At 69.3% G+C, this 53,402-nt stretch carries 50 protein-coding genes, 5 tRNA genes and 2 pseudogenes (1 of these 57 only partly in view); 22 read left to right on the top strand and 35 right to left on the bottom strand.

What is annotated here, in order from left to right; all coding sequences use genetic code 11:
- Nucleotides 1–213: 213 nt before the first annotated feature.
- From rnc to ACWD6R_RS12280, 8 genes are all read right to left on the bottom strand, one after another.
- The gene (gene rnc / locus ACWD6R_RS12315; RefSeq protein ID WP_451818617.1) at nucleotides 214–1,038 is read right to left on the bottom strand and encodes a ribonuclease III; all 825 of its coding nucleotides are present in this window, start codon (nucleotides 1,036–1,038) and stop codon (nucleotides 214–216) included.
- Between the two features lie 19 nt (nucleotides 1,039–1,057).
- Nucleotides 1,058–1,231: a 50S ribosomal protein L32 gene (gene rpmF, locus ACWD6R_RS12310; protein WP_003965982.1), complete on the bottom strand. Its 174-nt coding sequence runs from the start codon at nucleotides 1,229–1,231 to the stop codon at nucleotides 1,058–1,060.
- 2 nt (nucleotides 1,232–1,233) lie between these two features.
- Nucleotides 1,234–1,905, bottom strand: a complete 672-nt coding sequence (locus ACWD6R_RS12305; protein WP_451818616.1) for a YceD family protein — start codon at nucleotides 1,903–1,905, stop codon at nucleotides 1,234–1,236.
- Nucleotides 1,906–2,091: 186 nt separating this feature from the next.
- Nucleotides 2,092–3,162 carry a cell division initiation protein gene (locus ACWD6R_RS12300; RefSeq protein WP_451818615.1) on the bottom strand — a complete coding sequence of 357 codons (1,071 nt, stop codon included), beginning with the start codon at nucleotides 3,160–3,162 and terminating at the stop codon, nucleotides 2,092–2,094.
- A gap of 98 nt (nucleotides 3,163–3,260) precedes the next feature.
- Nucleotides 3,261–3,740 carry a pantetheine-phosphate adenylyltransferase gene (coaD, locus tag ACWD6R_RS12295; protein ID WP_451818624.1) on the bottom strand — a complete coding sequence of 160 codons (480 nt, stop codon included), beginning with the start codon at nucleotides 3,738–3,740 and terminating at the stop codon, nucleotides 3,261–3,263.
- A gap of 26 nt (nucleotides 3,741–3,766) precedes the next feature.
- A complete protein-coding gene (gene rsmD / locus ACWD6R_RS12290; protein WP_393302985.1) occupies nucleotides 3,767–4,351 on the bottom strand; it encodes a 16S rRNA (guanine(966)-N(2))-methyltransferase RsmD in 585 nt (194 codons plus the stop codon).
- 319 nt (nucleotides 4,352–4,670) lie between these two features.
- Nucleotides 4,671–6,890, bottom strand: a complete 2,220-nt coding sequence (gene recG / locus ACWD6R_RS12285; protein ID WP_451818614.1) for an ATP-dependent DNA helicase RecG — start codon at nucleotides 6,888–6,890, stop codon at nucleotides 4,671–4,673.
- A 389-nt stretch (nucleotides 6,891–7,279) separates the two neighbouring features.
- Complete coding sequence (locus ACWD6R_RS12280; RefSeq protein ID WP_451818613.1) at nucleotides 7,280–8,917, bottom strand: DAK2 domain-containing protein; 1,638 nt, start codon at nucleotides 8,915–8,917, stop codon at nucleotides 7,280–7,282.
- Nucleotides 8,918–9,174: 257 nt separating this feature from the next.
- On the opposite strand from ACWD6R_RS12280, the gene rpmB reads away from it, so the two are divergent.
- Complete coding sequence (gene rpmB / locus ACWD6R_RS12275) at nucleotides 9,175–9,360, top strand: 50S ribosomal protein L28 (protein WP_030928661.1); 186 nt, start codon at nucleotides 9,175–9,177, stop codon at nucleotides 9,358–9,360.
- A gap of 101 nt (nucleotides 9,361–9,461) precedes the next feature.
- Here rpmB and thiD read toward each other — a convergent pair whose 3' ends face one another.
- Both thiD and ACWD6R_RS12265 read right to left on the bottom strand, forming a co-directional pair.
- Nucleotides 9,462–10,271: a bifunctional hydroxymethylpyrimidine kinase/phosphomethylpyrimidine kinase gene (gene thiD / locus ACWD6R_RS12270; protein ID WP_451818612.1), complete on the bottom strand. Its 810-nt coding sequence runs from the start codon at nucleotides 10,269–10,271 to the stop codon at nucleotides 9,462–9,464.
- A gap of 16 nt (nucleotides 10,272–10,287) precedes the next feature.
- Nucleotides 10,288–11,259, bottom strand: coding sequence for a thiamine-phosphate kinase (locus tag ACWD6R_RS12265; protein WP_266981089.1), 972 nt, complete (start codon nucleotides 11,257–11,259; stop codon nucleotides 10,288–10,290).
- A 320-nt stretch (nucleotides 11,260–11,579) separates the two neighbouring features.
- Between ACWD6R_RS12265 and ACWD6R_RS12260 the strand changes: the two genes are divergently transcribed.
- Both ACWD6R_RS12260 and ACWD6R_RS12255 read left to right on the top strand, forming a co-directional pair.
- Nucleotides 11,580–11,813 carry an Lrp/AsnC family transcriptional regulator gene (locus tag ACWD6R_RS12260; protein WP_451818611.1) on the top strand — a complete coding sequence of 78 codons (234 nt, stop codon included), beginning with the start codon at nucleotides 11,580–11,582 and terminating at the stop codon, nucleotides 11,811–11,813.
- A gap of 20 nt (nucleotides 11,814–11,833) precedes the next feature.
- Nucleotides 11,834–12,322, top strand: a complete 489-nt coding sequence (locus ACWD6R_RS12255; protein WP_451818610.1) for a DUF3515 domain-containing protein — start codon at nucleotides 11,834–11,836, stop codon at nucleotides 12,320–12,322.
- Nucleotides 12,323–12,328: 6 nt separating this feature from the next.
- Here ACWD6R_RS12255 and ACWD6R_RS12250 read toward each other — a convergent pair whose 3' ends face one another.
- Genes ACWD6R_RS12250 through ACWD6R_RS12240 form a run of 3 tightly spaced genes read right to left on the bottom strand, consistent with a single transcriptional unit; the run spans nucleotide 12,329 to nucleotide 15,306 of the window.
- Complete coding sequence (locus tag ACWD6R_RS12250; protein ID WP_451818609.1) at nucleotides 12,329–13,486, bottom strand: D-alanine--D-alanine ligase family protein; 1,158 nt, start codon at nucleotides 13,484–13,486, stop codon at nucleotides 12,329–12,331.
- Between the two features lie 60 nt (nucleotides 13,487–13,546).
- Nucleotides 13,547–14,557, bottom strand: coding sequence for an NAD(P)H-dependent glycerol-3-phosphate dehydrogenase (locus ACWD6R_RS12245; protein WP_393303000.1), 1,011 nt, complete (start codon nucleotides 14,555–14,557; stop codon nucleotides 13,547–13,549).
- Nucleotides 14,554–15,306 carry a lysophospholipid acyltransferase family protein gene (locus tag ACWD6R_RS12240; RefSeq protein ID WP_451818608.1) on the bottom strand — a complete coding sequence of 251 codons (753 nt, stop codon included), beginning with the start codon at nucleotides 15,304–15,306 and terminating at the stop codon, nucleotides 14,554–14,556. The genes ACWD6R_RS12245 and ACWD6R_RS12240 overlap by 4 nt, the downstream gene beginning before the upstream one ends.
- A gap of 163 nt (nucleotides 15,307–15,469) precedes the next feature.
- On the opposite strand from ACWD6R_RS12240, the gene cofC reads away from it, so the two are divergent.
- Nucleotides 15,470–16,153: a 2-phospho-L-lactate guanylyltransferase gene (cofC, locus tag ACWD6R_RS12235; protein ID WP_451818607.1), complete on the top strand. Its 684-nt coding sequence runs from the start codon at nucleotides 15,470–15,472 to the stop codon at nucleotides 16,151–16,153.
- A gap of 10 nt (nucleotides 16,154–16,163) precedes the next feature.
- Nucleotides 16,164–16,367, top strand: a complete 204-nt coding sequence (locus ACWD6R_RS12230; protein ID WP_326792733.1) for a hypothetical protein — start codon at nucleotides 16,164–16,166, stop codon at nucleotides 16,365–16,367.
- Between the two features lie 111 nt (nucleotides 16,368–16,478).
- On the opposite strand, the gene ACWD6R_RS12225 is transcribed toward ACWD6R_RS12230, so the two are convergent.
- The 4 genes from ACWD6R_RS12225 to leuC form a co-directional block, all read right to left on the bottom strand.
- Complete coding sequence (locus ACWD6R_RS12225) at nucleotides 16,479–17,141, bottom strand: HU family DNA-binding protein (protein ID WP_451818606.1); 663 nt, start codon at nucleotides 17,139–17,141, stop codon at nucleotides 16,479–16,481.
- Nucleotides 17,142–17,285: 144 nt separating this feature from the next.
- Entirely contained in the window at nucleotides 17,286–17,513 is a 228-nt protein-coding gene (locus ACWD6R_RS12220; protein WP_037689934.1) for an SCO5555 family protein, read from the bottom strand.
- A gap of 104 nt (nucleotides 17,514–17,617) precedes the next feature.
- The gene (gene leuD / locus ACWD6R_RS12215) at nucleotides 17,618–18,211 is read right to left on the bottom strand and encodes a 3-isopropylmalate dehydratase small subunit (protein ID WP_451818605.1); all 594 of its coding nucleotides are present in this window, start codon (nucleotides 18,209–18,211) and stop codon (nucleotides 17,618–17,620) included.
- Between the two features lie 5 nt (nucleotides 18,212–18,216).
- Nucleotides 18,217–19,641 carry a 3-isopropylmalate dehydratase large subunit gene (leuC, locus tag ACWD6R_RS12210; RefSeq protein WP_451818604.1) on the bottom strand — a complete coding sequence of 475 codons (1,425 nt, stop codon included), beginning with the start codon at nucleotides 19,639–19,641 and terminating at the stop codon, nucleotides 18,217–18,219.
- Between the two features lie 174 nt (nucleotides 19,642–19,815).
- Here leuC and ndgR point away from each other — a divergent pair, with 174 nt between their 5' ends.
- Nucleotides 19,816–20,532, top strand: coding sequence for an IclR family transcriptional regulator NdgR (gene ndgR / locus ACWD6R_RS12205; RefSeq protein ID WP_014048551.1), 717 nt, complete (start codon nucleotides 19,816–19,818; stop codon nucleotides 20,530–20,532).
- Between the two features lie 125 nt (nucleotides 20,533–20,657).
- Here the strand turns inward: ndgR and ACWD6R_RS12200 are convergent, their stop codons facing one another.
- Nucleotides 20,658–21,164: a DUF4188 domain-containing protein gene (locus tag ACWD6R_RS12200; protein ID WP_451818603.1), complete on the bottom strand. Its 507-nt coding sequence runs from the start codon at nucleotides 21,162–21,164 to the stop codon at nucleotides 20,658–20,660.
- Nucleotides 21,165–21,256: 92 nt separating this feature from the next.
- Between ACWD6R_RS12200 and ACWD6R_RS12195 the strand changes: the two genes are divergently transcribed.
- Nucleotides 21,257–21,898, top strand: a complete 642-nt coding sequence (locus ACWD6R_RS12195) for a MerR family transcriptional regulator (RefSeq protein ID WP_451818602.1) — start codon at nucleotides 21,257–21,259, stop codon at nucleotides 21,896–21,898.
- 87 nt (nucleotides 21,899–21,985) lie between these two features.
- On the opposite strand, the gene ACWD6R_RS12190 is transcribed toward ACWD6R_RS12195, so the two are convergent.
- The 6 genes from ACWD6R_RS12190 to ACWD6R_RS12165 all read right to left on the bottom strand — a co-directional run bounded on the left by ACWD6R_RS12190 (nucleotide 21,986) and on the right by ACWD6R_RS12165 (nucleotide 23,275).
- Nucleotides 21,986–22,058 (bottom strand) — tRNA-Glu (locus ACWD6R_RS12190).
- A gap of 24 nt (nucleotides 22,059–22,082) precedes the next feature.
- Nucleotides 22,083–22,154 (bottom strand) — tRNA-Gln (locus ACWD6R_RS12185).
- A gap of 12 nt (nucleotides 22,155–22,166) precedes the next feature.
- Nucleotides 22,167–22,239 (bottom strand) — tRNA-Glu (locus ACWD6R_RS12180).
- A 60-nt stretch (nucleotides 22,240–22,299) separates the two neighbouring features.
- Nucleotides 22,300–22,372 (bottom strand) — tRNA-Glu (locus tag ACWD6R_RS12175).
- Nucleotides 22,373–22,396: 24 nt separating this feature from the next.
- A tRNA-Gln gene (locus ACWD6R_RS12170) sits at nucleotides 22,397–22,468 on the bottom strand.
- 87 nt (nucleotides 22,469–22,555) lie between these two features.
- Nucleotides 22,556–23,275: an HAD family hydrolase gene (locus ACWD6R_RS12165; RefSeq protein ID WP_451818601.1), complete on the bottom strand. Its 720-nt coding sequence runs from the start codon at nucleotides 23,273–23,275 to the stop codon at nucleotides 22,556–22,558.
- Between the two features lie 85 nt (nucleotides 23,276–23,360).
- Between ACWD6R_RS12165 and ACWD6R_RS12160 the strand changes: the two are divergent.
- Both ACWD6R_RS12160 and ACWD6R_RS12155 read left to right on the top strand, forming a co-directional pair.
- A pseudogene (locus ACWD6R_RS12160) lies at nucleotides 23,361–23,725 on the top strand (tetratricopeptide repeat protein); the annotation flags it as partial.
- Between the two features lie 104 nt (nucleotides 23,726–23,829).
- Nucleotides 23,830–24,021, top strand: a pseudogene (locus ACWD6R_RS12155) (tetratricopeptide repeat protein); the annotation flags it as partial.
- A 65-nt stretch (nucleotides 24,022–24,086) separates the two neighbouring features.
- On the opposite strand, the gene gltX reads toward ACWD6R_RS12155, so the two are convergent.
- The 3 genes from gltX to ACWD6R_RS12140 form a co-directional block, all read right to left on the bottom strand.
- Entirely contained in the window at nucleotides 24,087–25,598 is a 1,512-nt protein-coding gene (gltX, locus tag ACWD6R_RS12150; protein WP_451818600.1) for a glutamate--tRNA ligase, read from the bottom strand.
- Nucleotides 25,591–26,376: a fumarylacetoacetate hydrolase family protein gene (locus ACWD6R_RS12145; RefSeq protein ID WP_451818599.1), complete on the bottom strand. Its 786-nt coding sequence runs from the start codon at nucleotides 26,374–26,376 to the stop codon at nucleotides 25,591–25,593. Before ACWD6R_RS12145 ends, gltX begins: the two co-directional genes overlap by 8 nt.
- 82 nt (nucleotides 26,377–26,458) lie before the next feature.
- A complete protein-coding gene (locus ACWD6R_RS12140) occupies nucleotides 26,459–26,653 on the bottom strand; it encodes a hypothetical protein (protein WP_451818598.1) in 195 nt (64 codons plus the stop codon).
- Nucleotides 26,654–27,232: 579 nt separating this feature from the next.
- Between ACWD6R_RS12140 and ACWD6R_RS12135 the strand changes: the two genes are divergently transcribed.
- The 8 genes from ACWD6R_RS12135 to ACWD6R_RS12100 all read left to right on the top strand — a co-directional run bounded on the left by ACWD6R_RS12135 (nucleotide 27,233) and on the right by ACWD6R_RS12100 (nucleotide 37,794).
- Nucleotides 27,233–30,979, top strand: a complete 3,747-nt coding sequence (locus ACWD6R_RS12135; protein WP_451818597.1) for a nitrate- and nitrite sensing domain-containing protein — start codon at nucleotides 27,233–27,235, stop codon at nucleotides 30,977–30,979.
- A gap of 9 nt (nucleotides 30,980–30,988) precedes the next feature.
- Nucleotides 30,989–31,402: a roadblock/LC7 domain-containing protein gene (locus tag ACWD6R_RS12130; RefSeq protein ID WP_024495006.1), complete on the top strand. Its 414-nt coding sequence runs from the start codon at nucleotides 30,989–30,991 to the stop codon at nucleotides 31,400–31,402.
- A 133-nt stretch (nucleotides 31,403–31,535) separates the two neighbouring features.
- The gene (locus ACWD6R_RS12125) at nucleotides 31,536–31,943 is read left to right on the top strand and encodes a DUF742 domain-containing protein (RefSeq protein ID WP_266981123.1); all 408 of its coding nucleotides are present in this window, start codon (nucleotides 31,536–31,538) and stop codon (nucleotides 31,941–31,943) included.
- The gene (locus tag ACWD6R_RS12120; RefSeq protein ID WP_451818596.1) at nucleotides 31,924–32,505 is read left to right on the top strand and encodes a GTP-binding protein; all 582 of its coding nucleotides are present in this window, start codon (nucleotides 31,924–31,926) and stop codon (nucleotides 32,503–32,505) included. The genes ACWD6R_RS12125 and ACWD6R_RS12120 overlap by 20 nt, the downstream gene beginning before the upstream one ends.
- Nucleotides 32,506–32,864: 359 nt before the next feature.
- On the top strand, nucleotides 32,865–36,071 hold the full coding sequence (locus tag ACWD6R_RS12115) for a nitrate- and nitrite sensing domain-containing protein (RefSeq protein WP_451818595.1): 3,207 nt from the start codon (nucleotides 32,865–32,867) through the stop codon (nucleotides 36,069–36,071).
- A 10-nt stretch (nucleotides 36,072–36,081) separates the two neighbouring features.
- Nucleotides 36,082–36,495, top strand: a complete 414-nt coding sequence (locus ACWD6R_RS12110) for a roadblock/LC7 domain-containing protein (RefSeq protein ID WP_030980891.1) — start codon at nucleotides 36,082–36,084, stop codon at nucleotides 36,493–36,495.
- A gap of 89 nt (nucleotides 36,496–36,584) precedes the next feature.
- Entirely contained in the window at nucleotides 36,585–37,232 is a 648-nt protein-coding gene (locus ACWD6R_RS12105; RefSeq protein ID WP_451818594.1) for a DUF742 domain-containing protein, read from the top strand.
- Nucleotides 37,213–37,794, top strand: a complete 582-nt coding sequence (locus ACWD6R_RS12100) for a GTP-binding protein (protein ID WP_014048542.1) — start codon at nucleotides 37,213–37,215, stop codon at nucleotides 37,792–37,794. Before ACWD6R_RS12105 ends, ACWD6R_RS12100 begins: the two co-directional genes overlap by 20 nt.
- Before the next feature lie 162 nt (nucleotides 37,795–37,956).
- On the opposite strand, the gene ACWD6R_RS12095 is transcribed toward ACWD6R_RS12100, so the two are convergent.
- From ACWD6R_RS12095 to ACWD6R_RS12070, 6 genes are all read right to left on the bottom strand, one after another.
- Nucleotides 37,957–38,160: an acyl-CoA carboxylase subunit epsilon gene (locus ACWD6R_RS12095; protein WP_451818593.1), complete on the bottom strand. Its 204-nt coding sequence runs from the start codon at nucleotides 38,158–38,160 to the stop codon at nucleotides 37,957–37,959.
- 63 nt (nucleotides 38,161–38,223) lie between these two features.
- The gene (locus tag ACWD6R_RS12090) at nucleotides 38,224–39,807 is read right to left on the bottom strand and encodes an acyl-CoA carboxylase subunit beta (protein WP_451818592.1); all 1,584 of its coding nucleotides are present in this window, start codon (nucleotides 39,805–39,807) and stop codon (nucleotides 38,224–38,226) included.
- 315 nt (nucleotides 39,808–40,122) lie between these two features.
- Entirely contained in the window at nucleotides 40,123–42,456 is a 2,334-nt protein-coding gene (locus ACWD6R_RS12085) for a polysaccharide lyase 8 family protein (RefSeq protein WP_451818623.1), read from the bottom strand.
- Nucleotides 42,457–42,606: 150 nt separating this feature from the next.
- The gene (locus tag ACWD6R_RS12080) at nucleotides 42,607–46,479 is read right to left on the bottom strand and encodes an endo-alpha-N-acetylgalactosaminidase family protein (RefSeq protein WP_451818591.1); all 3,873 of its coding nucleotides are present in this window, start codon (nucleotides 46,477–46,479) and stop codon (nucleotides 42,607–42,609) included.
- A gap of 169 nt (nucleotides 46,480–46,648) precedes the next feature.
- Nucleotides 46,649–48,130, bottom strand: a complete 1,482-nt coding sequence (locus ACWD6R_RS12075) for an AAA family ATPase (RefSeq protein ID WP_451818590.1) — start codon at nucleotides 48,128–48,130, stop codon at nucleotides 46,649–46,651.
- Between the two features lie 26 nt (nucleotides 48,131–48,156).
- Nucleotides 48,157–48,639 (bottom strand): ATP-binding protein, encoded by a 483-nt coding sequence (locus tag ACWD6R_RS12070; protein WP_451818589.1) that lies wholly within the window; start codon nucleotides 48,637–48,639, stop codon nucleotides 48,157–48,159.
- 111 nt (nucleotides 48,640–48,750) lie between these two features.
- Between ACWD6R_RS12070 and ACWD6R_RS12065 the strand changes: the two genes are divergently transcribed.
- Together ACWD6R_RS12065 and ACWD6R_RS12060 are read left to right on the top strand one after the other, a co-directional pair.
- Nucleotides 48,751–49,572, top strand: a complete 822-nt coding sequence (locus ACWD6R_RS12065; protein ID WP_451818588.1) for a helix-turn-helix domain-containing protein — start codon at nucleotides 48,751–48,753, stop codon at nucleotides 49,570–49,572.
- On the top strand, nucleotides 49,569–49,832 hold the full coding sequence (locus ACWD6R_RS12060) for a DUF397 domain-containing protein (protein WP_451818587.1): 264 nt from the start codon (nucleotides 49,569–49,571) through the stop codon (nucleotides 49,830–49,832). Before ACWD6R_RS12065 ends, ACWD6R_RS12060 begins: the two co-directional genes overlap by 4 nt.
- Before the next feature lie 39 nt (nucleotides 49,833–49,871).
- Here ACWD6R_RS12060 and ACWD6R_RS12055 read toward each other — a convergent pair whose 3' ends face one another.
- Nucleotides 49,872–50,402 carry a hypothetical protein gene (locus ACWD6R_RS12055; protein WP_451818586.1) on the bottom strand — a complete coding sequence of 177 codons (531 nt, stop codon included), beginning with the start codon at nucleotides 50,400–50,402 and terminating at the stop codon, nucleotides 49,872–49,874.
- Between the two features lie 212 nt (nucleotides 50,403–50,614).
- Here ACWD6R_RS12055 and ACWD6R_RS12050 point away from each other — a divergent pair, with 212 nt between their 5' ends.
- Nucleotides 50,615–51,295: a hypothetical protein gene (locus tag ACWD6R_RS12050; RefSeq protein ID WP_451818585.1), complete on the top strand. Its 681-nt coding sequence runs from the start codon at nucleotides 50,615–50,617 to the stop codon at nucleotides 51,293–51,295.
- A gap of 106 nt (nucleotides 51,296–51,401) precedes the next feature.
- On the opposite strand, the gene ACWD6R_RS12045 is transcribed toward ACWD6R_RS12050, so the two are convergent.
- Complete coding sequence (locus ACWD6R_RS12045; protein WP_451818584.1) at nucleotides 51,402–51,926, bottom strand: hypothetical protein; 525 nt, start codon at nucleotides 51,924–51,926, stop codon at nucleotides 51,402–51,404.
- A 225-nt stretch (nucleotides 51,927–52,151) separates the two neighbouring features.
- Between ACWD6R_RS12045 and ACWD6R_RS12040 the strand changes: the two genes are divergently transcribed.
- Both ACWD6R_RS12040 and ACWD6R_RS12035 read left to right on the top strand, forming a co-directional pair.
- Entirely contained in the window at nucleotides 52,152–52,769 is a 618-nt protein-coding gene (locus ACWD6R_RS12040; protein ID WP_451818583.1) for a YceI family protein, read from the top strand.
- A gap of 631 nt (nucleotides 52,770–53,400) precedes the next feature.
- Nucleotides 53,401–53,402: a 2-nt sliver of a hypothetical protein gene (locus tag ACWD6R_RS12035; protein ID WP_451818582.1), read on the top strand. Its footprint extends 172 nt past the window's final position; just 2 of its 174 coding nucleotides fall inside the window; its start codon straddles the right edge of the window (only 2 of its three bases are visible, at nucleotides 53,401–53,402); its stop codon lies off the right edge, out of view.

Here is a 53,402-nt window from a genome sequence, read left to right as displayed (position 1 = left end):
GGAGGATTGAGACATGGCGGAGCCATGGTGATTGACGACAACGCGGCAGATGTGCGTGCCCAGCCCCGCGACGCCGCCCCCCATTTGCCGGTCGGTCTTAGGGGGTGTACGGCCCTGATCCGCCGAACGCCCCCAGGGCGTGACTGTGCGGTCACGCCCTGGGTCCGGACAGGGAGAACCCCCCGGTGCACGAGGCACCGAGGGGTTCCCAGGTCAGGCCGGAGTGACGTCCGTGGACGGCAACGGGCCGGCAGGGGCGTCGGCGGCCCCTCCGTCGGCTGCGGCCTTCGCCGCGGCCTCCCGCTGCTCCGCAGCGGCGCTGATCTCGCGCCAGGCGGACTCCGCCGCCTGCTGCTCCGCTTCCTTCTTGCTACGGCCGGTGCCGGTGCCGTACGAGACACCACCGACGCGAGCAGCAGCAGTAAAGGTCTTCTCGTGGTCCGGGCCGGTCTCCGTGACGAGGTACTCGGGGACCCCGAGGCTCTCGCTCGCGGTGAGCTCCTGGAGGCTGGTCTTCCAGTCCAGGCCGGCGCCGAGATTGGAGGACCTGTCGATCAGCGGGTCGAAGAGCCGGTGGACCAGCTCCGAGGCCGCGCTGAGGCCCTGATCGAGATAGACCGCGCCGATCACCGCTTCAAGCGTGTCGGCGAGGATGGATGCCTTGTCCCTGCCACCCGTACCCTCTTCGCCCCGGCCGAGCCGGATGAAGGAGCCGAGGTCGAGGCCGCGGCCCACCTCCGCAAGTGCACGCGAGTTGACCACCGCGGCCCGCAACTTGGCCAGCTGGCCTTCGGGCAGGTCGGGGTGGGTGCGGTACAGCGTGTCCGTGACCACCAGGCCGAGTACCGAATCCCCGAGGAATTCGAGCCGCTCGTTGGTGGGCAGGCCGCCGTTCTCGTATGCGTACGAACGGTGGGTCAGCGCACGCACCAGAAGGGCGGACTCAAGGTGATACCCGAGCCGCCCTTCCAGAAGCGTGTGGGACGAGGCTGTGTTGACGTTGTCTGCCTGCTTCTTGGCGTGGGACAACTCAGACATCGGGCCTCTCACCAGCCGCTCAGACTTCGAGGACCTGGCGCTTGTTGTACGTGCCGCAGCTGGGGCACGCGATGTGCTGCAGCTTCGGCTCCTGGCAACGCTCGCACGAAACCAGGGTGGGGACCGCAGCCTTCCACTGCGACCGGCGGTGGCGCGTGTTGCTGCGCGACATCTTCCGCTTCGGAACAGCCACGGCTACTTCTCCTGCTTCTCGTCGACGCCCGCTTCGGCGCCGCCCATGTTGTCCTTCTCGCCGTCCTGAACGGTCTCGGCGAGTCCTTGCAATGCCGCCCAACGGATGTCGACGGCATCGTGGTGGTGACCGGGGTTCTCGTCCAGCCTGATCCCGCATTCGGAACACAGGCCGGCACAGGTCTCCCGGCACACCGGCTGCATCGGCAGTGCGAGCACCACCGCATCACGCAGCACTGGTTCGAGGTCGAACAAGCCGTCCTCGATGAAGAACCTGTCCTCGTCGTCCTCGGCGTCGTCGGCCGGGTCCGCCGCCTTGCTGCGGCCCCGGTCATCGGCGTCAGGGTACGAGAACATCTCCTGGAAGTCCGCCGCAACCTCTTGGCGCAGCGGCTCCAGACACCTTACGCACTCCCCCTCGGCCGACGCACGAGCGGTGCCTGTGACAAGCACCCCTTCCATGACCGATTCGAGGCGGAGCTCCAGCTCCACGGGTGCGCCTTCCGGCATACCGATGACCCCGTCGATACCGAGGTCGTGGGGCGCGTCCACCGAGCGGGTCAACCGCAGGAGGGCACCGGGACGCCGACCCAGCTCGTGCGTATCGAACACGAGAGGGTTTCGGTGGTCGAGGTGACCGTTCAGGGCTTTTCCTGCTTTCGAAATCGTATGCATGGCGCAAAGCGCACCGTGGGGAGGGGCCGACCGGATCGGAGTCGAAGCGGGCAGCCGGGATCGCAGATCTACGCGCGACCGAAGAACCAGGATACTGGACGCGTTACCCTGCTCCCAACCGGGTCCGATTCCGGTCCCGAACCGGCCGGAACCGGTCGCGTTCGGTCTGTGTCCGGGTCGCCCCGGTCAGCGCTCCTGCTCGTACCGGCGGAGCTGATCGATGTCGATCATGCTGGTGTCGAAGAGGCTGGTCTCGTCGAGGGCGCTCTCGCCCTGCGGCGGAAGGGGCTGGTGCGTCGGCATCGGCTGCTGCCAGTCGTCGTACCCCTGCGGCTGCAGCTGTGCCTGGCCCTCGTCGTAGCCCTGCTGCTGATAGGCGGCGTACGGGTCCGGCTGCTGCTGGTACCCGTACATGTCCTGCTGCGGCTGCTCCTGGTACGCGTACGTCTCCGCGTAGCCCGGCTGTGCCTGTGCCGGGAAGTGCGGCTGGACCTGCTGGGGCACCGGCTGCGGCTCCGGGGTGGCGAGCTCGGCGAGACCGGCCCAGTGGTCCTCGTCGCTGGTGTGGCCCTGGCTGCCCGCGGCGTCCTGGGCGGCCATGTGCGCGCCGAGCTCGTCGGTGGCGACCCGGCCGTGCAGCTTCTGCCGGCCGCGGCCGACCGCTTCCAGAGTCTTGGCGAGCACGGCCTCGAACGCGCCGAGCTTGGTGTCCACATACTCGTCGGCGCGGCGCCGGAGCGTCTCCGGGTCGGCGCTGCGCTCGGGGGCCTCGGCGAAGTCGGGGTCCTCGTACCCCTGCTCGTCGAAGCCCTGTCCACGGCCGAGGAGCTTCTCGCGGCCCCGGTCGACGGAGCCGATGGTCTTGGTGAGGACGACCTCGAAGTTGGCAAGCTTGCTGTCGACATACTCGTCGGCCTCGGCGCGTACTTCGTCGGCCTCCCGGCGGGCCTCGCCGAGGATGCGGTCGGCCTCGGTCCGGGACTGCCGGGCGATCTCGGTGTCGGAGATCAGCGAGCCGCGCTGTGCGTGGGCGGTCTCGATGATCCGCTCGGCCTCCTGTCGGGCCTGCTCGACCATCTGCTCCCGGCCGCCGATGAGCTCCTGGGCGTGGGCGAGTGAGCCGGGGAGGGCTTCACGTACCTCTTCGAGCATGGCGAGCAGATCGGCGCGGTTGACCACGCACGACGCCGACATGGGCATGGACCGGGCGTTCCCGACCGCTTCGACGATCTCGTCGAGCTTCTTCTGCACGTCCACCGTGTGCTCGCCACTCTCTACTGCTGATTGGAGACGGACGGGACGACTGTACGGCCAGTCGGCGCCTGTCCGACACCGGGTGACGGACTGTCAGTTCATCACTGCTGGGCGAGACGTTCGACGAGTGCCTCGTGGACCAGCGGCGGCAGCAGGTGCGAGACGTCGCCGCCCCAGGTCGCGACCTCCTTGACCAGGGAGGACGACAGGAAGCTGTACGTGGGATTGGTCGGCACGAAGAGCGTCTCGACCCCGGAGAGGCCGTTGTTCATCTGGGCCATCTGCAGCTCGTAGTCGAAGTCGCTGACGGCCCGCAGGCCCTTCACGATCGCCGGGATGTCGCGCTGCTTGCAGAAGTCGACCAGGAGGCCGTGGAAGGACTCGACCTCGACGTTGCCGAAGTCCGCGGTGACCTGACGGATCAGCTCGATCCGCTCGTCGATCGTGAACAGGCCCTTCTTGGACTGGTTGATCATCACCGCGACATGTACGACGTCGTACAGCTTCGAGGCGCGGCCAATGATGTCGAGGTGTCCATTGGTGATGGGGTCGAACGACCCCGGACAGACGGCTCGGCGCAACTTGAGTCCCTCGCTCTCCGGTGCGGTCATCGTGCGTCTTCGCACGTAGAGGCGGCGCGACCGTACCAAAGCGTTCCCTCGCCGTAGCGACGGGCCCGCAGTGGCTCGAATCCCTTGGGCCAGTTGAATTCTCCGCCTCTGGTGCTCCGTTCCACGGTGACGAGGGCATCGCCGGTGAGCCAGCCCTGAGCACGGAGTGTGAGCAGTATCTCGCCAAGATCGCCATCGGTGACGGCGTACGGCGGATCCAGGAAGACCACGTCGTACGGGTCCGCGGGCGCCGGTCCTGTCACGATCTGTTCGGCTTTGCCGGTACGGACTTCGGCGCCGGGCAGACCGAGCGTACGGACGTTGTCCCGGACTGTGCGGGCGGCCTTGGTGTCGGCCTCGACGAGCAGGGCGTGGACCGCGCCGCGGGAGAGCGCTTCGAGACCGACAGCGCCGGAGCCCGCGTACAGATCCGCGATTCGGATGCCCTCCAGGGTGCCCAGGAGCGCTTCCCAGGTGGAGAACAGGCCCTCGCGTGCACGGTCGGAGGTGGGGCGGGTGCCGGTGCCGGGCGGGACGGCCAGGCGGCGTCCGCCGGCCGAGCCGGCGATCACGCGGGTCATGGGTGTCTGATCCTCGGGTCGGGGGTGGCCCGCCGGGGTGGGGCGGGCGCCGTGCGTCCCACGATATGGCGTCGGGCCCGCTGGGGCCCGGGGGCCCCGTGCATCCCCCCGTCCTCAGAGCCTGTCGGGTGGCCTTCGATCGGAAAGCGGACGCGGTCTGGTGCGTGCGATTCCAAGGCGCCGGAAGGCCCTCGGATGGGGTCTCCCCTGCTCGAACGAAGCTGAGAGCTTGGGGAAGGAGCTACTAGGGCCTTTCGGCAACGCGGGAAGCGTGCGTGCCAGGGCGTGGCCGCCCGATCCGAGGTCACCCGACAGGCTCTCAGCCCTTGTCGAGGTACTCCTCGCGCTCCTTGTCGAGCAGGGCGGCCAGCGCGGTGCGCAGCTCCGGCAGGCGGTCCAGGTCCGGGTCCGCTGCGACGATCGTCACGGCCTCCTCGCGGGCTGCGGCGATGACCTCCTCGTCGTCGATGACGGAGAGCATCCTCAGGGACGTGCGGACCCCGGACTGGGCCTGGCCGAGGACATCGCCCTCGCGGCGCTGTTCGAGGTCGATCCGGGACAGTTCGAAGCCGTCGAGGGTGGCGGCGACGGCGGAGAGCCGGGCGCGGGCGGAGCTCGCCTCGTGCGCCTCGCTGACGAGCAGGCAGAGGCCGGCGGCGGAGCCCCGGCCGACCCGGCCGCGGAGCTGGTGGAGCTGGGAGACGCCGAACCGGTCGGCGTCCATGATCACCATCGCGGTGGCGTTGGGGACGTTGACCCCGACCTCGATGACGGTCGTCGCGACCAGGACGTCGACCTGGCCCGCGGCGAAGCGCCGCATCACGTCGTCCTTGTCGTCGGGGTTCATCCTGCCGTGCAGCACCTCGATGCGCAGTCCGGCGAGGGCGCCCTTGGCGAGCTGTTCGGCGATCTCCAGGACCGCGAGCGGCGGGCGCTTCTCCCCGTCCTCCTCGGCCGCCTTCTCCGCGGCCTTCTTCCTGTTCTTCTTCTCGGCCTCGTCGTCGGCGTCGTCACCGATCCGGGGGCAGACGACGTATGCCTGATGCCCGTTCCCGACCTCCTCGCGGACCCGCTCCCAGGCGCGGCTGAGGAAGTGAGGCTTGTCCTTGGCGGGGACGACATGGCTGGCGATCGGCGAGCGGCCTGCCGGCAACTGGTCCAGGACGGACGTCTCCAGGTCGCCGAAGACCGTCATCGCGACCGTACGGGGAATGGGGGTGGCGGTCATCACCAGCAGGTGCGGCGGCTGCTTCCCCTTGGACCGCAGCGCGTCGCGCTGTTCCACTCCGAAGCGGTGCTGCTCGTCGACGACGACCAGCCCCAGGTCGTGGAACTGCACCTTGTCCTCGATCAGCGCATGCGTGCCGATCACGATCCCGGCCTCGCCGGTGACCAGGTCCAGCAGCGCCTGACGGCGGGCCGCCATCCCCATGGACCCGGTCAGCAACACCACCTTCGTACCGAGGTCGGAGCCGCCCAGCATTCCGCCTTCGGCGAGCTCGCCCATCATTTCGGTGATGGAGCGGTGGTGCTGCTGGGCGAGCACCTCGGTGGGGGCGAGCATCGCGGCCTGTCCGCCCGCGTCGACGACGGCGAGCATGGCGCGCAGCGCGACCATGGTCTTCCCGGACCCGACTTCGCCCTGCAGCAGCCGGTGCATCGGGTGCTCGGTCGCCAGGTCGTCGAAGATCTCCTTGGTGACCTTCTCCTGGCCCTCGGTGAGGGTGAACGGCAGTTTGGCGTCGAAGGCGTCGAGCAGCCCGCCGTGCCTGGGTCTGCGTGCCACCGCCGGGAGCTGGGTGTCCGCGTACCGTCGGCGGGCGAGCGCGACCTGCAGGACGAACGCCTCGTCCCACTTCAGCCGGTCCCTGGCGTCGGCGATGTCCGCCTTGGTCTGCGGGCGGTGGATCTTCAGCAGCGCCTCGGGCAGTGGGGTGAAGCCGCGCCCCTCGCGCAGCGGGAGCGGCAGCGGGTCGACGGCGTCCCGGGCGCTGGGCAGCACGGTGTCGACGGCCTTGGCGATCCGCCAGGAGTCGAGCTGCTTGCAGGCGGGGTAGATGGGCAGCAGCCGCCCGGCGAAGGCGTCCACCGCCTCCGTGGCCTCGTCGGCGTCCGCGGTGTCGAGCAGCTGGTACGTGGGGTGCGCGAGCTGCATCTTCCGGTTGAAGACGGAGACCTTGCCCGCGAACATCGCCCGGCGGCCCGGCAGCAGCTCCTTGTGCGGCTTGTGCACGCCGTGGCCGAAGAAGACCAGCTGCAGCCGGCCGCTGCCGTCGGTGAGGGTCACCTCCAGGCGCTTGCCCCTGCCGTTGTTGAACACCATGATCCGCGCGTCGGCGACCTGGGCGACGACGGTCACGTGCTCGTCCAGCGGGAGGTCGGCCAGCGCGGTGAGCTGGCCGCGCTCCTCGTACCGCCGCGGGTAGTGGTGCAGCAGATCACCGACCGTGTGCAGGTCGAGGTGCTCGGCCATCACCTTCGCGGTGGCACCGCCGAGCAGCTTCTTCAGGGGTTCATCGAACGCGGACACGCGATCCATTGCACACCACGCCACTGACAGAAGTCGCCCGCACCACCGCAATCCCCTGGTCGGAAACGTCTGCGCGCCCCTGGGATCGGTCCCCGGCCACTCGCTCGCGATCACCCCCGCCCCGTCGCCCGTCCCCACTGGCGCACCGACGACGACATCCGAGGCCTCAGCGAATTCCGCGGCCCCGATTCGTCCTCCGCGTCCTTCTCCGCCCGGTCGCCGCACACCTTCCGGGTAGCTCTGCTCGGACTGGTCGATCTCCTCTCCCATCACCTCTGCTCCGGGGAAGGTAGGGACCGGGCCCGCCGCGGTGACCGTTGCGCCCTCGATCGCCGGACGGACTCGATGTCACCGCCCGGCCGGCGATCGAGGACAACGCGCCCCGGGGGCGGGTCGTCCTACTCCACCCCGATCAGCAGCGGAGCGCACTGGCGGCCGCCCCGGTACACCACCGTGTCCACCGCCAGGTATCCCTCGCGCACATGCTCCTGCAGGGCCTCCGCCAGGCTGTCCGGCACGTCCTCGCCCAGGACCAGCGTCACGAGTTCACCGCCCGCCGACAGCATCCGGTCGAGGACGGCCCCGGCCGTGCCGGGCACGTCCTCGCCGATGACCGCCACATCGCCGTCGATCAGCCCCAGGATGTCGCCGGCCTGGCAGATGCCCGCCATGGTCCACGACTGCCGCTCGGCGACGGCCAGTTCGGCGTACCGGGTGGCGCCGGCCGCGGCGGTCATCGCCACCACGTCCTCGTCGAAGCTGCGGTCCGGTTCGTGGACGGCGAGTGCCGCGATGCCCTGGACGGCGGCGCGGGTCGGGATCAGGGCGACCCGGATGCCTTCCGTTCGGGCCTGCTCCGCGGCCGCCGCGGCCGTGTGGCGCAGCTCCGCGTCGTTGGGCAGCAGGACCACCTCGCGGGCGTGGGCGCGACGGATCGCATCGACCAGTTCACCGCTGGCGGGCGGCTCTCCGGGGCGGGCGAGCACCGTGGTCGCGCCGGCTTCCGTGCACAGCCCGGAGAGCCCGTCGCCCGGGACCACCACGACGACACCGCGCTGCGCGGGCTCGTTGTGGTGGGGGTGGACCCGGTCGGCGCCGAAGTGGGTGATCCGGATCCGGTACGGTCTGCCCGCCTCGACCCCGGCCTCCACCGCCGCACCGGCGTCGTCGACATGGACGTGGACGTTCCACAGCCCGTCGCCGCCGACCACGACGAGCGAGTCGCCGAGCCCGTCGAGCCGGGCCCGCAGCCGGTCGACGGCGTCGTCCCGCGCCTCCAGGAGATAGATCACCTCGAAGGCGGGTCCGTCCGCCGGTCCGCCTGCCGCGCAGTCGTCGGCGGCGGCAGCGGTCACGGGGGCGATGTCGGGCGTCACCCAGGTCCCGCGTGCGGGCGCCTCACCGGAGACCGCTTCGACAAGCGCCCCCAGGACGGTCACCAGGCCACGGCCTCCGGCGTCGACGACTCCCGCCCGCCCGAGGACAGCGAGCTGCCCGGGGGTCGCGTCCAGTGCCGTACGCGCCCCTTCGTACGCCGCCTGCGCGACCGCTTCCGGTCTCGGGTCGCCCGCCGTGCGCCCGGCGGCCTCGGCGGCCGCCGAGGCCACGGTCAGCACCGTGCCCTCGACAGGGTGCGCGACGGCCTGCCGGGCGGCCTCGGCGGCCCGGGTCAGGGCGCGGCGCAGATGGTCCGCGTCATGCCCGTCGGCCAGCACCCCCGCCATGCCGCGCAATAGCTGCGCAAGGATCGTGCCGGAGTTACCGCAGGCGCCGATCAGCGCCCCGTGTGCCATGGCCCGTACGACATCGGCGAGGGCGGGCACGGACGTACCGGTCTCGTGGGCGGCGAAGACCGCCTCGACGGCGGCCGCCGCCGATTCCACCGTCAGATAGAGGTTGGTGCCGGTGTCCCCGTCCGCGACGGGGTAGACGTTGATCGCGTCGATCGCCTCACGCTCCCGGCCCAACGCCTCCAGCGCCAGTGAGCACCAGGTACGCACCGCGACGGCGTCCATGTCGTCGGCGGTCTGCGGCACCTGGTGTTCCTCCTGGAGAGCGGCCGTGCGGGCTGACTGAACCGCAGACTAGTCCCGCCCGGTGCGTCCGGCAGGGACAGGGGCGGGGCAGACGGCGGGGAAACCCATGGTAGTTTCGTTCTACCGACGCAGCCGTTGTATGCTGCTTCGGTTGCCCGATGAGAGTCGGGCCTTTCCTCCGGTGCCGCCACTTCAGTCAAATGATTCCGGCGCGCCGGAATTCACTGTAAGTGCACCTGAAGTCTTTGGAGTGACCCGTGGCTGCCAACTGCGACGTCTGCGGCAAGGGGCCGGGCTTCGGCAACAACATTTCGCACTCGCACCGCCGTACGTCCCGTCGCTGGAATCCCAACATCCAGCGCGTGCGTGCCGTGGTCGGTCGGACGCCGAAGCGGCTCAACGTCTGCACCTCGTGCATCAAGGCCGGCAAGGTCGCGCGCTGACGTTCCTGTCGTAGCGCAGCCTTCCGGTTGCCCAAAAAGCCGGTCCACCTCGGTGGACCGGCTTTTTGCTGTGCTCCCCCACTCCCTGTCGCGGGGGGCCGTTACAGCTGCCAGCCGTGCCGGACCGGGCCGATCCCGGTGCCCAGTGGGAAGCCCGCCGCTATCGCCCCGGTGACGTACGCCTTCGCGGCCCGTACGGCCGTCGGTACGTCGTTGCCCCGGGCCAGCCCGCAGGCGATCGCGGAGGCGAGGGTGCAGCCCGTGCCGTGCGTGTGCCGGTTGTCGTGGCGGGGGGCGCGCAGCCAGTGCTCCTCGGTGCCGTCCGTGAGGAGGTCGACCGGCTCGCCGGGCAGGTGACCGCCCTTGATGACGACCCAGCGCGGCCCGTATCCCAGGATCTCCGCCGCGGCCTGCCGCATTCCGGTCTCGTCCGTGACCGTCACGCCGGTGAGCTGCGCCACCTCGTCCAGGTTGGGGGTTGCCACCGTGGCGACCGGCAGCAGTTTCGTCCGCACGGAATCGAGGGCTTCGGCAGCGAGCAGTGGATCACCGTGCTTGGAGACCCCCACCGGGTCGACGACCACCGGGGCGTCCGTTCCCGCGAGAAGTGCGGCGACGGTCTCGACGAGGGCGGCCGACGCGAGCATGCCGGTCTTCACCGCCTGGACGCCGATGTCGTCGGCGACGCTGCGGTACTGGGCCCGTACCGCCTCCACGGACAGCTCCCATGCGCCCTGGACACCCAGCGAGTTCTGCGCGGTCACCGCGGTGATCACGCTCATGCCGTGCACGCCGAGCGCCAGCATCGTCTTGAGGTCGGCCTGGATGCCCGCACCGCCGCCGGAGTCGGATCCGGCGACGGTGAGCACACGGGGTGGAACGAGCGGTACCTGCGGTGCGGCAGAAGACATGGGTATACGCCTCAATCTACTGAGCGTCCTCGATGCCGCCGAAGTGGTCCCAGCCGCCCTTGCTGGTCCACGGGGCCCCGTCGACCGTCACCTGGGGCAGCGCCGACGGGTTGAGGACCTCGCCGATCACCTTCCAGCGGGCGGGCAGCTTCACGTCCTGGGGGAAGGTCGCGACGATCGCATGGTCCTCTCCCCCGGTGAGCACCCACTGGAGCGGGTCCACGCCGACCGCCTGGCCGATGTCGGACATCTGCGAGGGGATGTCGATCAGCCCGGACCGCAGATCGATCCGGACCTTGCTGGCCTCGGCGATGTGTCCGAGGTCGGCGACGAGTCCGTCACTGACGTCCGTCATGGCGGTGGCGCCGAGTCCGGCGGCCGCGGGGCCCGCGTGGTACGGCGGTTCCGGGCGCCGGTGGGCCTCGACGAAGGCGCGCGGCGAGCGGAAGCCGCGGGAGAGGACCGCGTACCCGGCGGCGGACCAGCCGAGCCAGCCGGTGACGGCGACGACATCGCCGGGTCGGGCGCCGGCCCGGGTGACGGGTTCGTGGTTGCGCAGATCGCCGAGTGCGGTGATCGCGACGGTGATGGTCTCCCCGCCGACGACGTCACCGCCGACCACGGCCGCCCCCGCGACCTGGCACTCGTCACGGATGCCGTCCATCAACTCGCCCGCCCAGGTGACCGGGAGTTCGGCCGGGACGACCAGGCCGAGCAGCAGCGCGGTGGGGACGGCGCCCATGGCGGCGATGTCGGCGAGGTTCTGTGCGGCGGCCTTGCGTCCGACGTCGTACGCGGTCGACCAGTCGCGGCGGAAGTGCCGTCCCTCCAACAGGATGTCCGTACTGGCCACGACCCTGCGGTCGGGAGCGGCCACGACCGCGGCGTCGTCGCCAGGTCCGAGCCGTACCGCCGGAGTGCTGGTGAGCCGGGACGTGAGCTCCTTGATGAGCCCGAACTCCCCCAACTCGCCCACGGTTCCCTTCACCGAGTCTCACCTCTCATCTGTCGCGCCGGACGGACGTCCGGTCTGGATCGGCGGCCGGTGGTCCGGGCCGTGGCCCGGCCGCCGCCGGGAGCAGTCTGCCCCCGTTGTCACCGGCATGCCTGCCCCCCGTCCGCACCGCTGCGCTTGCGGTCGCGGGCCTTCAGTGCTGTCGGTACTGTCAAGGCATACGTCAACTCATGGCATCCGTGCGCCACGCTGTGGACGTCATCCGTTCCACAGGTCTCCCCGCCGCCCTCGGCAACGCGATACCGTGGCGTCTCTTTCCCCCACATGATCCTCGTGGTCGCCCTGGAGGTTCCGTGGTACAGGCGTACATCCTTATTCAGACCGAGGTGGGCAAGGCGTCGACCGTCGCCGAGACCATCGCGAAAATCCCGGGAGTGATCCAGGCAGAGGACGTCACCGGCCCCTACGACGTGATCGTGCGCGCGCAGGCCGGCACGGTCGATGAACTCGGCCGCATGGTGGTCGCCAAGGTCCAGCAGGTGGAAGGCATCACCAGAACCCTGACCTGCCCGGTCGTCCACCTGTAGCCCCCGTCTACGCTGGGCCGGTGACGTCCTTCCGCCGCCGGCTCCGCCGCCCCGTGTTTCTCGGTCCGTCCGCTGCCGTTCTGGTGCTGGCCGCGGCTGGCTGCTCCACAACGGACGCCGCGGCGTCGATCACGGTCCCCACCCCGATGCCGGAAGTCGCAGCCTACTGCGGTGCCCTGCACAAGGAGCTGCCGGAGACCGTTGCCGGACAGAACCGTGACGGCTCCGGGCCGGAGTCCGTGCTGACCGCCTCATGGGGGGACGGGGCGATCGTACTGCGCTGCGGTGTCGACCGGCCCGCGAAGATGGACGATCCCATGGCCAAGGGGACCACCGCGGACGGCGTCAACTGGCTGCTGGAGCAGCCGGAGGACGCCGGTCCGCGCTTCACCACGACCTATCGCAAGGCGTATGTCGAGCTGTCGCTCTCGACGGCCTACGCCCATGACGCCAGCCCGCTGGCGGCATTCGCGTCAGCCGTCAAGAAGACGGTCCCCAGCAGCCTGTAGCGCCGCTCAGCGCAGGCCGGTGGGCCGGGTCAACGCCGCCTGGATCAGCCGGTCGACCAGCTCCTGGTAGCTCACACCGCTCTCCTGCCACATCCGCGGGTACATGGAGATCGGGGTGAAGCCCGGCAGCGTGTTGATCTCGTTGATGACGAACGTGCCGTCCTCGGTGAGGAAGAAGTCGGCGCGCACCAGGCCCTCGCAGGACGCCGCCTCGAACGCGTCGATCGCGAGCCGCTGGACCTCGGCGGTCTGCTCCTCGGTGAGCGGGGCGGGCACGATCCCGGACGCCGAGTCGATGTACTTGGCCTCGAAGTCGTAGAAGTCGTGCGAGGTGACCGGCGGGATCTCGGCGGGCACGCTGGCACGCGGTCCGTCCTCGAACTCCAGCACCCCGCACTCGATCTCGCGGCCGCGCAGCAGCGACTCGACGAGGAACTTGGGGTCGTGGCGGCGGGCTTCCTCGATCGCCTCGTCGAGTCCGGAGAGGTCGTCGACCTTGGTGATGCCGATGGACGAGCCGGCCCGCGCGGGCTTGACGAAGAGCGGCCAGCCGTGTTCCCCGGCGAAGTCCACGATGCGCTTGCGGGCGGCGAGGCGGTCGTTGTCCCATTCGCGGGGGCGGACGACGACGTAGGGGCCGACGGGCAGCCCGAACGACGTGAACACCCGCTTCATGTATTCCTTGTCCTGGCCGACCGCCGAGGCAAGCACACCGGCACCCACGTACGGCACGCCGGACAGCTCCAGGAGCCCCTGAAGGGTGCCGTCCTCGCCGTACGGGCCATGCAGGACGGGGAAGACGACGTCCACCTCGCCGAGCGCCTTGGGCACCGAGCCGGGCTCGCTGTAGACCACTTCGCGGCTGCCGGGGTCGACGGAGAGCACCACGCCGCCCTCGGAGGACTCGGCCAGCTGGGCCACGTCCGGCATCTTCCGGTCCGTGATGGCCATGCGTTCGGGCTCGTCGGCGGTGAGCGCCCAGCGGCCGTCCGTCGTGATGCCAATCGGCAGGACGTCGTACTTCGTCCGGTCGATGGCGTTCAGGACGGCACCTGCCGTGACGACCGAAATACCGTGTTCGGAGCTGCGGCCGCCGAACACGACGGCCACACGCGGCTTGCGGAGCTGCTGCTCCGGGCTCTGGGGGAGGTTCTCGCTGCTCATATCGCGATGAGCGTACCTGCTGGTACAGGTCGCGTCAGCGTCACCGGGGCCGGTCGGGCGTCAGTGCCGCTCGGCCTTCGCGCTGCGCGACATCAGCTCGCCCAGAGCGACCATCGGCGGCTTGCCCTCGTGGACGATGGAGACGACCGTCTCCGTGATGGGCATGTCGACGCCGTGCCGGCGCGCCAGATCGAGCACCGATTCACAGGACTTGACGCCCTCGGCAGTCTGCTTGGTGACGGCGATGGTCTCTTCCAGCGTCATGCCGCGGCCGAGGTTGGTGCCGAAGGTGTGGTTGCGCGACAGCGGCGAGGAGCACGTCGCCACGAGGTCGCCGAGGCCCGCGAGTCCGGAGAACGTCAGCGGGTCGGCGCCCATGGCGAGACCGAGCCGGGTGGTCTCGGCGAGGCCGCGGGTGATGAGCGAGCCCTTGGCGTTGTCGCCGAGCCCCATCCCGTCGGCGATGCCGACAGCGAGACCGATGACGTTCTTCACCGCGCCACCGAGCTCGCAGCCGACCACATCGGTGTTGGTGTACGGGCGGAAGTACGGGGTGTGGCAGGCGGCCTGGAGGCGCTGGGCCACCGACTCGTCCTGGCAGGCGACGACGGCCGCTGCGGGGCGGCGTTCGGCGATCTCCTTGGCCAGGTTGGGTCCGGTGACGACGGCGATGCGGTCCGCGGAGACCTTGGTGACGTCCTCGATGACCTCGCTCATCCGCTTCGCGGTGCCGAGTTCGACGCCCTTCATCAGCGAGACGAGGACGGTGTCGGGGTCGAGGTGCGGGGCCCAGTCCGCGAGGTTGGCGCGCAGCGTCTGCGAGGGCACGACGAGTACGGCGAAGTCGGCGCCGCGCAGCGCCCGGGCGGCGTCGGTGGTGGCCCGGATGGACTCGGGGAGTTCAATTCCCGGCAGATATTCGGGGTTGGTACGGGTCGTGTTGATGGCCTCGGCGACCTCGGCGCGGCGGCCCCAGAGGGTGACCTCGCAGCCGGCGTCGGCGAGGATCATGCCGAAGGCCGTACCCCATGAGCCGGTTCCGAAGACGGCTGCTTTTACGGGGTGCGTCACTTGGGTCCCTCTCCTTCGGCCTTGCGCCGCTGTTCGGCACGCGCCTTGCGGTGGTCGTAGAGCTCGGCGGGCGCCTTCTCGTCGCGGACGTCCTCCAGCTGTGCGGTCACCGCGGCCATGATGACCTCGGTCGCCTCGCGCAGGACGTCGGGCGTCGGCTCCTTGTCGTAGAACCGGGAGAGGTCGACGGGCGGACCGGCCTGCACCTGGAGGGTCTTGCGCGGGAAGAGTTGGAACTTCTTCGCCTTGGCGTACGGCGGCATCGCCAGGTTCGCGCCCCACTGCGCAACCGGGATGACCGGGGCCTTCGTCATCAACGCGACGCGGGCGGCGCCGGTCTTGCCGGCCATCGGCCACATATCGGGGTCGCGGGTGAGGGTCCCCTCCGGATAGAACGCGACGCATTCGCCGCGCTCGATGGCGTCGACGGCAGCCCGGAAGGCGTCCAGCGCATTGGTCGTCTCGCGGTACACGGGGATCTGTCCGGTGCCACGCAGCATCATTCCGACAAAGGGGGTCTTGAAGAGCCCCGCCTTGGCGAGGAGCCGCGGCACCCGGCCGGTGTTGTACTGGAAATGACCGTAGGAGAGTGGGTCCAGATACGAGTTGTGATTGACCGCAGTGATGAATCCGCCTTCGGCCGGAATGTGCTCCATTCCCCGCCAGTCACGCTTGAACAGAACCACCAGCGGCGGTTTTGCGATGACCGCCGCCAGGCGGTACCAGAAGCCGATTCTGCGGCCGGACACTCGGACACCTTCCTCTACGGACCTGACGTGTGTGCCTGCCTGTGGCGGTCAAGTGTCACCCCAGGCCCCTGCTCTGTCGAGAACACCGTACGCCCCACCCCCGGGGCCGCCCCTCCGGATTGTCGCACCGGGTTGTCGTACCGGCAGGCGAGAATAAGCGGCGATGCGCACCGAGGTGGAGATCGCCACGAACACCGACCGGACCGGGCTGTGGTCCCTGGTCGTCCCGTTGAAGCCGCTGGCACGGGCCAAGAGCAGGCTGACGCAGGCAACGGGCCCCTTGCTGCGCCCCCGGCTCGCTCTGGCCTTCGCCCAGGACACCGTGGCCGCCGCGCTGGCCTGCCGGGCCGTACGGGATGTGGTGGTCGTCACGGACGACCCGGTGGCCGGGGTCGCGCTCTCGGCGCTCGGCGCGCGCATCGTTCCCGACCGACCGGCCGCCGGACTCAATGCCGCGCTGGCCCACGGCGAGCGGGCGATACGCGACCGGCGGCCCGCAGCGGCACTCGCCGCACTCAACGCGGATCTGCCCTCGCTGCGTCCCGCGGAATTGGCCCGGGTACTCGAATTCGCCGCTGAATTCCCGCGCGCATTTGTTACGGATGCGACGGGAATCGGCACGACTTTCCTGTCGGCTTCGGCGGGGGTGGAATTGCGTCCGGCTTTCGGCGGCCCGTCCCGGGCCCGGCATCTTGCCTCCGGCGCGGTGGAAATAGTCCCGGCCGGTATCGACTCGGTCCGCCAGGACGTGGACACCGGCGCCGATCTGCGGGCCGCGCTGGCCCTCGGGGTGGGTCCGCACACCGCGGGCAGCTTGGCCGCGGAAGTGCCCGCGAGGGACCGATAGGCTGCCGTTCATGCAGGCGACCTCGTACACGTACGACCCCGAGACCCGCACCGGCAGTGTGCTGCTCGACGACGGCACCCCGGTGGAATTCGACGCCCCGGCCTTCGACGCGGGCGGCCTGCGGCTGCTGCGCCCGGGGCAGCGGGTGCGGATCGAGGTGGAGGGCGAGGGAGCGGCCCTGCGGATCACCCTGGTGACGCTGCAGACGTTCTGAAGGGCGCGTCCGGCCCGCGGGGCCGCTGAGCGCACCCCGGACAGCCCGCGGGCCGGGCTCCCCCAGGGGAGCCCGGCCCGGCGCGTGTGAGTAGCCCTGCGCTGCTCGGTCTCACTTCTTCCGTGCGACGGCCTTCTTGGCCGTGATCTTGCGCGCCGTGGCCTTCTTCGCGGGCGCCTTCTTCGCCGTGACCTTCTTGGCGGGCGCGGTCTTGGCGGCGACGGCCTTCTTGGCAGCCGTCGTCTTCTTCGCCGCTGCGGTGGTCTTCGCGGCTGCCGTGGTCTTCTTGGCCGCCGCGGTGGTCTTCTTCGCGGTGACCTTCTTGGCCGCGGCGGTCTTCGCCGCCGTCACGGTCTTCTTGGCGGTGACTTTCTTCACCGCGGCCTTCTTGGCGGCGGCCTTCTTGGCCGCGGCCTTGGTGGTCGCACGGGCGGAAACACCGCCCGAGAGGCTGCCCTTGGGCGCCTTCTTCACGGCCACATCGTGCTTGGGGAGCTTCTTCGAGCCGCTGACCAGGTCCTTGAAGCCCTGTCCCGCGCGGAAACGGGGCACCGAGGTCTTCTTGACCCGCACGCGCTCACCCGTCTGCGGGTTGCGGGCGTAGCGGGCCGGGCGGTCGACCTTCTCGAACGAGCCGAAACCGGTGACCGAGACCCGGTCCCCCGCAACAACTGCACGGACGATCGCGTCGAGTACCGCGTCGACCGCGTCCGCGGCCTGCTGGCGGCCGCCGACCTTGTCGGCAATCGCTTCTACGAGCTGTGCCTTGTTCACGTCTTCCCCTTCGGAGACATTGCCAGAACGTAAGCGTTCAAGCGTTTTCGCACGTTAGGCAGATATATACCGCAAATCAAACACGAAACGGGCTAATCACCCTAGTGCCGCAACGAAGTCGACCACTGCGCAGTTCCGCAGAGGTCAGTCACCTTCGGGGAATCGGCCCTCATCGAGGTCCTTCATCAACCGGTCCAGACGCCTTGCCGCATCCGGGAGATCATGCTTCGCCGCGGCCGTGATGACCAACAGCTTCCGGGACAGCGCCATCCGTACGCCCTCCGGGACTTGCAGTGCGCGCACTCTTGTGTGCGCATCCTTCAATTGGTCGGCGACTTGGCCGTAAAGCTTGAGTTGGCTGTCGCGTTCCATGCACCGATTGTGCCATCTGGGGCGAGTTGTCGCCCGATGGGGTCTCAACAAGCGACTGCGCCCCCTACCAGAAGGCAGGGGGCGCAGTACTGGAAACGCGCTGCTCAGGCGTTAATTGTACGCGGCTTGAAGGTCGGCCTTGCCACCTCATAAGTCGCGATGTCCGCTTCGTTCTGAAGGGTGAGGCTGATGTCATCCAGCCCGTTCAGCAGTCGCCAGCGGGCGTTCTCGTCGAGCTCGAAGTCGACGGTGATGCCCTCGGCTCGGACCTGGCGTGCCTCCAGGTCGACGGTGACCTCGGCGGCCGGGTCGGCCTCGGTCAGCTCCCACAGTGCGTCGACGACCTTCTGGTCGAGGACCACGGTCAGCAGCCCGTTCTTCAGCGAGTTGCCGCGGAAGATGTCGGCGAACCGGGAGGAGATGACGGCCTTGAAGCCGTAGTTCTGCAGGGCCCAGACGGCGTGTTCACGGGAGGACCCGGTACCGAAGTCGGGACCGGCCACCAGGACCGTTGCGCCGTCCCGCTCGGGCCGGTTGAGGACGAACTCGGGGTCCTTGCGCCATGCCTCGAAGAGCCCGTCCTCGAAGCCGTCGCGGGTGACCTTCTTCAGCCAGTGGGCGGGGATGATCTGGTCGGTGTCGACGTTGCTGCGGCGCAGCGGGACGGCCCGGCCGGTGTGTGCGGTGAAAGCTTCCATGGTTCTCAGACTCCGGCGGACGTAAGGGCGTCGGACAGGTCGGCCGGCGAGGCCAGACGGCCCAGCACGGCGGTGGCGGCGGCGACCTGCGGGGAGACCAGGTGGGTACGGCCGCCCTTGCCTTGCCGGCCCTCGAAGTTACGGTTCGAGGTCGACGCGGAGCGCTCGCCGGGGGCCAGCTGGTCGGGGTTCATGCCGAGACACATCGAGCAGCCCGCGTGCCGCCATTCCGCGCCGGCCGCGGTGAAGACCTTGTCCAGGCCCTCCGCGACGGCCTGGAGGGCGACCCGGACCGAGCCCGGGACGATCAGCATCCGTACGCCTCTCGCGACTTTGCGGCCGTCCAGGATCGCGGCCGCGTTGCGCAGGTCCTCGATCCGGCCGTTGGTGCAGGAGCCTACGAAGACGGTGTCGACGTTGATCTCCCGCAGCGGCTGGCCGGCGGTCAACCCCATGTATTCCAGGGCCTTTTCGGCGGCGTTCCGCTCCGAGGCGTCCTCGTACGAAGCCGGGTCGGGGACGTGTCCCGACAGGGGCGCACCCTGGCCGGGGTTGGTGCCCCAGGTGACGAACGGCGCCAGTTCGGCGGCGTCGATGACGACCTCGGCGTCGAAGACCGCGTCGTCGTCCGTGCGCAGCGTCTTCCAGTACGCGACGGCAGCATCCCAGTCCTCGCCCTGAGGGGCGTGGTCGCGGCCCTTCAGGTAGTCGAACGTGGTCTCGTCCGGGGCGATCATGCCGGCCCGGGCGCCTGCCTCGATCGACATGTTGCAGATGGTCATCCGGGCTTCCATCGAGAGCTTCTCGATGGCGGAGCCGCGGTATTCGAGGATGTAGCCCTGGCCGCCGCCGGTGCCGATCCGCGCGATGATCGCGAGGATCAGGTCCTTGGCCGTGACACCGTCGGGCAGTTCGCCGTCGATGGTGATCGCCATGGTCTTCGGGCGGTCCAGCGGCAGCGTCTGCGTGGCCAGGACGTGCTCGACCTGGCTGGTGCCGATACCGAACGCCAGCGCGCCGAAAGCGCCGTGCGTGGAGGTGTGGGAGTCGCCGCAGACGACCGTGGTGCCGGGCTGGGTCAGACCCAGCTGCGGGCCGACCACGTGCACAACGCCCTGCTCGACGTCGCCCAGCGGGTGCAGCCGTACGCCGAACTCCGCGCAGTTCTTGCGCAGGGTCTCCAACTGGGCGCGGGAGACCGGGTCGGCGATCGGCTTGTCGATGTCGAGGGTCGGGGTGTTGTGATCCTCGGTGGCGATGGTGAGGTCGAGGCGCCGCACCCGGCGTCCGGCCTGCCGGAGGCCGTCGAAGGCCTGGGGGCTGGTCACCTCGTGCAGCAGGTGCAGATCGATGAAGAGAAGATCGGGCTCGCCGTCCGCGCGCCGGACGACGTGGTCGTCCCAGACCTTCTCCGCGAGTGTCCTACCCATCGCTTTCCCTCCGGCCGGCGTCTTCGCCGGCCCAACTAGAGATTTCGGTGCGCCGCCGTCGGACCCCCGTGCGGGGCGGTGGCTACGGGCCGTTGTGCGGCCGCCCCTACAGGTTCGCAACTTCCGCCGGAAATTGAACTTGCGTTTCACAGAGTGAGACGCGAGTATCGTCGTATGGACAACTCTAGCGGCGTCGGCGTTCTCGACAAGGCGGCTCTGGTATTGAGCGCCCTGGAGTCCGGCCCGGCCACCCTCGCCGGGCTGGTCGCGGCGACCGGGCTTGCACGACCCACGGCTCATCGACTGGCTGTGGCACTGGAACACCACCGGATGGTGGCGAGGGACATGCAGGGCCGATTCATCCTCGGCCCCCGACTGGCGGAGCTCGCGGCCGCGGCGGGCGAGGACCGCCTGCTGGCGACGGCGGGCCCGGTGCTCACGCATCTGCGGGACATCACCGGCGAGAGCGCGCAGCTCTACCGCCGGCAGGGCGACATGCGGATCTGCGTGGCTGCGGCGGAGCGACTGTCCGGACTGCGGGACACCGTGCCGGTGGGCTCCACCCTGACCATGAAGGCGGGCTCCTCGGCCCAGATCCTGATGGCCTGGGAGGAGCCGGAGCGCCTGCACCGCGGCCTCCAGGGCGCCCGCTTCACGGCGACGGCGCTCTCGGGCGTGCGCCGCCGGGGCTGGGCCCAGTCGATCGGCGAGCGGGAACCGGGCGTCGCCTCGGTCTCGGCGCCGGTACGCGGGCCGTCGAACCGGGTGGTCGCCGCGGTCTCGGTCTCCGGACCGATCGAGCGGCTGACCCGCCACCCCGGTCGGATGCACGCCCAGGCGGTCATCGACTCGGCGGCCCGGCTGAGCGAGGCCCTGCGCCGCACCGGCTGACGTACGGATCACCTGCAGGCGCGGCACTCGGCCCCGCCGGACCGTCCTGCCGCACAAGTCCGGCGCACAGACCCGGCACAGCAAGAAATCGTTCCCCGGCCGTCCCAGCGTCGCGACGGCCCCTCTCAGCCCTTCCGTTCCGTGGACGAGCGGTGCGCGAGACGCTCCGCCGCCCGGCGTCCCCGCTCCTCGATCGGCAGCACGCCCGTCGCGGCAGCCAGTCCGTACGGCGGCATGTCGGCGTAGATCGATTCGTACGACCCCTCGGGCGCGATGTATGTCTCGTGCCACAGCCCCACGTGCTGCCGGGACTTCTTCTCCTTGCGGTTCATCATCGCCCAGGCCTTGCGGTGGAACATGTCGGGCGCGGCGGCGTACGCGTAGAGCTTCTCCTTCGACTCCCAGTACTGGACGACGTAGTACGTCCTCGGCGATCCGGACAGCAGGGTGTAGCCGAGCAGCCCGCGGCTCCTGTCCCGGCTCAACTCCCGCAGCATGCGCGGCATTGCCGCAAAGACCGGCAGCCAGTGGTGCACGCCCCAGAAGTGATTGATGCGCATCCCGATGAGCAGGACGACCACGTCCCCCTCGGCTGCCGCGGTCGACCGCCCCGGTATCGGCTTCACACGCATGTCATGCCCCCTGATCATTGTTGGAGAGTGTCACTATCCAATGGTTGGATAGTGACACTGCCCAAGGGGTGGCGCAAGGGAAGGCACAGAACATGCGACTCTCGGAACTGGGCAAGCAGAGCGGCGTCTCGACGGCGACGATCAAGTACTACCTGCGTGAGGGGCTGTTGCCGCCCGGCGAACGCATCAGCGCGACCCAAGCCGAGTACGACGAGAGCCATCTGCGCCGGCTGCGTCTGGTGCGGGCACTGATCCAGGTGGGCCGCCTCCCGGTGGCAACGGCCCGCGAGGTGCTGGCCCATGTCGACGACGAATCTCTCGGCCGTACGCTCCGGCTGGGCGCCGCCCTCTGGTCGCTGCCGCACGGCCCCGAGCCGGACGAGGACGCTCCGGAGACGGAATCGGCGCGCCGGGAGGTCGACCGGCTTCTCGACCGGCTCGGCTGGGCGTTCGTGCAGGAACTCGGCTCCCTGGACCCCACGTACCGCTCGCTGGTCGCCTCGATGGCCACACTCATCCGGCTCGGCTACCCCTGCGACATCGAGTACGTGACCGAGCAGGCCCGCCTCATGGAGCAAGTCGCGGTCCGCGACCTGGACATGATGGAGTCCTGTCCGGCAGGAGCGGAGCAGGTGGAGATGGCGGTGGCCTCGGTCGTGCTGTACGAACCGCTGTTGCTGTCTCTGCGCCGGCTGGCCCAGGAGGAGGAGTCGAACCGGCGGTACGGACTCTGAGTCCGACGGGCCCGTGCGCAACGGGCCCGGGCACACGACCAAGGGCCCCTCACCGAAGTGAAGGGCCCTTGGTTACTTGCTCTGTTGTACCCCCGACCGGATTCGAACCGGCGCTACTGCCGTGAGAGGGCAGCGTGCTAGGCCGCTACACAACGGGGGCGTGTTGTACAGATGAAGCTCTGCGCTGGGCTACCAGGACTCGAACCTAGAATGACGGTACCAGAAACCGTAGTGTTGCCAATTACACCATAGCCCATGGTGAAACCCGTACCCCCGACCGGATTCGAACCGGCGCTACTGCCGTGAGAGGGCAGCGTGCTAGGCCGCTACACAACGGGGGCCCTAGCGATCCTGCATCGAAATCGTGGGTGCGACCCAGATGATCTCGCGGGAAGGATCTGTACCCCCGACCGGATTCGAACCGGCGCTACTGCCGTGAGAGGGCAGCGTGCTAGGCCGCTACACAACGGGGGCGTGTTGTACAGATGAAGCTCTGCGCTGGGCTACCAGGACTCGAACCTAGAATGACGGTACCAGAAACCGTAGTGTTGCCAATTACACCATAGCCCACCAAAACTCAACCCCCAGAGGGGATTTTGTTCGGCTTGCGCTTCCCGACCGAATCTTCCGGCCCGCTCGGGCGGCGCAGAAAGAACATTACCCGAAGGTGTCCGGCGCTCCAAAACGGGTATCGCCCGCCAGCAGTCCGGGGAGCTCATCGAGTCCGGTGATGCGCTCCAGTTCGGGCCGTCCGCCGCGCCCGCCCCGGTCCAGCCAGATGCCCTTCAGGCCCGCCGCCACCGCCCCGGCCGCGTCGATGTCCGGGTGATCTCCGACGTATACGACGTCCTGCGGCTCCAGCCCGAGCGCCTCACAGGCGGCATGGAACGCGCCGGCCTCGGGCTTGGAGATGCCGAGCTCCACGGCACACACCACGGCCTCGAAACGATCCCGCACCCCGAGGGTGCGCAGCTTGCGGTCCTGATTGACGATGCTGGAGTTCGACAGGACGGCCTGCCGGTAGCGGCCGGCCAGCACGTCCAGGACCCGCAGGGCGTCCGGGAAGAGCGACCAGGCGGCCTCGTAGTGCGCGAGGTGCCGAGCAAACCAGTCGTCGGCCTCCGCGTCCGTGAGTGGCCGTCCGAGGAACGAACGGACCCGGTCCCGGCGCTGCCCCTGGAAGTCGGTCTCCCCGGCGGCGAAACGCGCCCAGTGGACGTCGGTGATCGCCCGCCAGGCATCGAGGGCCTGCGTGGCGGAACCGTATCCGCCGGGCAGGCCCTCGCTCTCCAGATGTTTCTGCAGGCCGACGCGGTCGGCGCCCGTGTAGTCGAAGATCGTGTCGTCGATGTCCCAGAGCACGGCTCGGATCGGCATACGGCCACGCTACAGCCCGCCCCGCGAGGGGGCCGGGCAATGCCCTGAACCCCGTCCGCAACGCCTGACCTGTGACAATGCGTGCATGAGCGAGCACGACAGAGACAGTCTGCTGGCCGAGGCCGTCGGGCTGCGCGAGCAGGGGCAGGCGGAAGAGGCCAGGGAGCGGCTGCTGATGCTTGCCGCCGGGCATCCCGAGGACGCGGAAGTGGCGTACCAGACCGCCTGGGTCCACGAGGTGCTGGGCCTGGAGGCCGCAGCGGTCCCCTTCTACAAACGCAGCTTGCGGGGCGCCGGGCTGTCGGAGGAGGACCGCCACGGTGCGCTGCTCGGGCTCGGCAGCACCTACGGGTACTGGGGCAGTATGCAAAGGCCGTCGAGACGCTGCGACTTGGACCGACCGGCAATGGGGGGGTGGGTGAAGGAGCGGGGCTGGGGTGCGTGCATCGCAAGGCGGAGGATTGAGCCATGACGGAGCCATGGTGATGGACGACAACGCCGCGAGATGCGTGCCCCAGCCCCGTGACGCCGCCCCCCGATTGCCGGTCGGTCCTGGTGTCGCGGAGTTCCCCGAGGACGGCGCCCTGCAGTCCTTCCTCGCGATGGCCCTGTTCAACACCGAGCAGCATCACAAGGCCATGCAGATCCTGCTGAGGCTGATCGCCACGACCAGTCAGGACGCGTATGTGCAGCGGCACCGGCGGGCCATCGAGCACTACGCGCAGGACCTCGACAAGACCGTCTGAGGCATACAGAAGGGGCGGTCACCGGTACGGACCGGTGACCGCCCCTTCGGGCGTACGGGAGACGCTTACGCGGCCAGCTTCGCCAGGACCGCGTCGATCCGGGCCAGGGTCTTCTCGCGGCCCAGGATCTCCAGGGACTCGAAGAGCGGCAGACCGATCGTGCGGCCGGTGACGGCGACGCGGACCGGGGCCTGGGCCTTTCCGAGCTTCAGGCCGTGCTCCTCGCCCGCTGCGAGGATCGCGTTCTTCAGGGCCTCGGCGTTCCACTCGGCGTCAGCCAGCTTGGCGCGGGCCGTCGTGAGGAGAGCGTCGGAGCCCTCCTTCATCGCCTTGTTCCAGGACGCCTCGTCCTCGACCGGCTCGTCGAGGAAGAGGAAGTCGACGTTGGCCGTGATGTCCGAGAGGACGGTGACGCGGGTCTGCGCGTGCGAGGCGATGGCCTCGAACTGCGCGGCGTCGAAGGCCTCCGGGGCCCACGGGGCGAACGGCGCCTTCAGCCAGGGGCCGCACGCCTCGGTGAAGGTCTTCACGTCGAGCATGCGGATGTGCTCGGCGTTGATGTGCTCGCACTTCTTCAGGTCGAAGCGCGCCGGGTTGGCGTTGACGTCCTTGATGTCGAACGCGGCCACCATCTCCTCGACGGAGAAGATGTCGCGGTCCTCGGCGATCGACCAGCCGAGCAGCGAGAGGTAGTTGAGCAGCCCCTCAGGGACGAAGCCGCGCTCACGGTAGAGGTTGAGCGAGGCCTGCGGGTCGCGCTTGGAGAGCTTCTTGTTGCCCTCGCCCATGACGTACGGGAGGTGGCCGAACGCGGGGGTGTCCTTGGCGATGCCGAGCTCGATCAGCGCCTTGTAGAGCGCGAGCTGGCGCGGGGTGGAGGAGAGCAGGTCCTCACCGCGCAGGACGTGGGTGATCTCCATCAGCGCGTCGTCGACCGGGTTGACGAGCGTGTAGAGCGGGGCGCCGTTGGCCCGGACGATGCCGTAGTCCGGCACGTTCTCCGGCTGGAAGGTCAGCTCACCGCGGACCAGGTCCGTGAAGGTGAGCGCCTCGTCGGGCATCCGGAAGCGGACGATGGACGTCCGGCCCTCGGCCTCGTACGCGGCGATCTGCTCGGCGCTCAGGTCGCGGCAGTGACCGTCGTAGCCGGACGGCTTGCCGGCGGCGCGGGCGGCTTCGCGGCGGGCGTCGAGCTCCTCGGTGGTGCAGTAGCAGTGGTACGCGTACCCGCCGGCCAGGAGCTTCTCGGCGACATCCTTGTAGATGTCCATGCGCTGCGACTGCCGGTACGGGGCGTGCGGGCCGCCGACCTCGGGACCCTCGTCCCAGTCGAAGCCGAGCCAGCGCATCGAGTCGAGCAGCTGGTTGTACGACTCCTCGGAGTCGCGCGCCGCGTCGGTGTCCTCGATGCGGAAGACCAGGGTGCCGCCGTGGTGCCGGGCGAACGCCCAGTTGAACAGGGCGGTGCGGACCAGGCCCACGTGGGGGTTGCCGGTCGGGGAGGGACAGAAACGTACGCGGGGGGGTACCCCCTGCTCGAGCGGAGCCGAGAGCTTGGGGGAGTTCGTGTTAGCCACGCTTGATCACCTTGTTGGTGAGAGTGCCGATGCCTTCGATGGTGACGGCGACCTCGTCGCCGACGTGCAGGGGCCCGACCCCTGCCGGGGTGCCGGTGAGGATCACGTCGCCCGGGAGCAGCGTCATCGCCTCCGTGATGTGGACGATCAGGTCCTCGATGGAGCGGATCATTTCGCTCGTACGGCCCAGTTGGCGTTGCTCGCCGTTGACCGTGGCCTGGATGGCGAGGTCGCTGGGGTCGAGGTCGGTCTCCACCCAGGGGCCGAGCGGGCAGGACGTGTCGAAGCCCTTGGCCCGGGCCCACTGCTTCTCACGCTTCTGGGCATCGCGGGCGGTGACGTCGTTGGCACAGGTGTAGCCGAAGATGACGTCCTTGACCCGCTCACGCGGCACTTCGCGGCACATACGGCCGATGACGACGGCCAGCTCGGCCTCGTAGTGCACTTCGTTGGAGAAGGAGGGGTACTCGATGGCGTCCCCGGAGCCGATCACCGAGGTGGTGGGCTTGAAGAAGGCGACCGGTACGTCCGGGACCTCGTTGCCGAGTTCGGCGGCGTGCTCCGCGTAGTTGCGGCCGATGGCCACGACCTTGTTGGGGAGCACGGGCGGCAGCAGCCGGACCTTGCTCAGCGGGACCTTGGTGCCGGAGAGCTCGAAGTCGGCGTACGGAATGCCCTTGATGATGTCGAGGACGAGGTCACCGGAGCCGACGGTGCCGTCGCCCTCGACCGCGCCGAAGGCGACATTGCCGTCGATGGAGAACCTGGCGATGCGCACGGGATGCTGTCGCCCCTCACTTGCTGGCTGGCTGAAGACTGACGCTCCAGGCTAGCGCGGGTGAGGGGGACAACCGCGCCCATTACCCGGCGGTCGAGGCGGCTGCTGCCGCCGGCGCCACCATGAGGATGGTGCGACGCGGGTTGGCCGTCTGTGTCGGCAGGTCGACGGCGTGCTCCGGCTGCTCCGGCGTCTGCAGCGCTTCGGCGTCCTTGAGGTGCGCCAGCGTGGTGCGCCGGGGGTTGGCAATGTTGCGGAACATCATCGTCGTCTTCATCTGCCGTTCGGACCCTGTCGGTACGGGCGCCGCCCGGAGGGGCGCCGGTTGTCGGATTTGCCATCCCTGTAAAGCGTCAGGCTAAACATCCAATTCCCTCCGGATCCCCGGAAGAGACGGCGATCATCATGTGAGTTTGCTCACGACCGCGTTGACAATTACCTCATTTCGGGCGGTCGACCCGGGTCAGGGAAACGGACATTGCACCACTGAATGAATCATTCCGCTCCCGATCGTCTCGACTGGGACACGCCTCACTCCCACCTATTTCGCTCTCTATCACCCGCTTTGACCCTGAACACGCTCGACGATTTGTGACTCTGCCATCACAACGTGTCACCCAGGTCACAGCCCGGTACGCGGGCCTTGTTGGAGATCCGGCACTGTGCTGGAATTCCACGCACCGCCGCGGGTTTCAGGCCGGCGCGCAGGGGGCGCAACGCAGCGCCGAGTGGCGGCGGGAAGGGGAAGAGCGCCGGTCACTCACGACCACCATGGGGCGGGTACAACGCCCCACGACGCCGACACCGTCCCGCCCGTCTACGCGGAGGGACGCCTGGTCCAGAGGTTGCGACGCTAGTGCAGGGACGTTTCAAGAGGGATGGCAGCGCTGCGGCGGAACAGGAGCCGCGCGGCGGGACCGACCGCGGTTCCTCGCCCCAGCACGCCCAGAACCCGGGACCGGCCGCGGCCGGCGACAACGGCGACCGCGCTCTGCGCTCAGGTGCCACGGCGAACAGCGGGACCGACCCGGTCGCCCCGCTCATGCCCCGGGGGCCCGTCAGCACGGGTTCTCGCGTGGCTCTGCGCAACTGGCGCATCAGTACGCGCCTGGTCTCCCTGCTCGCTCTTCCGGTAGTCGCCGCGACCACCCTGGGTGGTCTGCGCATCAACGACTCCATGAACGACATGCAGCAGCTGGACCACATGCAGCTGCTCACCAAGTTGACCAAGCAGGCGACCACACTCGCCCAGGCGCTCCAGGAGGAGCGCGACCGGTCGGCGGGTCCGCTGTCCAACGGCGTGAAGGCCGACGACTTCAAGGTCACCGAGCCGCGCAAGAGGACCGACCGGGCGAAGACCGCCTTCCTGCACGCGACGAAGGGGATCGACGACGCCCAGGGCGACGACTCCCTGGAGTCGATCCACGCGAGCGTCAACCAGATCGCCACCCAGCTCCTTCAGATCCAGGACATCCGCAAGACGGCGTACGAGGACGGCAGCCCGAGTCTCCAGACCGTCGACCAGTACAGCCAGCTGATCACCTCGCTGCTGAGCCTCTCGCAGGACATGGCGCAGGCGACCAGCAACCCGGAGATGATCAAGCGGACCCGTGCCCTGGCGGCTTTCTCCTCCGCCAAGGAGTACGCGTCGGTCGAGCGGGCGATCATCGCCGCGGCCCTGCCGGGCGGGGGCGGCACCCTGAAGGAATCGCATCTCCACCAGAACGACCAGCAGTTCGGCCGTGCCGCCCTCCGCAAGGAGAGGCTGGCCATGGAGGCGTTCAGGTCGACCTACGCGGCCAGCGGTCAGAACGCCGACCAGCTGACGGCGTCGCTGGAGAACGGCAACCCGGAGATCAAGGCCGCCGACACCTACGCCAAGAAGGTGCTCGAAACCTCCAACGGCATGAAGGGGGCGCCTCGGCGTTCGTACCTGGACTGGTACGAACAGAGCTCCACCAAGATCTCCGCGATGAAGACCATCGAGGCGACCCTCCTCAGCCGCATGGAGAACAAGGCCCGCGAGCTCCGCGACGAGTCGAAGCGCGAAGCCATCATCAGCGGTGCGCTCATCCTGCTCGTCCTCGGTGTCTCCCTGGTCGGCGCCTTCGTCGTCGCCCGGTCCATGATCCGCTCGCTGCGACGGCTGCAGGACACCGCGACCCGGGTCGCCCAGGACCGGCTGCCCGAACTCGTCAAGCAGCTCTCCGAGTCGGACCCGCAGGACGTCGACACCTCGGTCGAGTCGGTCGGTGTGCACTCCCGGGACGAGATCGGCCAGGTGGCCTCGGCCTTCGACGACGTGCACCGCGAGGCCGTCCGCCTCGCCGCCGAGCAGGCCCTCCTGCGGGGCAACGTCAACGCGATGTTCACCAACCTCTCGCGGCGTTCGCAGGGCCTCATCCAGCGTCAGCTCTCGCTCATCTCCGAGCTGGAGTCGCGCGAGGCCGACCCGGACCAGCTGTCCTCGCTCTTCAAGCTCGACCACCTCGCGACCCGAATGCGCCGTAACGGCGAGAACCTCCTCGTCCTCGCGGGCGAGGAGCCGGGCCGTCGGTGGACCCGCCCAGTCCCGCTGGTCGACGTGCTCCGTGCCGCCGCCTCCGAGGTGGAGCAGTACGAGCGCATCGAACTGGCCTCGGTGCCCGCCACCGAGGTGGCCGGTCGCGTGGTCAACGACCTCGTCCACCTGCTCGCCGAGCTGCTGGAGAACGCCACGTCGTTCTCCTCGCCGCAGACGAAGGTCCGGGTCACCGGTCACGCACTGCCCGACGGCCGGGTGCTGGTAGAGATCCACGACACCGGCATCGGCCTCTCCCCCGAGGACCTCGCGGCGATCAACGAGCGGCTCGCGTCGCCGCCCACCGTGGACGTCTCGGTCTCCCGCCGCATGGGTCTGTTCGTGGTCGGCCGGCTGTCCCTACGTCACGGCATCCGGATCCAGCTGCGGCCGTCCGACTCCGGTGGCACGACCGCACTGGTCATGCTCCCCGTCGATGTCGCGCAAGGCGGCAAGCAGCCGGCCTCGAAGCAGACGCCGGGTCAGCAGCAGTCCGCCCCGGGCGGTCTGCTCGCCGGCGGCAACGGCGCGGGCAACGGCAACCGTCCGGGTCCCGGCGGTGCTCCGGGCGCCCCGGCGCGTGGTCTCGGCGCGGCTCCCGGTGGACAGCGCGGGCAGGTCGGTGCGGGCTCCGGTCCGCGGGCGGCGCTGCCGGCGCGCGACAACGGTCCCCGCCAGCAGCCGAACCAGCAGCCTCAGCAGGGCCAGCCGAACCAGCAGGGTCAGCAGAACGCCGGTTTCCAGAACGCCGGTTTCCAGAACGCCGGGCTGTCGAACACCGGCCCTCAGGACATGTCGCGGCAGGAGCCGCCGCGTCAGGGCGGCGGGCTCTCCGGCGCCTTCGGCGGCAGTGCCCGGCTCGGCGCCCGTGGCGACCAGGGCGATTCCGGTCGTACGGAGTCGGGTCAGGCCAACCTGTTCGGTCAGAACCGGCCGGGCCGGCCCGGTCAGCCCGGTCAGCCCGGTCAGCAGAACGGTCCGGGTGCCCGGCAGGCCCCGCAGCAGCCCCGGTACAACGCTCCCGACGGCCAGGGCGGCTTCCAGCAGCCCGGCGGTCCGGGTAACCCCGGCCGTCAGCTGCCGCCCGTCGGCGGTCCGCGTGCCGAGCTGCCCGGTGGCAACCCGCAGCCGCAGCGCCCGCAGACCACCAGCTGGGGTACCGAGGACCCGTCGGTCCCGCGGCGTTCTCCGCTCGACGCCCCGCGCGGTCACGAGGAGCCCGAGTCCACCGGCCAGTTCCAGCGGCCGATGAATCCGTCCATGGACCGGCGCCCGCCGTTGGACGACCGGCAGGGGCCCGGCTCCACCGCCGAGTTCGCCCGTCCGGACTTCTCGGCCCCGGCCCCGCAGCACCAGGACCCCGCGAGCACCGCGCAGTTCGCCCGCCCGGACTTCGGTGTCCCGCAGTTCTCCCAGGACCAGGGGATGCCCGGGCCGCGTCAGCGCGGCCGGGACGCCGAGGACTTCGGCGCGCCGCGTCCGGCCGCCGCTCCCGCCCCCGAGGCGCAGTACCGCCCGGTGATGCCGCCCCAGCCCCAGCCCGAGGCACTGCCTCCGGCAGGTCTCGGGGACGGTCGTACGCCGCTGTACGACACGCTGGAGACGCACTGGTTCCACGGCCCGCAGCAGGGCGGCCAGCAGCCGTCCGCCGAGCCGCAGACGCCGGACGCCCCTCAGCAGTCCGCCCCTGAGCGTTCCGCTCCCCCGATGCCGCACCGCGGCGCGGGCGACACCGACACGACCAGCTCCTGGCGTGCTTCGCCGAACGACGAACTCGTACGGCAGGCAGAGCGGGCCAAGAAGCCCGCAGCAGGCGGAATCACCACTTCCGGACTGCCTCGCCGGGTGCCGCGTGCCAATCTGGTGCCGGGCACTGCCCAGCAGCAGAACCACCAGTCCGGTCCTCAGGTTTCGCGTGCGCCCGATGATGTGCGCGGGCGCCTGACCAATCTCCGCCGGGGTATACAGCAGGGTCGGCAGGCCAACAACGACCCGTCGACCGGCAGTTTCCCACTCGGCCCCACTCACCAGCAGGAGCGTTAGTTGAGCCCGATGAGTCAGGCCGCGCAGAATCTGAACTGGTTGATCACCAACTTCGTGGACAACACCCCTGGGGTGTCCCACACGGTGGTGGTCTCCGCAGACGGCCTGCTGCTGGCGATGTCCGAAGGATTCCCGCGCGACCGCGCCGACCAGCTGGCGGCGGTCGCCTCCGGGCTCACCTCGCTGACCGCGGGCGCCTCCCGGATCTTCGAGGGCGGCGCTGTCAGCCAGACCGTGGTGGAGATGGAACGCGGGTTCCTCTTCCTGATGTCCGTCTCGGACGGCTCCTCACTGGCCGTGCTCGCCCATCCGGACGCCGACATCGGTCTGGTCGGGTACGAGATGGCCCTCCTGGTCGACCGCGCGGGAACGGTCCTCACCCCGGACCTCCGCGCCGAACTCCAGGGCAGCCTGCTCCACTAGGCGGCGATGAACCGGTGACCGACACGATTGACCCAGGTACCGCACTCCAACCCTCGCCCGTCCGGCCGTTTCACCCCCCCACCGGCCCCTTCAGACGGCAAGCCGACCCCTTGTTGTCACGCCCGGAGGATTCATGACCCCGCCACCCGCCTCACCCGATCCGTACGGCGCACTGCACCACGCGTCGTACGAAGGTGAAGGCGACCAGCCGCTGGTCCGTCCCTATGCCATGACCGGCGGGCGGACCCGGCCGCGCTACCAGCTCGCCATAGAGGCCCTGGTCTCCACCACGGCCGACCCGGCGCATCTGGCGACGCTGCTCCCGGAGCACCAGCGGATCTGCCACCTCTGCCGTGAGGTCAAGTCGGTGGCCGAGGTGTCGGCGCTGCTGTCGATGCCGCTCGGTGTGGCCCGGATTCTCGTCGCGGATCTGGCGGAAGCCGGCATGGTGGCCATCCACCAGCCGGGCAACGGAGAGGCCGGCGGCGCGCCGGATGTGACACTGCTCGAAAGGGTGCTCAGTGGACTTCGCAAGCTCTAGCGGCGGAGCGGCCCGCTCCACTACCTCCGCGAAGATCGTGGTGGCAGGGGGCTTCGGCGTGGGTAAGACCACGTTCGTCGGTGCCGTTTCGGAGATCAACCCGCTGCGTACCGAAGCCGTGATGACGTCCGCGTCCGCGGGCATCGACGATCTGACACACACCGGCGGCAAGACCACCACGACGGTGGCCATGGACTTCGGCCGTATCACCCTGGACCAGGACCTGATCCTGTACCTCTTCGGTACCCCCGGTCAGGACCGCTTCTGGTTCATGTGGGACGACCTGGTCCGCGGCGCGATCGGCGCCGTCGTCCTGGTGGACACCCGGCGTCTCGCCGACTGCTTCCCGGCCGTCGACTACTTCGAGAACAGCGGCCTGCCCTTCGTCATCGCCCTCAACGGCTTCGACGGACACCAGCCGTACACACCGGACGAGGTGCGCGAGGCCCTGCAGATCGGCCCCGACACCCCGATCCTGACCACGGACGCCCGCCACCGTGCGGATGCGAAGAGCGGTCTGATCACGCTCGTGGAGCACGCGCTGATGGCCCGGCTGAAGTAGCCGAAAGCTCGCCGCAAGTCGGTATGGGCATACGGCAGTTGCCGTAGTCGCACGGGGGTGGACTGTGTCCTTTGACACGATCCGCCCCCGTGTTCATAACGTTTCGACAGAGAATTACCCGAGCTTCGACACCCGATGCGTTCGGCCGGTATCACTGTGCTCACATGAGCCCCGCCTTTTGACGGGGCTCGCTCTTTATGCCCGTTTTATCTGAGGCTTGGACCACTCGGAATGGCTCATTCCGAGTGTTTGGAACGCGGCCGGTCCCCGTGCTGCAATTCGACGAAACTCCCGAGTAGTACGGCCCTGAACGAAAAACGGCACAGCGTAGGTGCCGACGCCGAGAGGTTGTTGGTCGAGTGAGGCGTAGCAACGAGGGCTCCGCAGTTCAGCCGGAGCGGGACAATTTCACCCCGCCGCCGCGCATCGCGGCGTCACCCGCCAATGTGTCCGTACAGGCACCGGCCGGTGGCAGCACCAGCCGACTGTCCCCCCGCAACTGGCGGGTGCCCACCCGGCTGAACGCCATCCTTCTGATCCCTGTACTGGTCGGCCTCATCATGGGCGGCTTCCAGGTGAAGGGGTCGATCGACACCTGGAAAGAGGCCGAGGACGCCGAGAAGACCGCGCTGATCGTCCGCGCGGCCTCGGAGTACGGGCAGGCACTGCTCAACGAGCGTGACCTCTCCGCGCAGTCCCTGTTGTCGAACAAGCGTGACGCCGCGGTCGTCTCCCAGGTGCGTGCCACCACCGACGACGCCGCCGCCAAGTTCGACGACGCCGTGCAGGACATGCCGAAGGCGCAGGGCCTGGAGCGCCGTCTCCAGCTGTTCAAGCAGGAGGAGCCCAAACTCCCCGACCTGCGCAAGGCCGCCTACGCCGAGGCCATGGACCCGGTGGGGACGGAAGAGGGCTACGTCAAGGTTCAGCACTCCCTGATGGAGTTCTGCAACGAACTCGGCCTCGGCACCGGCAACATCACCAGCTACGGCCGTACGGTCTACGCGATCGAGCTGGCCAAGGCAGCAGAATCGCTTCAGCGCTCCATCGGTATGCACCTGCTGGTGCGCCCGAGCCAGGAGGGCCCCAAGTTCGACGCCCAGGTCAAGGCGTTCGGCTCGTACAACTACCTGGAGCAGATCGCCCTCGGCGAGTTCGTCTCCGGTGGTACGGAGGCCGACTCCGCGCGGCTGAAGCAGGTCATGGCCGCCAAGGCGGCCGAGGGTGCGAAGAAGCTGAAGACCGCCAAGGAGCAGGCCGGCGCGGCCGGTGTGCCATTCGTCGCGCCGCCCAGCATCGACGGCTCGGTCTTCGACGGGATGGCCCAGCAGATCGGTCAGGGCAAGTCGCCCGAGAAGCTGGCCGCCAAGGGCATCACGCCCGAGACCTGGATGGCTGCCGCGACCGCCAAGTTCGACGGCTACACCACGGTCGAGGACGAGCTCGTCGACAAGGCGGTGACCGAGGCCGCGGACATCTCGTCCAGCGCCAGGACCGACGCCATCGTCAACGCCGCGATCGTGCTGGTCGCCCTGCTGGCCGCGTTCTTCCTGGCCGGGCTCATGGCCCGCCAGATGAGCCGCTCGATGCGCCAGCTGCGTACCGCCGCCTTCGGGATCGCCGAGCAGCGGCTGCCGATGCTGGTCGACCAGCTGTCGCGGACCGAGCCGGGCCGGGTCGACACCCGGGTCCAGCCGATTCCGATCACCAGCCGGGACGAGATCGGCGAGGTCGCCCGCGCCTTCGACCAGGTGCACCGCGAGGCGGTGCGGCTCGCGGCCGAGCAGGCCATGCTGCGGGGCAACGTCAACGCGATCTTCACCAACCTGTCGCGCCGCAACCAGTCGCTGATCGAGGGCCAGCTGACCCTCATCACCGACCTGGAGAACAACGAGGCCGACCCGGACCAGCTGGAGAGCCTCTTCCAGCTCGACCACCTCGCGACCCGTATGCGCCGCAACGGCGAGAACCTCCTCGTCCTCGCCGGCGAGGAGCCGGGCCGCCGCTGGAACCAGCCGGTTCCGCTGGTCGACGTCCTGCGGGCCGCCTCCTCCGAGGTGGAGTCGTACGAGCGCATCGAGCTCTCCGGTGTCCCGGAGACCGAGATCCACGGTCAGGCCGTCACCGACCTCGTGCACCTGCTTGCCGAACTGCTGGAGAACGCCACCACGTTCTCCTCGCCGCAGACCAAGGTCCGCGTCACCGCCACCCGGCTGCCGGACAGCCGCGTGATGATCGAGATCCACGACAAGGGCATCGGCCTCACCGCCGAGGACTTCGCGGACATCAACCACAAGCTGGCCAACCCGCCGACCGTGGACGCCGCGGTCTCCCAGCGGATGGGGCTCTTCGTGGTCGGCCGGCTCGCCGACCGGCACGGCATCCGGGTCCAGCTGCGCCCCTCGGGCGAACAGGCCGGAACCACCTCGCTGGTCATGCTGCCGGACGCGATCACCCACGGCGGCGGGGGCGAGAGCCTCGGCTCCGCGGGCCCTCAGGACGACTTCACCGTCTCCTCGATCATCCCGCAGCAGTCGTCGTTCGAGCCGGAGCCGCAGCAGCCCCGGCTGCGTACGGCGGCCGAACTCGGCTTCGACGATTCCCGGTACGAGCAGCCGGCCGACGCCGCGCAGCTGGACCCGGTGGGCCGCTCGCTGATGCGTGAGGAGCGCCGGGCGGCGCTGGAGGCCCAGACGGGCGGTGAGCGCCCGCAGTTCGCGGACGCCCCGTTCGCGGACGCCTCCTTCCCGGACGCCTCGTACACCGAGGACGCGTACGCGCAGGCCCCGTACGCACAGGAGCCGCAGCAGGAGCAGGAGCAGTACGCGCAGGCCACGTCCGACAGTTCCTACGACCCGTACCGCGGCGGCACCGGCCTTCCGGAGCACTCCGACTACGCACCGCAGGACGGCTATCCGGAGGCGGCATACGCCACCCGGGAGAGCGCTCAGCAGGGTTACGAGGAACAGTTCACGGCCCAGCCCCACCAGGAAGAGTGGGCAGATCAGGGCACATACCAGGACGCGTACGAGCCCACACCGCAGGCCGAACCGGAATCTGTCCCCAGCGCTCCCGCGGAACCGCAGGAGCGCGTAGGCTTCGACCGTCCGGGTCCCACCCCGAACGCCGGCCACGAGCTGACCGATGCCGGTCTGCCGCGCCGGGGCGGTCAGCAGCACTGGCAGCCCACCGGCCGTGGAAACGACCAGCCCGTCTCAGCCGAGCAGCAGCCGCCGCAGCAGCAGGAGTTGCCGCAGCGGTCTTCGCCCGCGCAGCAGGACGGGAACGGCTCCGACGACTGGCGCTCGACGAACGACGAGCGCTGGGAGCGGGCCGAGAAGCTCCGGGAGCCGAAGGCGGGCGGGGTCACCCCGTCCGGACTTCCCCGGCGGGTGCCCAAGGCCAATCTGGTCGAGGGCACGGCGGAGCAGACCCAGCAGGGCGGCCCTCAGGTCTCCCGCGCCCCTGAGGACGTCCGGGGCAGGTTGAGCAACCTGCGCCGGGGCATTCAGCGGGGACGTAACGCTGGTTCGGACGCAAGTACTACCTACAACCAGGAGCGTTAGTGTGAGCCCGATGAGCCAGGCGGCGCAGAATCTCAACTGGTTGATCACCAACTTCGTGGACAACACCCCTGGGGTGTCGCACACGGTGGTGGTCTCCGCCGACGGACTCCTGCTGGCCATGTCCGAAGGATTCCCGCGCGACCGTGCCGACCAGCTGGCGGCCGTTGCTTCCGGTCTGACCTCGCTGACCGCGGGCGCCTCGCGGATCTTCGAGGGCGGCGCCGTGAACCAGACCGTTGTGGAGATGGAGCGCGGATTCCTCTTCATCATGTCCATCTCTGACGGATCTTCGCTGGCAGTTCTTGCACATCCGGACGCCGATATCGGTCTGGTTGGGTACGAAATGGCACTTCTGGTCGACCGTGCGGGCACTGTCCTCACACCCGATCTCCGTGCCGAACTGCAGGGAAGTCTTCTTAACTAATAGACAGGCGGTGCGTTTCGCGCCACCGCGCCATAAGGTGCGGTGGCGCGGCCCCACTGGGACCAGGACCGGCAGTCGGAGGAGGAAACGTGGCAACACCCCCAGGCGGACACCAGTACGACGGTGGTCAGCAGGTACCGGGTGAGCACGGGGACAATCGTTTCAACTTCCCCTCCACGCCCAGCAGGCAGGGCTCGCAGCAGCCCTATCAGCCGCCTCAGCAGCCGTATCCGCCCCGACAGGCACAGGGCGGCGGGTGGCCGCAGGCCCAGGACGGTGGGTGGCCCCAGCAGCCCCAGCAGCCTCTGCGGCCGCACCGGTTGGACGCGCCCCAGCAGCCCCGGATTCAGCCGGTGCAGCCGCGGCGGGCCGCCGAGCCCGCCGAACCGGCGGCGCACAACCCGCTGGTCCGTCCGTACGCCATGACCGGCGGCCGGACCCGACCGCGATACCAGCTCGCCATTGAGGCGTTGGTCAGTACCACGGCCGATCCGTCCCGGCTGCAAGGGCAGTTGCCCGAGCACCAGCGGATCTGCCGGCTGTGCTTCGAGATCAAGTCGGTCGCCGAGATCTCGGCGCTTCTCTCGATCCCCCTCGGCGTTGCCCGGATCCTCGTAGCCGACCTGGCCGAGGCCGGATTCGTCGCTATCCATCAGCCCGGCGGCGACGAGTCCGCCGGCGGCCAGCCAGATGTGACACTGCTCGAAAGGGTGCTCAGTGGACTTCGCAAGCTCTAGCGGCGGAGCAGCCCGCTCCACTACCTCCGCGAAGATCGTGGTGGCAGGGGGCTTCGGCGTGGGTAAGACCACGTTCGTCGGTGCCGTTTCGGAGATCAACCCGCTGCGTACCGAAGCCGTGATGACGTCCGCGTCCGCGGGCATCGACGATCTGACACACACCGGGGACAAGACCACCACGACGGTGGCCATGGACTTCGGCCGTATCACCCTGGACCAGGACCTGATCCTGTACCTCTTCGGTACCCCCGGTCAGGACCGGTTCTGGTTCATGTGGGACGACCTGGTCCGCGGCGCGATCGGCGCCGTCGTCCTGGTGGACACCCGGCGTCTCGCCGACTGCTTCCCGGCCGTCGACTACTTCGAGAACAGCGGCCTGCCCTTCGTCATCGCCCTCAACGGCTTCGACGGACACCAGCCGTACACACCGGACGAGGTGCGCGAGGCCCTGCAGATCGGCCCCGACACCCCGATCCTGACCACGGACGCCCGCCACCGTGCGGATGCCAAGAGCGCGCTCATCACCCTGGTCGAGCATGCGCTGATGGCCCGCCTGCGGTAATCTCCGGCAGCCATGCGGAAGGCCCCGCACTCCTTCGGGAGTGCGGGGCCTTCCGCGTTGCGGGGCTTCGGCCACGCTGTGTCCTCGATCGCCGGACGGGCTGAAACGAATCGCCGGACGGGCTTGATTCCAAGCCCGTCCGGCGATCGAGGACAGAGGGTCTCAGCCCTGCCAGGAGTGCGGGGCGCGGAAGCCCGGGGTGCGCTCCAGACGGCGCCAGCCCGCGGAGGTACGGCCCCGGTGGGCCGGAGCGGCGGACGTGGCTGCGGCGCGGGCGAGCAGGACCGCGGTTATGGCGGCCAGCTCCTCGAGGTCGGCAAGACCCTTCTCGACGCGCAGCACGGACTCGGCAGGAACAGCGCTCATGGATGTGTCTCCGTCTTTTCGGCAGTACGTGGCGGACTGTGCGGGGTGGTGCGGCAGCCGCGGTTACTGCGGGGGGTTCCCGTGCTTGCGGGACGGCAGATCGGCGTGCTTGGACCGGAGCATCGCGAGCGAGGCGATCAGTACCTCGCGGGTCTCGGCAGGGTCGATGACGTCGTCGACCAGGCCGCGCTCGGCGGCGTAGTACGGATGCATCAGTTCGGCCTTGTATTCCTTGACCATGCGGATCCGCATGGCCTCCGGCTCCTCGGCGTCGGCGATCTGCCGACGGAAGATGACGTTGGCGGCACCTTCGGCGCCCATCACGGCGATCTCGTTGGTGGGCCAGGCGTAGGTCAGGTCCGCCCCGATGGACTGGCTGTCCATCACGATGTACGCACCGCCGTAGGCCTTGCGCAGGATCAGCGAGATCCTCGGCACCGTGGCGTTGCAGTACGCGTAGAGCAGCTTCGCACCGTGCCGAATGATTCCACCGTGCTCCTGATCGACGCCGGGCAGGAAGCCGGGTACGTCCAAAAGAGTGATGATGGGAATGTTGAATGCGTCACACATCTGAACGAAACGGGCCGCCTTCTCCGACGCCTCGATGTCCAGGACACCGGCGAGGGACTGCGGCTGGTTGGCCACGATGCCGACGACCTGACCGTCGAGCCGGGCCAGGGCGCAGATGATGTTGCGGGCCCAGCGCTCGTGGATCTCCAGGTAGTCGCCGTCGTCGACGAGCTCCTCGATGACCTTGTGCATGTCGTACGGGCGGTTGCCGTCGGCCGGCACCAGGTCGAGCAGGACGTCGCCGCGCCGGTCGGCCGGGTCGTCGCTCGCCACGGTGGGCGGGTTCTCCCGGTTGTTGGACGGGAGCATCGACAGCAGGTACCGCACCTCGGCGATACAGGTCTCCTCGTCGTCGTACGCGAAGTGCGCGACGCCCGAGGTCTCGGCGTGCACATCGGCGCCGCCGAGGCCGTTCTGCGAGATCTCCTCACCGGTGACCGCCTTCACGACGTCCGGTCCGGTGATGAACATCTGGGAGGTCTCGCGGACCATGAAGACGAAGTCGGTGAGGGCGGGGCTGTAGGCCGCGCCGCCCGCGCACGGGCCGAGCATCACGGAGATCTGCGGGATGACGCCGGAGGCGCGCGTGTTGCGCTGGAAGATGCCGCCGTATCCGGCGAGCGCGCTGACGCCCTCCTGGATGCGGGCGCCGGCGCCGTCGTTCAGCGAGACCAGCGGGGCGCCCGCCGAGATCGCCATGTCCATGATCTTGTGGATCTTGGTGGCGTGGGCCTCGCCCAGCGCGCCGCCGAAGATCCGGAAGTCGTGTGCGTAGACGAAGACCGTGCGGCCCTCGACCGTGCCCCAGCCGGTGATGACACCGTCGGTGTACGGCTTCTTCTCCTCCAGGCCGAACCCGGTCGCCCGGTGCCGGCGCAGCTGCTCGACCTCCTTGAACGAATCCGGGTCCAGGAGCAGCTCGATGCGCTCACGCGCCGTCAGCTTGCCCTTGGCGTGCTGGGCCTCGGTCGCCCGGTCGCTCGGTCCGCGCCGGGCCTGCTCGCGCAGCGCCAGCAGTTCGGCCACCCGGCCACGGGTGTCACTCGGCTCGCCCGGGGTTTCGTCCACAACGGTCATGTATCGACCCTACGAACCCGGCCAAGAAAATCCTGCCGTCGACTCCGTACAGTCTCCTGACCCGTTTCCTGGCGGAGCCGGACAGAACCGTTGCCCCATGCAAGCGAACCACCAGCGGAATGCGGTCCCGCTTTGTGAGAGCTCTACAAAGCGGGACTGTGGTGTACCGCACAAGCCCGTCACCCCGGGCGTGTGGGCCGTTTGTGCGTAGCGCACGCAGGAGCGGCGGTCCGGACCCGCCGGCCCAGAGCCTGTCGGGCCAGTCTTCCGGATCTTTCCGGATCAGGGAGCCCGGCAGGATCCGGAAGGAAGGCCCTAGCGGACCTCACAGCGAAGGCTAGCGCCTGCCGTACCCGGTGCGACCCGCAGGACCAGATGGCGGCCGGTGGCGCGCACCTCGATCCCCGGGTCGGTGGAGACGACCTCGCGCACCGGACGCTCCCACACCACGTCCACGGGCGTCCCGCTCCGGTCGGGCCCGCTCACGCACACCGTCGTCGAGTGGCGCCCCTCCCGTACGAGCACGCTCGCCGGGGCCGTGACGGAGAGCGGGCCCGCCGTGCCCGGCTGCCAGAAGTTGGCGGCGGTCAGCCCCAGCGAACGGACGGCGACGCCCTGCCGGTCCGCGGCGTTGGCCAGGACGGTCAGCCACTGCCGGTCCGCCGCGCGGGCGGCGAGCGTGCGGCGGGAGGCGCCCGGCATCAGCAGATAGAGATACGTGGCGTCGGTGGGGTCGGTGCCGTGGTCGAGCCAGAGGGTCTGCCAGTGGCGGGTCCGCTGCTCGGTGGAGCTGGTGGTGTTGATGTCGGACCAGGCTCCGGTCCTGGCCTCCCGCAGCGTCCGCAGAGCGGCGCTGCCGGGCAGCACCCAGCCGCCGTGTCCGTCGAGGTGTGCCCAGCGCGGACGGTCCCCGCCGTCGAGGGTGAACGCGGCGGAGGGTTCAGGACCGAGGTTGCGGTTGTCGACGATCGTCTCGACCGGGACCCCGTCGGCGGCGCTGATGCCCGCGCCGAGACAGATGACCGTATCGGCGGCGCAGAACCAGGTTTTGCGGGCCTGCAGGGTGGATCCCAGGCCCTTGACGTGCTGTCCGACGGCGGCGAACTCGCCGTCGTGCGTGCCGCCGACCCACTGGACGGCGGGCCGGGGTTCGCCCCATTCGCCACCCGCGCGGTCGGTGAGGCGCTTGGTCGAGACGGTGGTGCCGGGCAGGCGGTACCAGTCGACGGTCGGCCAGAACCAGTCGGTGTACTGGTCGCCTCCCGAACGCCCCTGCCACCAATAGAGCATCCCGGCCCCGGTGTGCCAGCCGCGCGGGTTCTCCCCGTTGCCGCATTCGTACGAGCTGATCCGCCCCGACGCCATGGAGAGGTTGGCGACCCAGCCCGGGCGGCGGTGCACGGCCCGGTCCATGGCGGTGAAGAGCGTGTGCCCGACGGGTTCGGGGGCGGCGGGGACGGCGTCGGCGGCGACGGCCGCCAGCCGGGACAGATCGGCGACGCCGAACTGCGGCGCGGTGAGAATCGGGGTGACGGTGTCCCGTTCGATCCACCCCTTCACCATGGCGTTCCACCGGTCGCGCTCGGCGGCTGAGGCGCCACCGGCGAGGAGCGCGATGGCGGCGATCAGCCCCTGCCCGTGGAAATGGTCGCTCCGCATGACCTTGCGCTCGTCGCTCCTGAGCAGCCCCCGGCTGATGGCGCGGCCGTTGACGCTGTCCATCATCAGACCGTCGTGGATGAGCGGCGCGTAGGCGTGCTCGACACTGTCGAGGATGATCTGCCGGTTGGGGTCGGTGACGGCCCAGCTGGACCCGGCGAGCAGTGCGAAGAGCCGGCCGAGGCCGTCGAGCATGACCTGCCCGTACGTTCCCGAGTAGGCGACCCAGGTGTGCTGGACGAACGACCCGTCGGCGTAGAGGCCGTCCCCCTTCGTCACGTACGGGAAGACGGGCGAGAGGGCGTCGCGGGCCAAAGCGGTCTTCACGGGGTCGCGGCCGAGGATGCCGCGCAGGGCGACGGAACGGCAGAGGTCGACGCGGTTGGCGCCGGTGGACGTGCCGCTGTAGTCGCCGAGCATGGCGTCGGGGATGAAGTGGTCCACCGCGGCGCAGGCGGCCTGCCGCTGTTCCTCGGTGAGGTGGTCGTGGAGGACGGCGACGATGTCCATGAGGAGGCGTGGGCTGCCGATCTGCCATTCCCACCAGTTGCCGTACCGGGTGGTGGTGGGGTTGTAGATCGTCGCGGCGAGGTGGTCGAGGCCTCGGACGATGTCGGCGAGGAGCGCGGTGTCACCGGTGTGGCCGGTGCCCTGCTGGGCGTACGCCTGGGTCATCGTCCACAGGCGGCTGTAGCTCGCGGTGATGCCGGACGGCGGGTCGAAGGGACGGTCGGCCCAGAGGGAGGCCGCTGCGAGGGCCATGGTGGCGCGGAACCCCGCGGCGAGTCCACCGGTCCCGGCGAGCCGAGAGGCGTAGGGCTCGGCGGCGTCGTCGTACCCGGTGCCGAGCGCGAGATCGACCCAGCGCAGCCGGAGGGTGTCGAACTCGTCGGCGGGTGCGTCGGCTGCCCGGGCCTGTCCGGGGAGGGCCAGGCCGAGTGCGGTGGCGGTACTGGTGGCCAGAAAAGCACGGCGTGACCAGGCGGGCAGGAGTGGCACAACAAGACCTCCGGAACCTCAGTGGTGCAGACCGGGCGCCCGCCGGTTTAGCACGCGCTCGTGGGAACGGGAAGGGGGCGGGACCGAGACCGGCCCCGCCCCCCTGCACCGCTCATTGCTCAGTGCTCACCGATCGCCCGGTCAGCTCCCGCAGTGGAACCGTGCGTTGCCCCAGTCCGCGTGGTCGTTGCCGTTGCCGTCGCCGCCGTCCCCGACGACCAGCTCGACGTACTTCGCACCGGTGACGTCCGCCGTGAGCGACCAGGCGTTGTCGGCCGCCTTCAGTACCGGCGACTTCACCTTCTCCGTGCCGTCTGCCGTGACGCCGAACTGCACGCTGCCCGCGCTCTTCTGGACATCGTCCACGCCGACCTCGGCGGTGAACGAGGTGCACTGGCCGCCCAGGTAGTAGCGGATCCTCGCGGGGGCGTGGCTGCCCAGGCCCTTGGCGTAGACGGTGCCGCCGATCGTCAGCGGGGAGCCGTCGCCGGATCCCGTCTCACCGTTGGAGAGGTCACGCTCGACCGGTCCCCAGCCGTTGTCGGCGGCGGTCCAGTCCAGGTCGCTGGCCCAGCTGTCCGTGGTGGGCGGCGGCGGCAGCGTCCGTACGGACGTCTGCGCGCCGAGGGTCCGCTTCGCGCCGCCGACCGTGTACGACACCTCGGAACTCAGGTTGTACGTCTGGTACTTGGCGTCCGCCGGCGGAGTGACCCGCCAGCCGGCGGTGGCCTTGGCGCCCGCCGCGACCGAGTCGAAGGTGACCGCGCCCACGGGCTCGGCCTTCCAGCCGTCCGGGACGGTGAGGCTCACCGAGACGCCGGTGACCGACGTCGCCTCGTAGTTGGTGAAGTTCGCCTCGACGACATTGGCGACGCCCGGCTCCAGGGTTTCCGCGGCCGGGTCGACGCTGAGCGTTCCGCAGGCGGCCATCTCACCGGCCGGGGCGGCGCCGAGGTCGGTCACGGTGAACCCGTCCAGGACGAAGTCGGCACCGTCGGGTGCGTCGTCACGCTTGCGCAGCCCGGTCCAGGTGTCACCGCAGCCCGCCGTGACGGTCTCGGAGAAGTGTCCCGTGGTGCGCTGCTGACCGATCGCCGTGGTGCGGGTCTCGACCGAGTCGGGGGTGCCGTCGGCCGTGATCCGGTCGTAGCCGTCGACCCACTCGTAGGCACCGGCGTGGCTGGACTGGTAGTCGTATTCGACCTTGTACCGGTGGCCGTCGGTCATCGGTACGGTCCAGGGCGCGGTCCGGTAGACGAGTCCGCTGTTCTCCTCGTGGGCCTTGAGGGACTCCTTGCCGCCGATCACGTCGTCGACGAGCTTCCCGTTCCAGCCGGCCTGGGTGTACGGGGCGTGCAGCTGGGAGACGACCGTGCGGGGGTCGGTGGAGCCGCCCGCGTCACCCTTCTGGAAGGGGCCCCAGCCCTGATCGACGTCCTCGAAGTCCTCGTACACGACGGTGTTCTGCTTGGTCGCCGGGGCATTGGCGACGATGCGTACGTCATCGGCCCGCACGGTGGCGGCGCTGCCCTTGGCCGCCTCGATGCGGAAGGTGGCGCGGCCGTTCTCGGGGGCGGTGAAGTTCACCTTGGCCCGCTGGAAGTACGTGCCGTGCCAGTCCGATGCGGCGACGTTGTCCTCGATGGTCGAGCGGTCCACGGCGACGGACTTCCCGCCGATCGAGAGCGTCGTGTGCCGGGACTTTCCGCGCTCGACCTCGATCAGCGCGGAGGCGGTGTAGCGCTTGCCGGGCTTGAGGCCGGTGATGGTCTGCGCGAGGGCCGCCGTGCCGGTGCCGGAGAGCTTGGCGCTGTTGCGGCCCTGACCGTCGGTGTCGCGGACGGCGGTGCCGGTCTTCGTCCAGGCGGTCAGCCCGTTGTCGTTGAAGCCGGGGTCGGCGACCCCGCTGCCCTCGCCCCACTTCGGGTCGGCGGCGGAGGGCGCGCGGTCCGGGTAGAGGACGTACGGCTGTCCGGCGGTGGCCGTCAGCGTGATCTTCCCGTCGACGGGCTTGACCGTGCCGGTCTTCACCCGGCCGTTGTCGGTGAGCTTGTAGACGGTGTACGAGCCGGTCGACGGCACCGCCCAGCTGCTCGTACCACCGGACTTGCTGTAGTGGTACAGCTTCTTGCCGCCGTCCCACGGCAGCAGGTAGTCCGTGCCGCTGAGGACCTTGCGGCCGTGGTCGTAGAAGGTCCGCCTGCCGTCCTCGACCGTGCCCCGGACATCGCCGGTGAAGGTGATGTCGTTGCCGTCCCAGCGGGTGATCTTCTGCTGCTGGAGGAACTTCGCGGGCAGGTTGCGCTGCCAGATGTTGTCGTAGAAGGCGTTCCAGTCGGTCTCGCCGGTCCAGCCCTCGAACTCGTCGATGGCGGTCTGGCCGAGGACCGGGTTGTTGTTCCAGACGTCCTTCTCGCTGTTCCGGATGAACCGGATGATCTGCGAGTTGAGGCCCTTGTTGGTGGCGCCGCCGTAGTCGAGGTCATTGGCCCAGTGCGACCAGAGCGAGCCGCGCTCGAACTTGTCGGCCCACTCGGTGGCCATGTTCCAGCCCTGCTTCTGGATGGACTGGAGGGTCTTGTCGGCGATCCAGCCGTGGGAGTAGTAGACGTCGATGTAGACCAGGCTGAGGTTGGGGTCGGTCTCGTCGCGCAGCTGCTGGAAGCGGCGGGCGAGGTTGCCGCTGTTCACGTCGTGGCGCTGGTTGATGTAGTAGCTCTGGCCGAGCCAGTTCCAGCCGGGCTTCGTCTTGTCGACGAGCTTCTCGTCGAAGGCGTTGGCCTCCGCGTACGCCTCGGTGGCGTTGACGTGGACGCCGAAGGTGGCGCCCCACTTCTTGCCGTCCTTCAGCAGGGTGTTGAGGTCCTTCAGCCCGCCGGCGCGCTTGTTGTAGTTGCCGCCGTAGTCGGGGTGGGCGGAGTCGTGTCCCTCGGAGGCGTACCCCTTGAGGATCGCCATCTGCCCGAGGCCGTCCGTGGACAGCGAGACCCGCTTGACGTCGTCGAGGGTCCGCAGGAAGGGATGGGTGGCCTGGCTGGCGAAGTTGAACGGGATGTGGGTGATGACCCGGTCCGCCGTGTCGTCGCTGCCGGGCGCGGTGACGCCGATGGTGCGGAACGCAATCGCGCCGTCCTGCCAGTCGACGGCCTTGTCGCCGTTGGCGTCGGGCGTGACGACGACCTTGGCCCAGGGCAGGTCCGCGCCGCTCTCCGGCTGCGGTGCGCCCTCGCCGCGGTAGGTCCACTGCCCGGACCAGACGCCGACCCGGACGCTGCCGTCGTCGGCCTTGCGGGCCTGGTGCCAGAACCGGGCGTCGTCGCCGCCGGTGGCGCCGGACGGCTTGTCGTACGAAGAGTTGGACTCGATGGCCGCCGCGAGCGAACCGGTGTTGAGAAACGCGTACGAGGCACCGACCGGCGCCTTGTCGGCGGCGGTGTCCGCGGTGACCTTGGCGAAGACGTCGGCGGTCCGCGTGGAGTCCGGGTCGAGCCGGGTGAACGCGGTGGCGGCGCCGGTGTCGGTGGAGCCGACGGAGACCAGGTCGTGGCCGGGGATGTCGATGGTGCCGACCCGGAACGCCTCGGTGTCGCGGACGGCCGTCACCTTGAAGGTGGTGGCGCGCCCGGAGACCGAGAGCGAGGCGTCGATCTCGATGCCGGGCAGATCGGGGAAGGTCAGCGTGTAGCGGGCGGTCGTGTCGGTGACCTCGGGCGCGGCCTTGAGCTTCACGGCGTGTGCGGTGCCGTTGAGGGTGACCTCGGTGACCGGCACCGTGGAACCGGACAGCTGGTTGCCGCTGGCCCGGTCGGTGTACGACAGGACGCGCGGGAAGTCGTCGGCGACGGCGACCGAGAGCTGCGGCGATCCGATGACGGCGGCGTCCGCGGGGACGGCAGTGCCGACTGCGGCGGGTGACGGGGTGGCGGCTGCGGCGGGGAGTGCGGTCCCCACGAGCGCCAGGACGGCGGCTGAGGCGGCGGCGACAGCGCCCGCCGAAGTGAATCTTCGCGACATGTGCTCTGAGTAGTCCCCATGTCGGCACACCGTCAACGACGTACGGCCCCGAGGGGCGTTCCAGTCCAACAACCGTGATGCGTAAGTCCAAGTGGACGGTTGGCATCCACCGACTGACGCCGCTTCACGCACGGCACCCCCGGCCCGACGTTCGGCAGGCGCTCGGCGTTCACTCAGCCGCGTACAGCCGCCGCAGATCCACGAGGGCGACCTCACCCCTGGCTTGCGCACTCCGCAGGTCGTCGGTGAAGCCGGCCCCGCTGTAACAGGAGAGCCGTACGGCAGAGGTGTCGATTCCGCGGCCGGTGAGCAGTTCCTTGATGTGCCGCAGTCGCTCCAGATACCTCTCCCCCATGACCTGGTCCCACTTGGCCTCCCCCAGGGAGAACAGCACCCCGTTGTCCTGTCCGACGGCCCCGCGCACGACCACATCGACTTCGTGGCTGGTGCGGGCCGCCGGGTCGGCGACCGTCCCGTACGAGACATCGATCGGCATGCCGCCGAACGTTTCCGGGGCCGCAAAGTGCGCCACCCATTCCCGGCAGATCTGCTCGAAGTGCGGCCCGACCACCGCCGACAGGAACCGGGCACGGGAACCTTCCCAGACCTGCTCCGCCAGTCCCCGGTCGAGCAGGGCGAGCTTGGTCCGTGAGACGACGTGGTCGAACGCGATCAGCGGTTCACCGATGCGGTACGCACTCCGGTTCTTACGGAAGGCGTCCACTTCGCGGCGTACGAGACCACAGTCCTGGAGCACCGTGAGCGGAGTCGTGATGTCGCCTGCCGGTCGCCCCAGACAGCCCGCGATCCCACCGGCCGTAGCGTTTCCCGAGGCCAGTGCCCCAAGTACGGAATGGTAGAGCGCCCGGTCCCGCAGATCGGATTCGTCGGCCAGCAGGTATCGGGCCTCCCGATAGAGGGGCGAGCGCGGGGACAGGGCGGTACGGCACACCCAGGAGTCGAAATCATCGAGTCCGGCAGGGACGTCGTCGCGTACGAACTCGCGGCGGTATGCGGGAGTGCCGCCTACCACGCTGTGTACGAGGAGTGCGAGCCGGGGATCGTCGATGCCCCAGAAGGCCGCCGCCTGCCGGAAGTCGAGGGGCTGGACGATGAGTTCAAGGCTCGCCCTCCCCCGGAGCGGAGACGTTCCGCCGAGCAGCCCGCCCATGAACGCGAGCGAACTGCCGCACAGCAGAAGCCGGGTGCGGGACTCCAGCCGCTCGGGACGACGCGGGCCGTAGGCGACCTGAACAATGGAGGGGAGGGACGGGGTGGCGCGGGCGAGGTACGGGAACTCATCGATCACCACCGGCACCGGCTTCTCCCGTCCCAGCGCGAGCAGCGCGTCGACGCACTGCTCCCACCGGTCGAAACGCAGCGGCCCGGCCGCCCCCGTGTACTGGCCCAGCTCCTCCCCGAACCGGCGCAGCGACTCCGCCTCCGTCGCCTCGTACGCACAGAAGTAGAAGCCGCCCGCAGCGCGGGCGAGCGAGTCGAGGAGGAACGACTTCCCCTGCCGCCGCCCCGACACGACGCCGAGAGTCGCCTCGGGGCCCGGGTCGGCGGCGAACGCGGTGAGCTCGCTCCACTCCCGCTGCCGGTCGAACATGTCGGACGGCTTGGCGAGATTGCGGGGTTTTCCGGCCATGAGGAGCGACCACCTTCGTGCGCAGCTTACGGAATCACACTTCCCAGAAGTACGTTTCCGTTAACGATTCCATCCGGCCCGGGACGCGGGGCCGCCCTGCGCATCGCGAACTCGCACCACACCACCTTGCCGGGGTTCCGCTCCCCCACTCCCCACCTGTCGGCGAGCGCCGCCACCAGCAGCAGCCCCCGCCCGCCCTCCGCGTCGGACGCCGCACCCGCATCGGCGAGGCGCACCTCCCCGTCGCCGCTGTCGTGGACCTCGGCACGCAGGACGCCGTCGGCCGGCTCCAAGTAGAGGTGGATGCGGAAACCGCGACCGGGCGGGACGCCGTGCAGCAGGGCATTCGTGACGAGTTCGCTCACGCAGAGCAGTACATCGTCGGCGCGGGCCTCGCACGCCCAGTCGACGAGAGCCTCACGCACGAACTGCCGTACGAGCGGCACGGACCGGCGTTCCCGACGGTGGAACGCCTCGCGGAAGTGGGGGAGTTGAGTTGGTTCGTTCACCCAGCCAACGTCACACAAAGTCATTACCGTTGATCAGTGCGTCGAGTCGTACAACGCACTTGTACGGCTCCTGACGGGTCATCCGGGTTTCGCGACGGGGAGAGGCAGTTCATGCACTCGGCGAAGAAGAACAAGCGGATCACCTCCTGGCACCTGATCGGCGCCCAGCTGGCGACGTTCCGCAAGGCGGCCCGGATGACGCAGGCGGCGCTGGCTGATCAGTGCTGCGTGGGCGAGGACACGATCGCGTCGATCGAACAGGGACGCAGGACGCTGCAGGCGGACTTCGCGACCCAGCTGGACGAACTCTTCGACACGAAGGGGGTGTTGCAGGTCGCGGTGTCGAAGGTGCCGCAGAAGGAGCGATTCCCTGCATTCGTCCAGGACTTCGTGGAGTACGAGCAGGAGGCGGTGACGCTGCTCTCGTATCAGAGCCAAGTGGTGCCGGGGTTGCTCCAGACCGAGGAATACATCCAGTTCGTCTTCTCCTGCCTCTATCCACCTCTCGAAGAGGACCAGCTGGAGGAGTGGGTAGCCGCCCGGCTCGACCGGCAGAAGCTGCTCAACCGCAAGCCCCGCCCGATGCTGCACTTCGTGCTGGAGGAGAGCATTCTGCGTAGCGAGATCGGGGACCTCGCCATGCTGCGGGAACAGATCCGGCATCTGCGCCAGTGCATGGAACTCCCCTTCCTGTGGCTTCAGATCATGCCGATGAAGCTACCGAAGCACGCGGGACTCGCGGGACCGATGGTGCTGCTGGAGACCCCCGATCACGACCACCTCGCCTATGTGGAGGGGCAACTGACCAGCTACCTGCACGAGGACCCAGACGACGTCAGCGTGCTTCATCAGTTGTATGGGATGCTGCGTTCACAGGCGCTTTCCGTCGAGAAGAGCGCGCGCCTACTGGACGAACTGCTTGGAGAGTCATGACCCGCGCAGCACACCCGGCTCCCCGTACCACCGCCCTTGCCTGGTTCAAGTCCAGCTACAGCAGCAGCCAGGGCGGCGACTGCCTCGAAGTCGGCTACGACTGGCACAAGTCCAGCTACAGCACCGACCAGGGCGGCAACTGCGTCGAGGTCTCCGCCCACCCCGCCGCCGTGCACATCCGCGACTCCAAGGTCACCGACGGCCCCGTCCTCACCGTTCCCCCCGCCGCCTGGGTCGCCTTCCTCGGCGCCACGGTGTGACGGTGGTCCGTACGTACCGGCTCGGGTGACCCAACCGAGTCAGTGCGCGGGCGCTGGGGTCATGCAACCCGTCTCGGGGTAATGACCGTTGGCGGTGGCCCATACGCGGTCCTTGCTGACGGCCCCGGTGACGCATGCCGATGTGCCAATCCAGATTCCGAAGTCGCTGCCTTCTGCCTTCTTCGTTCCGACACCCACCAGTAGATCGCCCACGGCGACATGGGAGGAACCGGCGAGCCGTTCGAGCGCAGGTCCCACCTCCTCCGGGCTGATCTTGCCGTCCAGGCGCAGTTCGCTCAGGACGTGCTCGACCTCCACAGCCTTCTGCCTGGCCTTCTTCTCGTCCTCCGGTCCCATCTTCCCCGGCTGGCGGACCCGGTTGTTGTCGAAGTAGTTCGGCGGTGCGTCTTCCTTCGGCGCGTGCGGCGTGCGCGTGTGGACGCCTTCTGCGTCGGGTGAGCCATTGCCGTTGAGGTTGGAGAACACGTCGTCCGCTGTCGTCCCGCACCCCGCCAGGGCGAGGGCGGCGACCACAGCGGCGATAGCGAGGCTGCTCTTCCGTAGAGACATGATCCCACTTTCGCCGTGAGGGACTGAAGTGTTCATGAGTGCAGGTACTCATGTTGGGAAGAAAGGACACGGGGCCACGCCGTCCGCGCGGGAGGGTGGGATCATTCCCATGCGTTGCGTCGGTTCGGAGCGCCTCGGCCGCGCCCGCGACATGCGAACTCGCCCTGTAAAACCGCTCGTTGCCCGGCGGGGTCAACGCCTATGCGCCGGCCATGATCAGGACACGGGGAGCTGTGCGCTCGGCCGCCGTACAGGCGATCGGGGCGGGTCCGCGGGCGGCCGCCGACCGGGCGCGGAACGCCGCACCGGCCACCCGGCGGCGAGGCGAAAAGAAGGTCTGCTCCTGGGGAACGAGGGGGCAGGGAATCAAAGGGGGCCAGGGCCTGGACGAAGGTCGGGGCCGGCGCATCCTGCATGCGCGGCTGTTGGGCGCCGCCGTGACGGCGCTCCTTGCGGGGGTGGCGGTCGTCGGCTACGGAGTCAGGGCCGGCCTGCCTTGGTGGGTGCTGCTGGCCGTGACTTTGCTGACGATGGGACTCGTCGGCTGGACCGGGTCGCAGATCGGCCGCCGGCGCGGCATCCGCAACGATGCCCTGGAGCCCGGGGAGAAGGTGGTCGCCACCTACACCGTCCGGCCCCCGTACACCGAACACACACCGCCCACAGCCCACGAAGGCCCGCAGTATCAACTTCGCGTGACCACCCACGGGATGCAGATGTGGGAGCGCTCCGCCCTCCTGTGGCGGCACCCGTGGCCGGAACTGCGCGTGATCGCCGACGGCCCGCGGCTGCGCATCCACCACGAAGGGCGCGAGGCCGGGACGATGCTGCTGGAGCAGCCGGGCGCCATGCAGGAGATCCGTCTCCTCGCCAGGCGGCACGGAGCCGGCTGATACCTGCGGAAAACGATCCCGATCGCCTGGCACGTCCGAAACGCACGCACGGGTGCCCCCGTTCCGTCGGAACGGGGGCACCCGTGCAAGCAGATACAGCGCGCGGTCAGCAGCCGCCGCAGTTGTAGTACGTCACGTCCCAGTGGTTGCCCTCGTCCGCGTAGATGTTGCCGGAGGCGGACTTGTACTGGGGGGCGCCGTCACCGCGCAGCCCTATGTAGGTGAAGACGCCGTGGACGTAGTTCGTGAGGCAGGTGGACCTGGCGAAGTCGAGCTTGTAGCCGTTCCAGTGCGAATACGTACCACTGGCGTGCCCGGTCTCGGTGCCGCCGGTGATGTTCAGCGCACAGCCCGTGGCGCTCTTGAGGGTCTGGGCGCCCTGGGCGGTGGCCAGGTTGAGCTGGTCGAACGACGTGCAGGTCGCGACGTTGCGGTTGGAGCAGCCACCGGAGGACGACCAGGTGATCCCGGACGAGCTGAACCGGGCGGTGGCCTGGGCGTGGGTGAGCTTCGTGACGGCATGGGCCTGGGTGGCGCCACTGCCGAGGACACCGACGCCGGGGGCGAAAAGGACGCCGAGAACGAGGGCGAGGGCGGTCAGGACGGGGCGCAGGGTCATACGGGACACCATGGGGAGACTCCTCCTGCTCATGACAACTGGGGCAGGGAAATAGTGCCCGAGTTCTACGCGCGTCCGCCAGAGGGCCCCACGTGGCCGCGAGGTGAACGTCGCCCTTCCGGAAACGGATCAGATCCTTGATGTTGAACTTTGAACAAGATGCGTCTACAGTCAATCTCGTTGAAGGTTAAACATCCACTTCGACTGCCGCTCGATCACGTCCCCCGAGGAGGAGCCATGGCTCTGTTCAACCGCAAGTCCACCGCCACCCTGTCCGCCCCCGCCACCGTCGCCGTGGACCCGGCCCTGGCCGCCCTGACCGGCGAGTACGCCATCGACCCGGCCCACAGCAGCATCGGCTTCACCGTGCGGCACGCCATGGTCACCAATGTGCGCGGCACCTTCGGCGAGCACGAGGGCAGCCTGAAGCTCGACGGTCACAACCCGGCGAACTCCACCGCCTCGATCGACGTCAAGATCTCCAGCGTCGACACCGGTATCGCCGACCGCGACGGCCACCTGGTCAGCGGCGACTTCTTCGACGCCGAGAAGTTCCCCCTCATGACGTTCCGCTCCACGCACGCCGAGCAGCTGGGCGGCGACACGTACCGCATCACCGGCGACCTCACCATCAAGGACGTCACGCGCCCGCTCGCCATCGACCTGGAGTTCAACGGCTCCGCCACCGATGTCTACGGCAACGAGCGCGTCGGCTTCGAGGGCAGCGCGGACATCCTCCGCTCCGACTGGGGCCTGACCTGGAACGCGGCGCTGGAGACCGGCGGCGTGATGGTCAGCGACAAGGTCAAGCTGAACTTCGACATCTCCGCGATCAAGGCCGCCCCGCAGGCCTGATCCCCGGAAGTCCTCCGGCCCGAGCGCGCCCGCCTTCCATTCCCCCGCCGGGGAGGAAGGCGGGCGCTCGGTATTTCCTTCCGCCGCGGGTCCGACGCCGTCCGGGCCGGGAGCAAGAGGATCTGCGGCATGGCCGAGCCGTCCCACCTGCGCGAAACCCGGGCGTCGTACGACACCGTTGCAGTCGACTATGCCGAGCTCGTACGCCCCGCGTTCGAGGGCGACCTGCTGGGGCGCGCGATGCTGGGCGCATTCGCCGAACTCGTGCGGGCCGCCGGCGGCGACCCGGTCGCCGATGTGGGAGGCGGCCCCGGCCATGTGACAGCACATCTCGGACAGCCCCGGTACTGCACACCCTGCCGTCCGGAACGCACCCGTCGCAGGCTCGGACCCGCCGCCCGAGTCACCACCGCCCACCGGACCCCCTGCCGTCACCTCGCAAGGGGACATGGGGGACGACACGGGATTCGCCCGGAAGTTGACCCCATTGGGCTCTCTGGAGTCGCTGGTTGCCCGGACACGGTGTGATCTGGCATAGCGCACCGCACGAGAAGCGGGCGCCGGACGGGGCAGCCCGGGCTGAAGAGCCGGGGCGGCCCTTGCCGGTCGAGATCGAGAAGTGGAGAAGTCAAT

The organism is Streptomyces sp. NPDC005151, assembly GCF_053599875.1.
This window is presented reverse-complemented; position numbering and strand designations above follow the sequence as displayed.

What these genes read in the sequence shown, in the direction of transcription:
- rnc (WP_451818617.1), bottom strand. Translation starts at nt 1,038, where the DNA reads ATGTCTGAGTTGTCCCACGCCAAGAAGCAGGCAGACAACGTCAACACA.
- ACWD6R_RS12305 (WP_451818616.1), bottom strand. Translation starts at nt 1,905, where the DNA reads ATGCATACGATTTCGAAAGCAGGAAAAGCCCTGAACGGTCACCTCGAC.
- rsmD (WP_393302985.1), bottom strand. Translation starts at nt 4,351, where the DNA reads ATGACCCGCGTGATCGCCGGCTCGGCCGGCGGACGCCGCCTGGCCGTC.
- recG (WP_451818614.1), bottom strand. Translation starts at nt 6,890, where the DNA reads ATGGATCGCGTGTCCGCGTTCGATGAACCCCTGAAGAAGCTGCTCGGC.
- thiD (WP_451818612.1), bottom strand. Translation starts at nt 10,271, where the DNA reads ATGTCTTCTGCCGCACCGCAGGTACCGCTCGTTCCACCCCGTGTGCTC.
- ACWD6R_RS12250 (WP_451818609.1), bottom strand. Translation starts at nt 13,486, where the DNA reads ATGAGCAGCGAGAACCTCCCCCAGAGCCCGGAGCAGCAGCTCCGCAAG.
- cofC (WP_451818607.1), top strand. Translation starts at nt 15,470, where the DNA reads ATGCGCACCGAGGTGGAGATCGCCACGAACACCGACCGGACCGGGCTG.
- ACWD6R_RS12230 (WP_326792733.1), top strand. Translation starts at nt 16,164, where the DNA reads ATGCAGGCGACCTCGTACACGTACGACCCCGAGACCCGCACCGGCAGT.
- ACWD6R_RS12220 (WP_037689934.1), bottom strand. Translation starts at nt 17,513, where the DNA reads ATGGAACGCGACAGCCAACTCAAGCTTTACGGCCAAGTCGCCGACCAA.
- leuD (WP_451818605.1), bottom strand. Translation starts at nt 18,211, where the DNA reads ATGGAAGCTTTCACCGCACACACCGGCCGGGCCGTCCCGCTGCGCCGC.
- leuC (WP_451818604.1), bottom strand. Translation starts at nt 19,641, where the DNA reads ATGGGTAGGACACTCGCGGAGAAGGTCTGGGACGACCACGTCGTCCGG.
- ndgR (WP_014048551.1), top strand. Translation starts at nt 19,816, where the DNA reads ATGGACAACTCTAGCGGCGTCGGCGTTCTCGACAAGGCGGCTCTGGTA.
- ACWD6R_RS12200 (WP_451818603.1), bottom strand. Translation starts at nt 21,164, where the DNA reads ATGCGTGTGAAGCCGATACCGGGGCGGTCGACCGCGGCAGCCGAGGGG.
- ACWD6R_RS12195 (WP_451818602.1), top strand. Translation starts at nt 21,257, where the DNA reads ATGCGACTCTCGGAACTGGGCAAGCAGAGCGGCGTCTCGACGGCGACG.
- ACWD6R_RS12165 (WP_451818601.1), bottom strand. Translation starts at nt 23,275, where the DNA reads ATGCCGATCCGAGCCGTGCTCTGGGACATCGACGACACGATCTTCGAC.
- ACWD6R_RS12140 (WP_451818598.1), bottom strand. Translation starts at nt 26,653, where the DNA reads ATGAAGACGACGATGATGTTCCGCAACATTGCCAACCCCCGGCGCACC.
- ACWD6R_RS12130 (WP_024495006.1), top strand. Translation starts at nt 30,989, where the DNA reads ATGAGTCAGGCCGCGCAGAATCTGAACTGGTTGATCACCAACTTCGTG.
- ACWD6R_RS12125 (WP_266981123.1), top strand. Translation starts at nt 31,536, where the DNA reads ATGACCCCGCCACCCGCCTCACCCGATCCGTACGGCGCACTGCACCAC.
- ACWD6R_RS12110 (WP_030980891.1), top strand. Translation starts at nt 36,082, where the DNA reads ATGAGCCAGGCGGCGCAGAATCTCAACTGGTTGATCACCAACTTCGTG.
- ACWD6R_RS12095 (WP_451818593.1), bottom strand. Translation starts at nt 38,160, where the DNA reads ATGAGCGCTGTTCCTGCCGAGTCCGTGCTGCGCGTCGAGAAGGGTCTT.
- ACWD6R_RS12090 (WP_451818592.1), bottom strand. Translation starts at nt 39,807, where the DNA reads ATGACCGTTGTGGACGAAACCCCGGGCGAGCCGAGTGACACCCGTGGC.
- ACWD6R_RS12080 (WP_451818591.1), bottom strand. Translation starts at nt 46,479, where the DNA reads ATGTCGCGAAGATTCACTTCGGCGGGCGCTGTCGCCGCCGCCTCAGCC.
- ACWD6R_RS12075 (WP_451818590.1), bottom strand. Translation starts at nt 48,130, where the DNA reads ATGGCCGGAAAACCCCGCAATCTCGCCAAGCCGTCCGACATGTTCGAC.
- ACWD6R_RS12065 (WP_451818588.1), top strand. Translation starts at nt 48,751, where the DNA reads ATGCACTCGGCGAAGAAGAACAAGCGGATCACCTCCTGGCACCTGATC.
- ACWD6R_RS12060 (WP_451818587.1), top strand. Translation starts at nt 49,569, where the DNA reads ATGACCCGCGCAGCACACCCGGCTCCCCGTACCACCGCCCTTGCCTGG.
- ACWD6R_RS12055 (WP_451818586.1), bottom strand. Translation starts at nt 50,402, where the DNA reads ATGTCTCTACGGAAGAGCAGCCTCGCTATCGCCGCTGTGGTCGCCGCC.
- ACWD6R_RS12050 (WP_451818585.1), top strand. Translation starts at nt 50,615, where the DNA reads ATGATCAGGACACGGGGAGCTGTGCGCTCGGCCGCCGTACAGGCGATC.
- ACWD6R_RS12045 (WP_451818584.1), bottom strand. Translation starts at nt 51,926, where the DNA reads ATGGTGTCCCGTATGACCCTGCGCCCCGTCCTGACCGCCCTCGCCCTC.
- ACWD6R_RS12040 (WP_451818583.1), top strand. Translation starts at nt 52,152, where the DNA reads ATGGCTCTGTTCAACCGCAAGTCCACCGCCACCCTGTCCGCCCCCGCC.